Source organism: Proteus sp. FME41, assembly GCF_014897315.1.
Classification (GTDB): Bacteria; Pseudomonadota; Gammaproteobacteria; order Enterobacterales; family Enterobacteriaceae; genus Proteus.
In genome coordinates, this window is the sequence record NZ_JABUYL010000010.1 from 115,343 (window position 1) to 168,180 (window position 52,838).

45 protein-coding genes, 3 tRNA genes and 1 pseudogene (1 of these 49 cut by a window edge) are annotated in these 52,838 nt (G+C 37.9%); 13 read left to right on the forward strand and 36 right to left on the reverse strand.

Going from position 1 to position 52,838, the window contains the following annotated elements; translation table 11 throughout:
- The 4 genes from alr to INT04_RS11010 all read right to left on the reverse strand — a co-directional run.
- Nucleotides 1-1,005, reverse strand: partial view of an alanine racemase gene (gene alr, locus INT04_RS10995; RefSeq protein WP_193016178.1) — the 5' portion only. The gene continues 219 nt to the left of window position 1, outside the view; only the first 1,005 of its 1,224 coding nucleotides appear in the window; the start codon lies at nucleotides 1,003-1,005; its stop codon lies beyond the left edge, outside the window.
- 348 nt (nucleotides 1,006-1,353) lie between these two features.
- Nucleotides 1,354-2,610, reverse strand: a complete 1,257-nt coding sequence (locus INT04_RS11000; RefSeq protein ID WP_193016179.1) for a PTS ascorbate transporter subunit IIC — start codon at nucleotides 2,608-2,610, stop codon at nucleotides 1,354-1,356.
- Between the two features lie 10 nt (nucleotides 2,611-2,620).
- Nucleotides 2,621-2,908 carry a PTS sugar transporter subunit IIB gene (locus INT04_RS11005; RefSeq protein WP_193016180.1) on the reverse strand — a complete coding sequence of 96 codons (288 nt, stop codon included), beginning with the start codon at nucleotides 2,906-2,908 and terminating at the stop codon, nucleotides 2,621-2,623.
- 30 nt (nucleotides 2,909-2,938) lie between these two features.
- A complete protein-coding gene (locus tag INT04_RS11010; RefSeq protein ID WP_193016181.1) occupies nucleotides 2,939-3,382 on the reverse strand; it encodes a PTS sugar transporter subunit IIA in 444 nt (147 codons plus the stop codon).
- A gap of 227 nt (nucleotides 3,383-3,609) precedes the next feature.
- Between INT04_RS11010 and INT04_RS11015 the strand changes: the two genes are divergently transcribed.
- On the forward strand, nucleotides 3,610-4,656 hold the full coding sequence (locus INT04_RS11015; RefSeq protein ID WP_193016182.1) for a LacI family DNA-binding transcriptional regulator: 1,047 nt from the start codon (nucleotides 3,610-3,612) through the stop codon (nucleotides 4,654-4,656).
- Here INT04_RS11015 and yfcD read toward each other — a convergent pair.
- On the reverse strand, nucleotides 4,653-5,195 hold the full coding sequence (gene yfcD, locus INT04_RS11020) for an NUDIX hydrolase YfcD (RefSeq protein ID WP_193016183.1): 543 nt from the start codon (nucleotides 5,193-5,195) through the stop codon (nucleotides 4,653-4,655). The genes INT04_RS11015 and yfcD overlap by 4 nt on opposite strands.
- A 198-nt stretch (nucleotides 5,196-5,393) precedes the next feature.
- On the opposite strand from yfcD, the gene INT04_RS11025 reads away from it, so the two are divergent.
- Together INT04_RS11025 and INT04_RS11030 are read left to right on the forward strand one after the other, a co-directional pair.
- Nucleotides 5,394-6,008: a glutathione binding-like protein gene (locus INT04_RS11025; RefSeq protein ID WP_193016184.1), complete on the forward strand. Its 615-nt coding sequence runs from the start codon at nucleotides 5,394-5,396 to the stop codon at nucleotides 6,006-6,008.
- Nucleotides 6,009-6,074: 66 nt separating this feature from the next.
- Complete coding sequence (locus tag INT04_RS11030; RefSeq protein WP_193016185.1) at nucleotides 6,075-6,980, forward strand: TIGR01777 family oxidoreductase; 906 nt, start codon at nucleotides 6,075-6,077, stop codon at nucleotides 6,978-6,980.
- A gap of 146 nt (nucleotides 6,981-7,126) precedes the next feature.
- Here the strand turns inward: INT04_RS11030 and INT04_RS11035 are convergent, their stop codons facing one another.
- From INT04_RS11035 to INT04_RS11085, 11 genes are all read right to left on the reverse strand, one after another.
- Complete coding sequence (locus tag INT04_RS11035) at nucleotides 7,127-7,708, reverse strand: UbiX family flavin prenyltransferase (protein ID WP_193016186.1); 582 nt, start codon at nucleotides 7,706-7,708, stop codon at nucleotides 7,127-7,129.
- A gap of 117 nt (nucleotides 7,709-7,825) precedes the next feature.
- Complete coding sequence (gene purF / locus INT04_RS11040) at nucleotides 7,826-9,343, reverse strand: amidophosphoribosyltransferase (RefSeq protein WP_193016187.1); 1,518 nt, start codon at nucleotides 9,341-9,343, stop codon at nucleotides 7,826-7,828.
- Nucleotides 9,344-9,373: 30 nt separating this feature from the next.
- A complete protein-coding gene (gene cvpA / locus INT04_RS11045) occupies nucleotides 9,374-9,865 on the reverse strand; it encodes a colicin V production protein (RefSeq protein WP_193016223.1) in 492 nt (163 codons plus the stop codon).
- 185 nt (nucleotides 9,866-10,050) lie between these two features.
- Complete coding sequence (gene dedD, locus INT04_RS11050; RefSeq protein WP_193016188.1) at nucleotides 10,051-10,707, reverse strand: cell division protein DedD; 657 nt, start codon at nucleotides 10,705-10,707, stop codon at nucleotides 10,051-10,053.
- Nucleotides 10,697-11,995, reverse strand: a complete 1,299-nt coding sequence (gene folC / locus INT04_RS11055; RefSeq protein WP_193016189.1) for a bifunctional tetrahydrofolate synthase/dihydrofolate synthase — start codon at nucleotides 11,993-11,995, stop codon at nucleotides 10,697-10,699. Before folC ends, dedD begins: the two co-directional genes overlap by 11 nt.
- A complete protein-coding gene (gene accD, locus INT04_RS11060; protein WP_193016190.1) occupies nucleotides 11,988-12,950 on the reverse strand; it encodes an acetyl-CoA carboxylase, carboxyltransferase subunit beta in 963 nt (320 codons plus the stop codon). Before accD ends, folC begins: the two co-directional genes overlap by 8 nt.
- 169 nt (nucleotides 12,951-13,119) lie before the next feature.
- On the reverse strand, nucleotides 13,120-13,821 hold the full coding sequence (locus INT04_RS11065) for a DedA family protein (RefSeq protein WP_193016191.1): 702 nt from the start codon (nucleotides 13,819-13,821) through the stop codon (nucleotides 13,120-13,122).
- Nucleotides 13,822-13,845: 24 nt separating this feature from the next.
- Nucleotides 13,846-14,730 carry a tRNA pseudouridine(38-40) synthase TruA gene (truA, locus tag INT04_RS11070; RefSeq protein ID WP_226894072.1) on the reverse strand — a complete coding sequence of 295 codons (885 nt, stop codon included), beginning with the start codon at nucleotides 14,728-14,730 and terminating at the stop codon, nucleotides 13,846-13,848.
- Complete coding sequence (locus INT04_RS11075; RefSeq protein ID WP_193016192.1) at nucleotides 14,730-15,740, reverse strand: aspartate-semialdehyde dehydrogenase; 1,011 nt, start codon at nucleotides 15,738-15,740, stop codon at nucleotides 14,730-14,732. Before INT04_RS11075 ends, truA begins: the two co-directional genes overlap by 1 nt.
- 45 nt (nucleotides 15,741-15,785) lie before the next feature.
- The gene (gene pdxB, locus INT04_RS11080; RefSeq protein ID WP_193016193.1) at nucleotides 15,786-16,928 is read right to left on the reverse strand and encodes a 4-phosphoerythronate dehydrogenase PdxB; all 1,143 of its coding nucleotides are present in this window, start codon (nucleotides 16,926-16,928) and stop codon (nucleotides 15,786-15,788) included.
- A gap of 149 nt (nucleotides 16,929-17,077) precedes the next feature.
- Nucleotides 17,078-17,860: an AraC family transcriptional regulator gene (locus tag INT04_RS11085; protein WP_193016194.1), complete on the reverse strand. Its 783-nt coding sequence runs from the start codon at nucleotides 17,858-17,860 to the stop codon at nucleotides 17,078-17,080.
- Between the two features lie 121 nt (nucleotides 17,861-17,981).
- Between INT04_RS11085 and INT04_RS11090 the strand changes: the two genes are divergently transcribed.
- A complete protein-coding gene (locus tag INT04_RS11090; protein WP_193016195.1) occupies nucleotides 17,982-18,902 on the forward strand; it encodes a DMT family transporter in 921 nt (306 codons plus the stop codon).
- Nucleotides 18,903-19,465: 563 nt separating this feature from the next.
- On the opposite strand, the gene fabB is transcribed toward INT04_RS11090, so the two are convergent.
- Nucleotides 19,466-20,677, reverse strand: coding sequence for a beta-ketoacyl-ACP synthase I (gene fabB, locus INT04_RS11095; RefSeq protein WP_193016196.1), 1,212 nt, complete (start codon nucleotides 20,675-20,677; stop codon nucleotides 19,466-19,468).
- Between the two features lie 205 nt (nucleotides 20,678-20,882).
- On the opposite strand from fabB, the gene mnmC reads away from it, so the two are divergent.
- Entirely contained in the window at nucleotides 20,883-22,934 is a 2,052-nt protein-coding gene (gene mnmC, locus INT04_RS11100; protein ID WP_193016197.1) for a bifunctional tRNA (5-methylaminomethyl-2-thiouridine)(34)-methyltransferase MnmD/FAD-dependent 5-carboxymethylaminomethyl-2-thiouridine(34) oxidoreductase MnmC, read from the forward strand.
- A gap of 80 nt (nucleotides 22,935-23,014) precedes the next feature.
- On the opposite strand, the gene INT04_RS11105 is transcribed toward mnmC, so the two are convergent.
- The 7 genes from INT04_RS11105 to prmB all read right to left on the reverse strand — a co-directional run bounded on the left by INT04_RS11105 (nucleotide 23,015) and on the right by prmB (nucleotide 28,914).
- Complete coding sequence (locus tag INT04_RS11105) at nucleotides 23,015-23,563, reverse strand: GNAT family N-acetyltransferase (RefSeq protein ID WP_193016198.1); 549 nt, start codon at nucleotides 23,561-23,563, stop codon at nucleotides 23,015-23,017.
- Nucleotides 23,564-23,667: 104 nt separating this feature from the next.
- Nucleotides 23,668-24,564: a hypothetical protein gene (locus INT04_RS11110; protein ID WP_193016199.1), complete on the reverse strand. Its 897-nt coding sequence runs from the start codon at nucleotides 24,562-24,564 to the stop codon at nucleotides 23,668-23,670.
- Between the two features lie 327 nt (nucleotides 24,565-24,891).
- Entirely contained in the window at nucleotides 24,892-25,164 is a 273-nt protein-coding gene (locus INT04_RS11115; RefSeq protein WP_193016200.1) for a YfcL family protein, read from the reverse strand.
- Between the two features lie 154 nt (nucleotides 25,165-25,318).
- A complete protein-coding gene (locus INT04_RS11120) occupies nucleotides 25,319-25,873 on the reverse strand; it encodes an elongation factor P hydroxylase (RefSeq protein WP_193016201.1) in 555 nt (184 codons plus the stop codon).
- Nucleotides 25,874-25,890: 17 nt separating this feature from the next.
- Nucleotides 25,891-26,691, reverse strand: a complete 801-nt coding sequence (locus INT04_RS11125) for a sulfite exporter TauE/SafE family protein (protein WP_193016202.1) — start codon at nucleotides 26,689-26,691, stop codon at nucleotides 25,891-25,893.
- A 175-nt stretch (nucleotides 26,692-26,866) separates the two neighbouring features.
- Nucleotides 26,867-27,952 (reverse strand): chorismate synthase, encoded by a 1,086-nt coding sequence (gene aroC / locus INT04_RS11130; RefSeq protein WP_193016203.1) that lies wholly within the window; start codon nucleotides 27,950-27,952, stop codon nucleotides 26,867-26,869.
- A gap of 62 nt (nucleotides 27,953-28,014) precedes the next feature.
- Complete coding sequence (prmB, locus tag INT04_RS11135) at nucleotides 28,015-28,914, reverse strand: 50S ribosomal protein L3 N(5)-glutamine methyltransferase (protein ID WP_413465734.1); 900 nt, start codon at nucleotides 28,912-28,914, stop codon at nucleotides 28,015-28,017.
- Between the two features lie 650 nt (nucleotides 28,915-29,564).
- On the opposite strand from prmB, the gene smrB reads away from it, so the two are divergent.
- Nucleotides 29,565-30,107 carry an endonuclease SmrB gene (gene smrB, locus INT04_RS11140; protein WP_193016205.1) on the forward strand — a complete coding sequence of 181 codons (543 nt, stop codon included), beginning with the start codon at nucleotides 29,565-29,567 and terminating at the stop codon, nucleotides 30,105-30,107.
- Nucleotides 30,108-30,171: 64 nt separating this feature from the next.
- Here smrB and sixA read toward each other — a convergent pair whose 3' ends face one another.
- The 4 genes from sixA to INT04_RS11160 form a co-directional block, all read right to left on the reverse strand.
- Nucleotides 30,172-30,645: a phosphohistidine phosphatase SixA gene (gene sixA / locus INT04_RS11145; protein WP_193016206.1), complete on the reverse strand. Its 474-nt coding sequence runs from the start codon at nucleotides 30,643-30,645 to the stop codon at nucleotides 30,172-30,174.
- A gap of 390 nt (nucleotides 30,646-31,035) precedes the next feature.
- Nucleotides 31,036-33,195 (reverse strand): fatty acid oxidation complex subunit alpha FadJ, encoded by a 2,160-nt coding sequence (gene fadJ, locus INT04_RS11150; protein ID WP_193016207.1) that lies wholly within the window; start codon nucleotides 33,193-33,195, stop codon nucleotides 31,036-31,038.
- Nucleotides 33,195-34,499: an acetyl-CoA C-acyltransferase FadI gene (gene fadI, locus INT04_RS11155; protein ID WP_193016208.1), complete on the reverse strand. Its 1,305-nt coding sequence runs from the start codon at nucleotides 34,497-34,499 to the stop codon at nucleotides 33,195-33,197. The genes fadJ and fadI overlap by 1 nt, the downstream gene beginning before the upstream one ends.
- Before the next feature lie 236 nt (nucleotides 34,500-34,735).
- Entirely contained in the window at nucleotides 34,736-35,032 is a 297-nt protein-coding gene (locus tag INT04_RS11160) for a YfcZ/YiiS family protein (protein ID WP_193016209.1), read from the reverse strand.
- Nucleotides 35,033-35,377: 345 nt separating this feature from the next.
- Here INT04_RS11160 and fadL point away from each other — a divergent pair, with 345 nt between their 5' ends.
- Nucleotides 35,378-36,733: a long-chain fatty acid transporter FadL gene (gene fadL / locus INT04_RS11165; protein ID WP_193016210.1), complete on the forward strand. Its 1,356-nt coding sequence runs from the start codon at nucleotides 35,378-35,380 to the stop codon at nucleotides 36,731-36,733.
- Between the two features lie 83 nt (nucleotides 36,734-36,816).
- Here the strand turns inward: fadL and mlaA are convergent, their stop codons facing one another.
- From mlaA to INT04_RS11190, 5 genes are all read right to left on the reverse strand, one after another.
- Complete coding sequence (gene mlaA / locus INT04_RS11170) at nucleotides 36,817-37,557, reverse strand: phospholipid-binding lipoprotein MlaA (RefSeq protein ID WP_193016211.1); 741 nt, start codon at nucleotides 37,555-37,557, stop codon at nucleotides 36,817-36,819.
- Nucleotides 37,558-37,764: 207 nt separating this feature from the next.
- The gene (locus INT04_RS11175; protein ID WP_226894073.1) at nucleotides 37,765-38,661 is read right to left on the reverse strand and encodes an AAA family ATPase; all 897 of its coding nucleotides are present in this window, start codon (nucleotides 38,659-38,661) and stop codon (nucleotides 37,765-37,767) included.
- 284 nt (nucleotides 38,662-38,945) lie between these two features.
- Nucleotides 38,946-39,506 carry a fused DSP-PTPase phosphatase/NAD kinase-like protein gene (locus tag INT04_RS11180; protein ID WP_193016212.1) on the reverse strand — a complete coding sequence of 187 codons (561 nt, stop codon included), beginning with the start codon at nucleotides 39,504-39,506 and terminating at the stop codon, nucleotides 38,946-38,948.
- Between the two features lie 119 nt (nucleotides 39,507-39,625).
- Nucleotides 39,626-39,700 (reverse strand) — tRNA-Arg (locus tag INT04_RS11185).
- Nucleotides 39,701-39,895: 195 nt separating this feature from the next.
- Nucleotides 39,896-40,672 (reverse strand): AraC family transcriptional regulator, encoded by a 777-nt coding sequence (locus INT04_RS11190; protein ID WP_193016213.1) that lies wholly within the window; start codon nucleotides 40,670-40,672, stop codon nucleotides 39,896-39,898.
- A 104-nt stretch (nucleotides 40,673-40,776) separates the two neighbouring features.
- On the opposite strand from INT04_RS11190, the gene INT04_RS11195 reads away from it, so the two are divergent.
- The 6 genes from INT04_RS11195 (at nucleotide 40,777) to INT04_RS11220 (ending at nucleotide 49,562) form a co-directional block, all read left to right on the forward strand.
- A complete protein-coding gene (locus INT04_RS11195) occupies nucleotides 40,777-41,580 on the forward strand; it encodes a sulfite exporter TauE/SafE family protein (protein WP_193016214.1) in 804 nt (267 codons plus the stop codon).
- Nucleotides 41,581-42,434: 854 nt separating this feature from the next.
- The gene (gene phsA, locus INT04_RS11200) at nucleotides 42,435-44,714 is read left to right on the forward strand and encodes a thiosulfate reductase PhsA (RefSeq protein WP_193016215.1); all 2,280 of its coding nucleotides are present in this window, start codon (nucleotides 42,435-42,437) and stop codon (nucleotides 44,712-44,714) included.
- 14 nt (nucleotides 44,715-44,728) lie between these two features.
- The gene (locus tag INT04_RS11205; protein WP_193016216.1) at nucleotides 44,729-45,307 is read left to right on the forward strand and encodes a 4Fe-4S dicluster domain-containing protein; all 579 of its coding nucleotides are present in this window, start codon (nucleotides 44,729-44,731) and stop codon (nucleotides 45,305-45,307) included.
- Nucleotides 45,304-46,083, forward strand: a complete 780-nt coding sequence (phsC, locus tag INT04_RS11210) for a thiosulfate reductase cytochrome B subunit (RefSeq protein ID WP_193016217.1) — start codon at nucleotides 45,304-45,306, stop codon at nucleotides 46,081-46,083. The genes INT04_RS11205 and phsC overlap by 4 nt, the downstream gene beginning before the upstream one ends.
- Before the next feature lie 278 nt (nucleotides 46,084-46,361).
- Nucleotides 46,362-48,503, forward strand: coding sequence for a TonB-dependent siderophore receptor (locus INT04_RS11215; protein WP_319022966.1), 2,142 nt, complete (start codon nucleotides 46,362-46,364; stop codon nucleotides 48,501-48,503).
- Between the two features lie 12 nt (nucleotides 48,504-48,515).
- A complete protein-coding gene (locus INT04_RS11220; RefSeq protein ID WP_193016218.1) occupies nucleotides 48,516-49,562 on the forward strand; it encodes an ABC transporter substrate-binding protein in 1,047 nt (348 codons plus the stop codon).
- A gap of 592 nt (nucleotides 49,563-50,154) precedes the next feature.
- Here the strand turns inward: INT04_RS11220 and INT04_RS11225 are convergent.
- The 3 genes and pseudogenes from INT04_RS11225 to INT04_RS11235 all read right to left on the reverse strand — a co-directional run bounded on the left by INT04_RS11225 (nucleotide 50,155) and on the right by INT04_RS11235 (nucleotide 52,737).
- A pseudogene (locus INT04_RS11225) lies at nucleotides 50,155-50,458 on the reverse strand (helix-turn-helix domain-containing protein).
- 2,113 nt (nucleotides 50,459-52,571) lie between these two features.
- Nucleotides 52,572-52,647, reverse strand: a tRNA-Val gene (locus INT04_RS11230).
- A gap of 14 nt (nucleotides 52,648-52,661) precedes the next feature.
- Nucleotides 52,662-52,737, reverse strand: a tRNA-Lys gene (locus INT04_RS11235).
- Nucleotides 52,738-52,838 lie beyond the last annotated feature (101 nt).

Here is a 52,838-nt window from a genome sequence, read left to right on the forward strand (position 1 = left end):
ACCAATTAAAGCATGTCCTGCATTACTAAAGACGCGACGATAACCATCCGCATAACCAACAGGGATATTAGCTAATACTGAATCACGTTTTAGTGTGTAAGTGCGATCATACCCAACAGTATTGCCTTTAGGATAATAATTGATTGAAGCAATGTTCGATTTAAAGGTCATTACGCGTTTGTAATCTGTGCTTGCGATGGTATCACCATAAAAAATCCCACCTACACGCACCATATCTAACCATGATTCAGATACAGTAATTGTGGCAAAGGTATTTGCCATATGCAGAGTGACATCTTTACGATTCAATCCTGTGACTTCTAATACCTTTTGAGACTGCTGTTTAAAACGAGCAAGATCTTCTCTTACTTTGTCTGCATCTTCTTCAGGATAATGAGACATAATACCCACCACTTTCAGGTTGGCTAATTGGGAAATGTGTTTCGCCTCTTCAAGTCCGGCTTTGTTATTCACTTCTAATCCATTACGAGACATTCCACCTGAATTTAAGGCGAGATGAATGGGGATCGTTTTATTTTGTTGCTTAGCAATGGCATCTAATTTTTTAGCCATATCTAAGTTACCAATCAATTCTTCCACGTTATAGCTTGTCGCCTGAGCCATTTCTTGCTCTGTGGCATTACGTACACGCATTAAACGACCTTGGAATCCTAGATCACGCACTTCTTTCAGCTCTTGGTTATTCGTTACACCAATACATTGCACATTGTTTTCAATCATAACAGGTGCAACTAATGATAAATCATGACCGTACGCATCGCCTTTTAAAACGGCACAAAGGGAGGATTTATCACCTAAAAGTGATTGGACTTTTTTCACATTAAAATCGAGCGCACTACGTGAAATTTCAATCCATGAATTGTTCACAATTGCAGGTTGAACCTGAGCCGTTTGAGCTGCGGATGGATTATGATTGACCGGTTGTTGGCAAGCAGTGATAACAAAAAGTGGTAACAACGCAAGATATCGAATACCGAAAGACATCTTCTTTTTCCTTAGTGATTGTGATGTTAAACCTATTTTTATAATTAATTAGGTATGAAAATATACACATCGTGAATATTCACTCAGGATAATAGCATTATTATTCATAAAATAAACATATTAATTCATAATGATATATACAAGTTTAGTGATAATGATTAATAAAGAAGGAAAAGATAGTTATAGATGTGATTTCTGTAGGAAATGCCATTTATCTCTGTGCATACGGGGAACACTCTAATCATAATGTATTGAATATATAAAAATTTAAATACATTATTTCTACCAATAAAATGCCCGACTGATTAGAAAGCCGGGCATCGATTAAAACTCTATGAATAAGTACTATTATCGAACAATAATACCTAATAGAATACCGATAACACCAAAGTCTGCATCACTAAATGTGGTATTAGCAATACCGATATCGCCAAGTACTGGTAATAGGAATACCGGTAAGAAAGTAATTAATAAACCTTGAACGAATGCCCCTAAAATCGCACCACGACGTCCACCGGTTGCATTACCGAATACCCCTGCGGTTGCCCCCACAAAGAAGTGAGGCACAACACCCGGAATGATCACCGTCCAATCTAAAGCATACAGAATGAACATGCCGATAACACCCGCCGCAAAGCTACTTAAAAAGCCGACTAATACCGCATTAGGTGCATAAGGGAAGACAACTGGGCAGTCTAAAGCAGGTTTTGCATTAGGTACTAACTTATCTGAAATACCTTTAAAAGCAGGAACAATCTCAGCAATAACCATACGCACACCTTGCAGGATAATATAAACACCGGCGGCAAAGGTAATGGATTGCATTAATGAGAACATAAACCAGTTTTTACCACCACTGACTTCACGAACAAAAGTATCGCCCGCAAATAAACAAGTAATGATAAAGATAATCCCCATAGTAAAGGCAATGGCAACGGGGGTATCACGTAAAAAGAGTAAGCTTTTAGGCACATTCATCTCTTCAGTTGAATGCTCTTTATTACCAAATTTACTGCCGATAAAACCCGCAACAACATAAGAGATAGTTGAAAAGTGTCCTAATGCAACATCATCAGAACCAGTAATTTTTTTCATATAAGGATGTGCAATGGCTGGGAAAAAGACCATTGAAACCCCAACAACTAATGAACCTACCGCAACTAATACAGCCCCTTCTAACCCCGCTGTTGCCAGAATAACCGCCACCATCATCGACATAAATAATGTATGGTGACCTGTTAAGAAAATATATTTCCACGGGGTTAAACGTGCAATTAGGATATTAATCAACATGGCGAAAAACATAATCAGCGCCATTTCTTTACCAAAGCTTTTTTGTGCAATAGAGACAATTGCTTCATTATTAGGCACAACGCCTTGAATACCAAAGGCATGTTGGAAAATTGTCGAGAAATCACCAAGAGAGTTAATGACTAAGCCAGCACCTGCACCTAAAATCACAAAACCCATAATGGTTTTTACTGTGCCTTTAATACATTCAGTAACTGGTTTTTTCTGGGCGATTAAACCAATCAATGCAATCAAACCGACTAAAATAGATGGCTCTGAAAGCACGTCACTCATTAGAAAGCGGAAAAAGTCCATGATAGGCTCCTTATAACGCGCCTAATTCACGTAATGCGACAGAAAGTTTTTCTTTCATCGCAACTTTATCAATCATGTTATCCAATGAAACCACTCTTCCATTTACCGCTTGTGAATTGAGTTGTTCCGCAATATCACGAGTACCGACATAGATATCACTTGGCGTACCTTTGGCTGAGCCTAAATCAACATGATCCACTTCTGCATTGACAGCAAGATCGTTTAAAATACTTTTGATGCTCATTTCCATCATTAAGCTACTGCCTAAGCCATTTCCACACACAACTGTAATTTTCATAATATTCCCCTTGGTAATTTTAAATTGTCATTAATAGTTGTTGATAACAGCGAATACATCCGCTTTGCTTTTCGCATTAAATAGCGTTTGAATATCTTTATCGTTATCAAAAAGTTCAGCTAATTTCATAATGGCATTAATATGACTGTCGTTATCTTTTGCAGCTAACACAATCAGTAATTTCACCGGATCGTTTTCATCTGCACCAAACTCAACACCTTGCTCAACAATCATTAATGCCAGAGATAATTGATTAACACCGTCTTCAGGACGTGCATGAGGCATCGCAATACCGGGGCCTAATACATAATATGGTCCTATCTTTTCGTGCGATGAATAAATTGCATCAATATAACGGGGTTCAATACACCCTTTATCGATCAGTGGTTGGCACGCCACTTTAATTGCTTCTCGCCAATCGCTCACACTTGGAACGACTTGCACCACATCGGGTGTTAATAACGTTTTAAGCATATTTATAACCTCAATAAGACTCTCTTTGAGTTTCGTTATTAAGGATAGTAATCATTAATGGTAGCGCTATCTAGATAGAACATTCGTAATTGTGATAGCGCTATCATTTTAATAAAATGTTAATTGCAGAAAATGCCAACAATTGACACTGTATTGTTTCAGCATAGTGGGAAGATTTCAGGTAGGATCTGCGGTTAATAAAATAGGCTAAGTAAATATAATCACACATGATCAAAACACGTAAGCGCCGAAATACAGGTCGCGTCACATTACAAGATGTCGCTAAACATGCAGGAGTGGGTTCAATGACCGTTTCTCGTGCATTGCGAACCCCTGAGTTGGTTTCTGATAAATTAAGAGAAAAAGTAAATCAAGCCGTAGAAGAATTAGGCTATATTCCTAATGCCTCTGCGGGGGCTTTAGCTTCTGCTCAAAGCCATATTATTGCCGTACTGTTGCCCTCTTTTACAGATAGAGCCAGTGCTGATTTTATGCAATCTTTACAGCAAATACTCAATCGCCATCAATATCAAATTTTGGTTGGTTGTTATGAACACCAACCCCATAAAGCCAGTGATGTGATTAATATGCTATTGCAAAGCAACCCTGCCGCATTGGTTGTCTTTGGCTCACAACTCAGCCCTACTCACTTTTTACATATTAGTAATGCCAATGTACCCGTTGTCAGTGTTGCTAGCCAATCCGATGAACAGGCGGCCATTAGCATTGATTGCTCTTATGAGCAAGCCGCATATGATTTAACCAGCCATTTAGTGATCCAAGGGAAACGTTGTATTGGTTATATTGGCGCTTTACAAGGTCAACGCTTGCACCACCAGCAAATTACAGGCTGGTCACGGGCTTTACTTAAAAATTATTTAAATGCTGAACAAAGCGTTACAACGCCCGATCCCGCGTCTATGGCTTATGGTAGACAAGCTTTAACAGAGATTTTATTACGTCAACCTGAATTAGATGCCGTGATTTGCAGCCATGAGAGCATTGCACTCGGAATGATTTTTGAATGTCAGAGACGATTAATTAAGATCCCACAAGATCTGGCAATTGCCTGTTTAGAAGGTTCTGATAATAGTAATCAGATATCTCCCTCTCTCACCTCTACTCGTTTTGATTATCACAAAATGGGAAAAGAGGCTGGAAAACATCTGATAGCCCTTTTACAACGCTTAAAAGACGAAGATGATAACGCTATATTCGAAGATACCGTTATCAACTATGCTTATCGCTTTGAAATAGGAAAAAGTACTCCTTAATCTGCCGTTTCTCGGGCTTCTAAGCGTGTACTGTTATTACGAGTTAACCAAAGCGAAAGCGCTTTTAGTGAATCTGGCGTGAACTCATCACAGCGCTCTGTAATTTCAGAGGGAGTCAGCCAACACACTTCCTCAATTTCTTCTGCTTGCAGCGCAAAAGGGCCGTGAGAAACACAGCTAAATAAGCTTCCCCAAACGCGACAACTTTTGTCGTCATAATAAAATTGACCGTGTTCTGCAAAAGGGACGCCAGCAATACCTAACTCTTCTTCTGCTTCACGGCGTGCGCTTTCCAGTAAATTTTCACCTTGCTGAACAACGCCTCCCGCAGTGGCATCTAACCAACCGGGATAAAAATCTTTTATTTCTGTTCTACGTTGTGCCAAAATTTTTCCCATACCGTCATGAACAACAATATAAGTTGCTCTATGTCGTAGGTTTTCAGCTCGCATTTGTTGACGTGTTGCTTGTGCAACGACTTCATTTTTATCATCAACAATATCCACCCACTCAACCAATGCCGTCTTTTCTTGTTCCATCCTCAACAAACCTTTTTTAACCGATACTAAACGATCGTAATTTTTATCCTGAATATACCAAAATCACTATTTTTCACCACTACAATAATCATACGTGACTTGTCTTATCCATCTTGCGCTTTTTTGCTTTTTATGGTGTTAGAAGGCAGACTATGAAAAGACGCAGTGTATAGTGCCTACTTTATTTTGGAGCTTTCAATGATTGATTTATATTATGCAGATACCCCAAATGGCCAAAAAATAACGCTTTTCCTTGAAGAAACAGGCTTACCTTATCAGTTACATCGCATTGATATTAGTAAAGGCGATCAATTTAAGCCTGAATTTTTAGCCATTTCACCTAATAATAAAATTCCAGCCATTGTTGATAACACACCGGCAGATAATGGTGAACCTATCTCTATTTTTGAATCTGGTGCTATTCTTATCTATCTAGCTGAAAAAAGTGGTCAATTACTCAGTCAACATGTACGAGAAAAAACGACGCAATTACAATGGTTATTTTGGCAAGTGGGGGGCTTTGGCCCAATGCTAGGACAAAATCATCACTTTACCCGTTATGCTTGTGAAAAAGTCCCTTATGCTATTCAACGTTATACAGAAGAGACACAACGTTTATACCGCGTATTAGAACAAAGATTAGCGCATTCACCTTACCTTGGTGGGCAAGCCTACAGTATTGCGGATATTGCCACATACACTTGGGCACGACTTCACGATCACCACAATATTGATTTGGCAAATTACCCCGCAGTAAAAAAATGGTTAAGCACCATTAACCAGCGCCCTGCGGCTAAAAAACTTTTTGGTTGATAGAATCAACGACTATATCAGGATGATATTTATTCTTTATTAGGCAAGATGATCAGGAGGATTGTGATGAAAATACTTATCACTGGTGGTACAGGACTAATTGGCAAAGCATTAGTGTGTGAACTTGCACTAAATAATAATGATATTACGGTGCTTTCTCGTTCGCCTCAAAAAGTCTATTCGCATTTTTGTAATGAAATCACCTGTTGGACTCAACTCAATGATAAACAAAATCTTAATGAGTTTGATGCCATTATTAATCTTGCTGGAGAACCGATTGCTGATAACCGTTGGACACCTTCTCAAAAGCAGAAGCTCGTTAATAGCCGTTGTCATTTAACCCAGAAATTGGTTGATTTAATTAAAGCCAGTGACTCTCCTCCTGCGGTTTTTATTTCTGGCTCAGCAGTGGGATTTTATGGTGATCAAGGTGATACTCGTGTCACCGAAGAAACACCTGCCAATCCTGAATTTGCACATGAACTATGTGCTAAATGGGAGCGCATAGCCCTTGAAGCTCAAACACCATTAACGCGAGTTTGTTTATTGCGCACAGGTATTGTGCTCTCTACATTAGGTGGCGCACTGCCTAAAATGAGTAAACCATTTAAATTAGGATTAGGCGGCAAGCTAGGAAGTGGAAAGCAATATATGCCGTGGATACATATTGATGATATGGTCAGCGCTATTGTTTTCTTGCTTAATCATAATGATGCTAAAGGGGCATTTAATCTGACTGCACCCAATCCTGTACAAAATAAGGAATTTACTCGCCTCTTAGGTAAAGCCTTTAATCGCCCTGCGTTAATGACAGTACCCGAAAGTATATTACGTTTAATCATGGGAGAAAGTGCAGCATTAGTGCTAGGCGGGCAACAAGCTATTCCTGAAAAATTACTCAGTGCTGGCTTTGAGTTTCGTTACCCACATTTGGAAGAAGCATTAAAAGATATTATAACCACAGGAAAATAATCTCTTTTTCTATTCTCAATGGGTTGGAATAGATATTCTACCAAATAGATACTCTAAATAATTCAAGATATAGCTAGGCGACAAGTGAACACTGTCAACAACGCTATAACTTGAAGTATGACGGGTAAGAAGTATGACGAATATATTTACCGAGCAGGCTTATCCCCGCCCCATCGTTCAAATAGATCATTGGGTAAATCAATATCAAATTGATCAAGCACGCGGTTAACCGTTTGATTGACAATATCATCAATCGTTTTAGGCTGAAAATAGAATGCGGGTACAGGTGGCATAATCACAGCACCTAATTCAGACGCTTGTGTCATTAATCGTAAATGGCCTAAATGCAGTGGTGTTTCGCGTACACATAACACCAATTTACGCCCTTCTTTTAACACAACATCTGCTGCTCGAGTGACTAAGGTATCGGTATAACTATGGACAATGCCTGACAGGGTTTTGATTGAGCAAGGTAAAACCACCATTCCATTGACGCGAAACGATCCTGAAGAGATAGACGCGCCAATATCACGATCGTCATAAATTACATCTGCCAACGCCTGAATATCTTTTAGCGAATAATCTGTTTCTAATGAAATAGTACGGCGCGCAGCTTGGCTAATCACTAAATGTGTTTCAACTGATGACACCGGTTTCAATATTTCTAATAAACGTATACCGTAAATTGCGCCACTTGCACCCGTTAGCCCGACTATCAGCTTTTTCATTATAATCCTCAGAATATATATCTTTGTTAATCATTATGATGATTAACCCTCAAAAAACAAGCGTCGATGCAGCACACGCTAGCATCGACGCTTTATAGAGGCTATCTTACCGAAAAACTAGCCTTCGTTATAGATTTCCAAGTTTTCTATTTCATTTTGATCACGAATTTTATGTTCATCATCTTGGCGTAGATTTTCTAAATAATTTAAATAGTCTTGATCAATATCTTTTGTAATATAAACGCCATCAAAAACAGAACATTCAAACTGGCTAATATCTGGATTTTCTTCTTGAACTGCTGCAATCAAATCGGTCAATTCTTGGAAAATTAAACCATCAGCACCAATCAATTTGCGAATTTCATCCACTTCACGACCATGTGCGATAAGCTCATTAGCATTTGGCATATCAATACCATACACATTCGGGAAGCGAACTTCAGGTGCAGCAGAAGCAAAATAGACTTTTTTAGCACCCGCTTCTCTTGCTAATTCTACAATTTGCTCTGAGGTGGTACCACGAACAATAGAGTCATCAATCAGCAAAACATTTTTATCACGAAACTCTGCACGATTGGCATTCAGTTTACGTCTGACTGATTTACGACGCTCTTGTTGTCCAGGCATAATAAAAGTACGGCCTACATAGCGGTTTTTTACAAAACCTTGACGATACGGCTTATTGAGAATGTGTGCAATTTCTAACGCGATATCACACGAAGTTTCAGGAATAGGAATAACCACATCAATATGCAAATCTTCCCACTCTTTCGCAATTTTCGCCCCTAGTTTTTGTCCCATACGTAAGCGAGCGTTATAAACTGAAATTCTATCGATAAAAGAGTCAGGACGGGCAAAATAAACATATTCAAATAAGCAAGGCATTAATTGTGGATTTTCTGCACATTGGCGAGTAAATAGTTGCCCTTGTTCTGTGATATAAACGGCCTCACCGGGAGCTACATCACGCAAAAATTCAAAACCTAAAGTATCTAGCGCAACACTTTCAGATGCGACCATATATTCATGGCGACCCTCTTCTAATGTCCGTTTACCTAGCACTAATGGACGAATACCAAAGGGATCACGAAAGGCTAATAACCCATGACTGATGATCAAAGCCACACAAGCATAAGCGCCACGTAACTTTTTATGCATTGCAGCTACTGCGGCAAAAATATTATCAGGCTCTAGTGGAAAATGGTCAAAACGATCTAATTCATATGCCAATACATTGAGCAAAATTTCAGAATCAGAGGTGGTATTGATATGGCGACGCGCTGTTTCAAATAATTGGCGACGTAATAAATGCGCATTGGTTAAATTACCATTATGCGCCAACGTAATACCAAAAGGTGAATTCACATAAAAAGGCTGTGCTTCTGATGCACTAGAACTACCCGCTGTTGGATAACGGACATGCCCTATCCCGATAGTACCTTTTAGGCGCAACATATGACGGGTTTCAAACACATCTTTAACCAGTCCGTTAGCTTTGCGAAGGCGGAAACCATTGTTACCGTCTATTGTTGCAATGCCTGCTGCATCTTGACCTCGGTGTTGTAACACCGTTAACGCATCATAAATTGATTGGTTTACTGGATTAGCTCCAGCGATACCGACAATACCGCACATGAATAGATCCTCATCAGCCAGACGGAGAGGTTATATTCTCTCCGACACGAAACTTGACGCATTTTGTAGGTAGTCAAAGAACCACCTAATAATATAGTTGAATTGAGGAATAAGTTCAGAACGTTGCCAATCAGCGCTATCTGCCATTGGGGTAAATGCCCCTAAAGCAAACAGTAATGCCGACACAATCAGTACACCTCTTAACGCTCCGAAGCAGACTCCCAAAACTCGATCTGTACCTGATAACCCTGTGCGTTGAACAAGAGAGCTAATCACATAATTAACCACAGCACCGACAATCAGTGTCGCAATAAACAAAGTGACTATTGCAATCCCGTTACGAACCAGCTCATCTTCAAACCGAGTAAAATAGACGGCAAGATAAGGATAAAACTGACTAGCAACAAAAAAGCCACAACCCCAGGTGATGAGTGACAATGCTTCACGAACAAAGCCACGGATCAGGCTGACTAATGCGGAAAAACCAATAATGGCAATGATGGCGTAATCTATCCAGACCATAAATTCTTTATCCAATAATGATGCTCCGCATTAATACGGAAGCATTCTAACAGAAAACGAAAACGTTTGCGTAATGCTAATTTTCGCTAATTTTAAAATAATTTACGGCGATATGAAAAATCATAATCGCCGCAATAAGTTAACACTTTGTTACATCACTCATCTGATGTCTTGTCTAGAAAAAATTAAGGCTTATATGCCCTTACCTCACCTTGCAAGCCGGTCAGCTCTTTTAAATGCGGTAAAATAGCCTGTAATTCAGACTTAGAAGCACTTGGTCCAATATAAATACGTGTCATTTGCCCTGTAACAGGACGCGCAGGTACGGTATATACTGGATAACCAGAGAAATGCATTTTCGCAATAATTTCTTCTACCTTCGCTGCATTTTTCAACGCCCCTAACTGCACAACCCAAGCTTCACCTTTCGGTGGTTTTGTTTCTTGCGCTGGTGGAGCAGGTGGTTGTACAGGTGGCACTACCGTTGGAGTCACGGGTGTAGGCTCTGGCGTAGGTCTAGACGTTGGTTGTGGTGATGGTGTCACAGGAACAACGACTGGCGGTTCTGGTGTGGTAGCCACAGGTTGTTCAACACCCGTTACGGCTTCAGACAGCATTGCTTCAGAAGCCCCTTCAGATGGTGTAGACGGTGTTCTAGTTTGCTCTATAGGTGCAATAGATTCAATTTCTTGCTCATCACCCGGTTTGGGGACTAACGGAATAGAGGCGAATTGGTCTTCGTTATATTTCTTATCGCCGTCAAGCAATGCAGGTAAAAATATAACCCCTACAGCCACCAAAACAACGGCACCGACTAAGCGATTTTGAAATTTACTCGCCACCCACACTCTCCTTTTCCAAAAGTTCCATCACATGTGCGACTGTATGAAATGATCCACACACCACAACGATATCATTGTGTTTAGCATCAGATATGGCTTGTTGCCAAGCTTTTTCAACACTATCAAATACCGATGGAGTTTCAAGATGCTGCGCTAATACATCTGCTGAAGCACCACGAAATTCATTAAGTGGTGCAAGATACCAATGATCAACCAGTGGTGTTAAACACGCTAACGTTCCTGCAATGTCTTTATCACCCAGCATACCAACAACGATACGTAGTTTGGTATCAGACTTACGCGGTAATTGTGATAATTTTTCAGCCAAATATCCCGCAGCATGTGGATTATGAGCAACATCAAAGATAACTAACGGATGTTGCGAAATTACCTGAAAACGACCAGGCAATTGTGCGCGAGACATTCCCTCAACAATACTTTGATGTGTGATTGCTTGGCTAACTTTATCATCAGCCTTTAGCAAACAATGGATAACACCCATTGCTGTTGCTGCATTTGCTAACGGGATATTGGGGATAGGGAGTGCGTCAAATTCACTGTCCGCGCAACGCCAATGCCAATGATCACCATCAAGAGTAAAAGACCAGTCAGCACCGCGACGAAAAAGCTTAGCCTGTTTTTCATCAGCAACTTGAGCAATGGAATGAGGCATATCGGGTTCACCCACTACCGCATAGCGGTTAGCACGAAAAATACCTGCTTTCTCGTGACCAATATGCTCTCTATCCGCCCCTAACCAATCAGTATGATCAAGTGCAATACTTGTAATAGCAGCAATATCTGCATCAACGATATTCGTGGCATCGAGTCTGCCACCTAATCCGACCTCAAGAATAACAACATCAAGCTGTGCTTGCTGAAACAACATCAATGCAGCAAGTGTGCCATATTCAAAAAAAGTGAGCGAAATATCGCCTCTGGCTTGCTCAATTTCAGCGAATACTTCACAAAAAGCGGCTTCTGAAAGTTCTTTACCTTGAATACGAACGCGTTCAGTGTAACGAACAAGATGAGGAGAGCTATAAACGCCAACGTTCAATCCTGATGCTATCAAGATTGACTCTAGCATATGACAGGTTGTGCCTTTTCCGTTCGTACCCGAAACAGTGATTATTTTAGGTGCAGGACGTAACACATTGATTATTTTTCCTACCTTGCCAACACGTTCTAACCCCATATCAATAGCGCTAGAATGCAAATGTTCAAGATAAGAAAGCCACACCGACAAAGGCGATGTGGCTTTAGGAGCAGTTATGATATTAGACATCTTCTTTTTTATTCGTTTCGATGTTAATTTCTGGCTCATTATCTGTAGATTCAATTTCATCAGCAATCATTTCTTCGCTGATGATTTCAACTTCATCTTCTACTAAATCATACTGAGTTAGCTTAGCCAGTAATTCAGCTAGCTCATCACGCATTTCTGGACGACGAACAATCATATCAATCGCCCCTTTTTCTAACAGAAACTCACTGCGCTGGAAACCTGCTGGCAGTTTTTCACGTACAGTTTGCTCAATAACGCGAGGGCCGGCAAAACCAATCAGTGCTTTAGGCTCCGCAACGTTAATATCACCTAACATGGCTAAACTTGCAGAAACACCGCCCATTGTAGGGTCAGTCATCACTGAAATGTAAGGCAAACCACGCTCTTGCATTTTTGCTAATGCAGCACTGGTTTTCGCCATTTGCATTAATGACATCAATGCTTCTTGCATACGAGCACCGCCACTTGCAGAGAAGCAAACCAGAGGGCAATTATCTTCTAGCGCTTGTTCAACAGCACGGACAAAACGCGCCCCCACAACAGACGCCATAGAACCGCCCATAAATGCAAACTCAAAAGATGCTGCAACAATTGGCATCTTTTTCAATGTTCCTTTCATGACGATTAAAGCGTCTTTTTCTTGCGTTTGCTTTTGAGCAGCGCTAATTCTGTCTTTGTATTTTTTGGAGTCGCGGAATTTCAGAATATCTTTAGGTTCTAATTCACTACCTAATTCTGTGGTACTTCCTGTATCAAGGAAAGTCTCAAGGCGACGGCGCGCTGAAATGCGCATATGATGATCACATTTAGGACAAACCTCTAAATTACGCTCTAATTCTGCGCGATAGAGTACCTGCCCACAGCTATCACATTTAGTCCAAACCCCTTCTGGGATATTGGCTTTACGTGAACTTGTGATAGTGCTTTTATTTAGAATTTTTTCAATCCAGCTCATTAACGGACCTTTTCGTCTGAATCTGACCTTCGCCAGTAAAATTATTGTGAGCGTATCAACCACAATGCACTGGCTGTGTGGTTAGCAAAGTTTATGATGATACCGCTTACTGAATTTCAGCGCATCTCTTTATTACCGCTATTCTACGGCAAAAACTAATGATAACTGCTCAAACCTCTTTGTTATCACTTTCTTTCTTTGTTTTTGCGCTCGCTCTGCGATGGCGTATGATCTCAATGACGCCCGGTAAAATAGAAATAACAATAATGGCAACAATTAGCAATTTTAAGTTCTTTTGAACTATATCTAAGTCACCAAAAAAGTATCCTGCGTAAGTAAATAACAGTACCCATGCAATTGCCCCAGTAACATTATAAAAGGCAAAATGACGATATGACATTTTCCCCATTCCTGCAACGAATGGCGCAAAAGTTCGGATAATCGGCACGAATCTTGCCAAAATAATCGCTTTGCCACCATGTTTTTCATAAAAAGCATGGGTTTTATCTAGATATTCGCGACGGAAAATACGGGAATTAGGCTTACTAAATAGCTTTTCGCCAAAAAGTCGCCCAATAGAATAGTTTACTGCATCACCTAAAATGGCAGCACAAAGCAACAGTAAAACAATAATATGAACATTCACATCATTGGTCTCTAATGACGCTAAAGCCCCCGCCACAAACAGTAATGAATCTCCCGGTAAAAAAGGCGTAACCACCAGCCCCGTTTCACAAAAAACAATCAGAAACAAAATGGCATAAACCCACGTACCATATTGAGCAACAAGTTCAGCTAAATGCGCATCAATATGTAAAATAAAATCAATTAAAAATTTTATTAAATCAACAAATTGCGTTAATATTTCCATAAATCCTCAGAGAACTGGGTGTTTTTATGATTGAGATATCTCAATGGGGTTATCCGCTAAAAATAGTGGGCCCATCGTAGGCTTAGGTAATTCAAAATACTCAGGATAATCCACAGATACCAGATACAATCCATGCGCTTTAGCTGTTGCTGCGGCTTTAGTTCTGTCTTTTAAGGCTAATAACGCTGCCATCCAAGTAATATCTTGATTGCCACACCCTATTTCTAAAAGGCTGCCAACAATATTTCTCACCATATGATGTACAAAAGCATTCGCTTTTATATCCACCATCACATAATCACCGTATCGAGAAACATTCACATGGATCACGTTACGCCACGGCGTTCGTGACTGACATTGAACAGCTCTAAAAGAAGTAAAATCATGCTCACCCAGTAAACATTGGGCCGCTTGGTGCATGCGTTCAGCATCTAAAGGATAATGAAAATGGGTGACTCCTGATGACAATATGGCGGGCCGATAACGATGATTAAAGATGATATAGCGGTAGCGTCTTGCTGTTGCACTAAAACGCGCGTGGAAATCATCAGCAACCGTTTTTACCCAACGTACCGCAATATCTGCAGGTAAATGGGTATTAACCCCCATTGTCCATGCAGCATCTTTACGGTGTGCGGTTGTTTCAAAATGAACAACTTGCCCCGTTGCATGCACACCGGCATCGGTTCTTCCAGCACAAAAAACCGATATAGGTTCATTCGCAACTTGAGATAACGCTTTTTCTAATCGCTCTTGTACACTACGCACTTCATTTTGACGCTGCCAGCCATAATAGCGACTACCATCATATTCAATGCCTAAAGCAATCTTTAATGTTGTGCTTTCAGCAACACTCTCTGGATCCACCAAAGGTTGTCCTATCACTTCCGCACTCACTTCATCGTTCATTAGTAGAACTGCTCCTGCATTAATTGTTCTGCCACTTCAACTGCCATTAATGCACCACCAAAGCGTACGTTATCTGCCACTGACCAAAATTGTAAGGCTTCAGGTACACCATAGTCATTACGGAAACAGCCTAAGTTTAAATTGATATTACCAGAAGCATCAGTGACTTGAGTTGGAAAATCATTTTCATTACTGATATTAAGATCTTCATTTTCTTGTAATATTTCACGTGCTTCATCACTGCCCATCGGGCGTGAAGTTTCTAATTGCACTGATTGCGCATTACCAAAGAAAACGGGAGCTTGCAGTGTTGTCGCAGAAATAGGTAAACCGTCGTCTTGTAAGATTTTACGAATTTGGTCAACCATACGACGCTCTTCTTGTACTGAACCTTCGTCATCAACCATTAGGGGTAAAATATTAAAGGCCAGTTGTTTATTGAAACGGCCTAATTCTGGTGGAACGCCATTAAGTAAACGAGCACTTTGCCCTGCTAGTTCATCAACGGCTTGTTTACCAAAACGAGAAACTGACATTAAATTAGTCACATTGATGCGTGTTAAACCTGCGGATTCTGTCAGTGGGTGAATAGCTCTTAATAATTGACTTACCATGCTGTCAGCAATAGCAACAATATTACGAGTTCGATATTCAGCTAACATTGCACTATTCACGCTAGGAACAACTAAAGGCACATCCCAATCCATAGCAAAAACACCACTGCAATCAATGACAATACAGCCTGAATCAGCAGCTTGTTGTGCGTATTGCGCACTAATTTCTGCCGGTGCGGCAAAAAAAGCTAATTGGATATCTGACCACTCAATATTGTGAATAGCTTGAACAGCAACACTTTTGCTATTTACACGCACCGATTTTCCGATGCTGTCTTCACTCGCGATTGCCGTCAGTTCACCAATGGGAAATTCACGCTCTTGTAATAGCTCTAAAATTGCTTCACCAACAGCGCCTGTTGCACCAACAACTGCAATATTCCAACCTTCTCCCATAAGATATCCTCCAATACCATAAAATTTTTAAAATAATATTTTGCTTTATTTGTGTGTAGCACTTTTATATGTAGCACTAAAGCCAATTGCATTTAATGTGTCAACCGTAGTTTGATTGTCACAAATGACGTGTAGTGAAGACCACTCACGGCGTACAGGATAAAATTTACGTAATTTATCAAACTCCCCTTTTATTCCTGCCACTTTTCGTAATGGAGCATCATCACGACGCACATCATAAACAAGATGAATAAGTTGTTTTAATAACGTTTGTGTTAATTCACCTTGTACTGAAATAGTTGAAATCGTAGGCGCAGGCAACAATGTTGATAATTCAACTGTTTGAGGCTGACCAATAAAATCACAATACGCTTCAAAAACTTGAGTTGTACCACGAGCCTTACCTTCTAAGGTATAACCTGCAATATGCGGTGTTGCGATATCAACTTTATTTAATAATTCAATAGAAAGATCAGGTTCTGGCTCCCAAACATCTAATACAACGCGTAAGAATTTACCTTTCTCAAGTACAGACAATAATGCTTGATTATCAACAACCTCGCCACGACTCGCATTAATTAAAATACGCCCTTCAGGCAATTTTTCGAGGTTACTCTCATTAACTAAATGATAACTTTTGTATGGACCTGATTTATTGAGGGGGGTATGAAAAGTTAGAATATCTGCTTTTTCTAGCAATGTTTCCAATGGGTGAAACTCTTCATCATCACCGTTATCTGCTCTTGGTGGATCGCAAAGTAAAACATTAACACCTAATGCGCGAAGGCGTGTCGCTAATCGACCACCCACATTTCCCACACCAACAATACCGACAACTTTATCGGTTAATTGAAAGCTATCTTGCTCTGCTAGCATCATCAGTGCAGAAAATACATATTCAACAACCGCGATAGCATTACAACCTGGGGCTGATGAAAAACCAATTTGTTGCTGTTCTAACCATGCAATATCGACATGATCAAAACCGGCAGTTGCCGTACCGACAAATTTCACTGGCTTACCTGATAATAAGGATTCATTGACTTTAGTAATTGATCTCACCATTAAGGCGTCAGAATTATTAAGTTCATCAATAGGTAAAGGGCGACCAGAAACCGCTTTTACCTCACCTAATTGGCGGAAAAGTTGTTCCGCATAAGGCATATTTTCATCAACCAGAATTTTCACGGTGTTATCTCACTGATTTAGTATTTATGTGTGTAAGCAATCAATCGAAAAACAAAATTAAGCGGTCTATTTTGCCACTTATTCACAGCAAAGCCTATTATTGACAGTAAAATCCACCTGGATTTTAAGTAAATATATGAAAAGAAGGCTTAACCATTCGGTAATCGACGAAAACGTTCCGGTGTTGTGCCAGCAAATTGTTGAAACATCGCAATAAATGAAGATGAGGAGCTATACCCCACATCAAAAGCAATTTCATTCACACTTTTTCCTTGTTCTAATAAAGAAATCGCATGTAAAAAACGTAGGCGCTTTCGCCATTCGCTAAAAGACATACCTAGTTCTTGCTGACAACGGCGAGATAACGTTCTTTCTGAGGTATAACGTTTTTTAGCCCACTCTTCTAACGAGGTATTATCAGACGGATTTTGCTCTAATGCCGACAAAATAGGAGCTAATAATTTATCTTTAGAAGACGGTAAATAGGTATGATGAATTGGCGAAACTTTAAGTTGATCAATTAGAACGTGCGCTAAGCGAAAATCCTCTTCTGTTTGTGGTTTACATACACCTCGATGAAAAAAATCAGAAAATATGGTTGAAAAAATAGCACTTAACTGAATTAAACACGGCTTATTTAACAATCCCTCACACCAACTTGGTGCAATATCTAACACCTTAAATGAGAGTGTTTTTTTATTATAACTAGCATGCCCCACATTTTTAGGTATCCATACACTAAATTCAGGTGGCGCTAAAAACCGCTGTCCTCCTGCCTCTAAATCCATGACACCTGAAATCACATAAAGCAACTGACCAAAATCATGTTGATGATAAACAAACTCTGTTTCTGCTAATAACTGCTCATCACGAAATCGAACGGTGTCTGGATCAGACAATAACCATTGCCTTTTTTGTTGTTCAATTGTCATCTTTATGTTGTTCTCTTGTCATGTTGTCTTTATTGGCCTATCTGTTGTCTGGTTTTCATTATATATATCTAATCAGACAGGCTTACAATAGCATTCTGGTTTAAAAATAGATGTGAGAACAATGAAAAACGCAATTTTTCCGCTTTTAGCGGTACTGATCTGGTCCATTAACGCCGTCGTCAATAAAGCAGCCGCGTCTGTTATTGATCCTGCGGCTATCTCTTTTTATCGTTGGTTCCTCGCCTTTTTAATTATGACACCTTTTTTAATTGTGCCCGTTTGGCATCATCGTAAAACCGTCAAACAATATTGGTGGAAATTATTTATTCTTGGTGCATTAGGAATGGTCATGTACCAAAGTTTAGCTTATTATGCCGCACATTATGTCAGCGCAACCTTTATGGGAATTTTAAATTCACTGATCCCATTACTGACTGTAATTATCAGTATTTTTATTTTACGTGTAGTGCCTACTGTAGGCATTGTTCTTGGCACAATACTTTCAATAACGGGTTTGGTTTGGTTAATTAGCCGTGGAGAACCTTCTCAGCTACTTTCTCAAGGTTTGGGTTATGGCGAACTGATGATGTTTATTGCTTCAGCGTCATATGCGCTCTATGGTGTGTTAACAAAACGCTGGTCAATTGCACTGCCTAACTGGCAATCTCTTTATGTTCAAATTGGGTTTGGTGTTCTGTTGTTATTGCCAAATTTCTTTCTTGCTGAAAGCGTTGCACTGACGGAAGATAATATTGGATTGGTTATTTTTGCTGGTATTGGCGCATCTATTCTTGCACCTTATCTGTGGATTTTAGGCGTAATGAAGTTAGGTGCAAACACAACCTCTATTTTTATGAACTTGATGCCATTATTTACAGCAATGATTGCTATCACTCTTCTGGGTGAAGAAATGCATAGTTATCATTTAGTGGGTGGTGGTATTGTGTTACTGGGCGTGCTCTTAGTGCAACAACTTAGAACGCCTCTGAATTTCCGACGCCAGTCTGCGGTAAAAAAAGCAGATTGTCATCAGGAGATGTGAGTCAATGTCAAAAAGATGATAATAAAAAAATGCCGGCTAAATTCTTAGCCGGTCACATTCATAATGTTAGATTTAATCAATAAAACCGACATTGAAATCAAAGTATAAAATATAAAGTAATACAAGTATCCGTGGTAAACATTAGCAAGTTTTATATTAAATAGCTCCTACTTATTTGTAATAAAATAACCCAGATCAATTTTTTATCGCACTTTTTGTCTTATTCAACCTTTCTATTAACCTAACTCCATATAAAACAAAACATTTGATGATTTTAGTTACAATTAAATTAAACGATTGAAATAAAATGAAGTTAATTTAATTTTACCCACATAAACAATAGGTTAATAGATTCAGTCTATTTAATTAGAATAATAAAATAGGTAACTATTAGGTAAAGTATTTTTAAAGGTTATTTATATAATCTTTTTTTAATAATTTTTATTAGAAAAATATCTTTATTGGATTAATAAATTAATTTACATAGTGATTTTAAAATAAAAGAGCAGACTCCATTAAAATGAAGCCTGCTCTTTTTAATAAAAAAATATAAGTATATCTAACTATTTTTTATATTTACTCATCACTAATGAAGCATTTGTACCACCAAAACCAAAACTGTTTGACATAACAGTGTTCAATGTTTGTTCTGTTGGTTGGGTAATAATATTCATACCCGCTGCTTTATCATCTAATTCTTCAATATTAATACTTGGTGCGATAAAACTATGTTCTAGCATTAGTAAGCTATAAATGGCTTCGTGCACACCTGCAGCGCCTAATGAGTGTCCTGTCATCGCTTTTGTTGCTGAAATAGCAGGTGTATGCGTACCAAATACTTCTGCGATGGCTTCAAGTTCTTTTAAGTCACCTACTGGTGTTGAAGTCCCGTGTGTATTGATGTAGTCAACTTTCTCAACATCTTGCATTGCCATTTGCATACAACGTACAGCACCTTCGCCTGATGGAGCAACCATATCAGCACCATCAGAAGTTGCACCATAACCAACAACTTCAGCATAGATATGTGCACCACGTGCTAATGCGTGCTCTAATTCTTCAACAACCACAATACCGCCACCCCCTGCGATAACAAAACCATCACGGTTTTTATCGTAAGTACGTGAGGCTTTAGCTGGCGTTTCGTTGTATTTTGTTGAAAGTGCACCCATTGCGTCAAATTCGCAGGTCATCTCCCAACTTAACTCTTCACCACCACCTGCAAACACAACATCTTGTTTGCCTAATTGGATAAGTTCAACTGCGTGACCAATACAGTGTGCTGATGTTGAACATGCAGAACTGATTGAGTAGTTAACACCTTTAATTTTAAACGGTGTTGCTAAACACGCTGAAACACCTGATGCCATTGCACGAGTAACCATATAAGGACCTACGCCACGTAGACCTTTTGCTCTCATACCATCAGAACCTTGAACTTGGTTACGTGGAGAACCACCACCAGACCCTACCACTAAACCAGAACGAATATTAGAAACTTGGTCTTCACTCAGACCTGAATCTGCTATCGCTTCTTGCATAGATAAATAGGCATAAACCGATGCGTCGCTCATAAAACGGCGGATTTTACGGTCAATAAGACCTTCAGTATCAAGCTTAACGTTGCCCCAAATGTGGCTACGAAGCCCCATCTCTTTAAATTCTTCTGAGAAAGTTATCCCGGAACGGCCTTCCTTTAAAGAATCCAGCACTTCTTTCTGGTTATTACCAATGCTCGAAACAATACCCAGACCCGTGATCACTGCGCGCTTCATTCATACCTCTTTACAATAATAGTTGTAGCTGCGGGATTTCTGAGTAGCACTCTAGCGTACAGTTGTACGCTGAACAAGTCCGATCAGGAACTTTTTTACAAAAATGCAGATAAGCTGATAAAACACTTTCCCTTTAAAGGGTGGCACATCCCCTCTAACGGCGCTAAAATATTAAATAATTTTCCCGAGAAATACAGGCAGTTCCGTGAATAATAGCGTAATCAGCACTGCATCTTTAAGTTGGAATGAACTTGGTACCCCTATCTCAGAACAATTTGGCGATATTTACTTTTCAAACCAAGATGGTCTAGAAGAAACTCGACATGTGTTCTTGCATGGTAATCATTTTCCATTACGTTTTGGTACACATGTACGCTCTGAGTGTGTTATTGCAGAAACAGGGTTTGGTACTGGGCTTAATTTTTTAACGCTATGGCAAGCGTTCGAGCAATTTAGACACACATCACCTAACGCACATTTAAAACGTCTCCATTATGTCAGTTTTGAAAAATTTCCCCTCACAAGAAACGACTTACAGTCAGCACATTCCCATTGGCCTGAACTCGAAAAATATTCAAAAACACTGTGTTCTCAATGGCCATTGCCTATCGCGGGTTGTCATCGCATTATTCTTGCTGATGGAGCAATTACACTGGATTTATGGTTTGGTGATATCAATACCTTGTTACCACAAACTCGCCAAGTACTGCACAATAAAGTGGATGCATGGTTTCTTGATGGCTTTGCCCCCTCTAAAAACCCACAAATGTGGAGTGAAACACTCTTTCAATCGATGGCGGATTCAATGAGAGAAAATGGCACTTTTGCGACATTTACCGTGGCGGGCGCTGTAAAGAGAGGCTTGCAAAGTGCAGGGTTTGAAGTAAAAAAAGTCAAAGGATTTGGTCAAAAGAGAGAGATGCTAATAGGAACATTTCCTCATTCCCCATCATCAGCATTTCTCCCTTATTATGCAAGACCTTGTGCAACACAAGCACAAAATATCGCTATTATAGGTGGCGGTATTGCCAGCACTTTTACCGCACTTTCCTGTTTAAGACGAGGCGCCAGCGTCACCTTATATTGCGAAGATAAACGGCCCGCAACAAATGCATCAGGTAATCGGCAAGGTGTGTTATATCCTTTGTTAAATGGTAAGTCAGACGAAATAGAGCAATTTTTTACAACCGCTTTCCTATTTGCTCGACGTACTTATGACAATCTAAGCCAAGCTGGTATTACTTTCTCTCATCAGTGGTCTGGTGTTGCTCAGCTTATTTATAACGACAGAGTACGTAAAAAAGCAGAACGTATCATCCAACACTCTGTGCCTTTTAGCGAAATGGCTCATTATCTTTCTCAAGATGAGATAAATACTCTTTGTGGATTAGACGTTAACTATGAAGGGCTTTTTTATCCGCAAGCGGGCTGGCTCTCTCCCACTGAATTAACCACTCGAGCACTAAAACATGCTCAACAATTGGGTTTAATACTACGATTTAACCATCAAGTTACTCAAATAAAAGCGCAAGACACATTTTGGAATTTAGATATTGTGCATCATAATGAGCAGCAGACTAGACAGTTTCAATCTCAACATGATTGTGTGATTTTAGCGAATGGCCATCGTATTACCGATTTTACTCAAAGTGCTAAGTTACCTATTAGTGCAGTCAGAGGCCAAGTTAGCCATATTCCAACAACAAAGACACTAGCAAAATTAAAAACGGTACTTTGTTATGATGGCTATTTTACGCCTGTTGATAATCAAGATAATTTACATTGTGTTGGCGCGAGTTTTCGCAGAGATAGGCTAGATTTAACCGTTTCAACACAAGAGCAAGAAGATAATCAATATCACCTGACACATTGTTTAGCCAAAGCGCCTTGGTGCCTGGATGTTGATTTTAGCCAAAATAATGCACGAGTTGGTATTCGTTGCACGATACGTGATCATCTACCATTATTAGGTGAAGTCCCTGATTTTGAAAATTTACGGGTAGCCTATACACATTTGGATAGATTTAAACGTAGAAGGCAGATCCCTGCTTTGGCACCAGCTTATCATCAACTCTATATTATCAGTGCATTAGGCTCTCGTGGGTTATGCTCAGCACCGCTATCAGCCGAAATCCTTGCTAGTCAAATTTTTGATGAACCCTTTCCTGTTGAAGATAATGTGTTAAATGCCTTACATCCTAATCGTTTTTGGGTAAGGCCATTACTACGTGGAAAACCGATTGAAGTGGTTGCCTAATTCTTTAGACTATCTCTTTTCATATTTAAAAAATAGATGTTAAGCAACCTAGATTGGTTGCTTTATTTAGATATAAATCATCAAACCTCACACTTCATTGCACAACGCGTCTCTTTCACAAATCCCCCTCTTTCCACTTCATCGTTTAAGATTTCTTGCAAAGAATGAGAAATTTCGTTTTCTGGTAAAATAGAAAAGCCTAAACGCTGATAATACGGTGCATTCCAAGGAACATGGCGAAAAGTGGTTAATGTGACAGTGCTAAATTGATGTGCTTTTGCTTCATCTTTAACTTTTTGAATAAGTAACTTGCCAATTCCTCTATTTTGCCAATCTTGACTCACTGAGAGTTCATGAATAAATAAGCTTTCCGGTAAAGGTGTCGTCATGATAAAACCCACTGGTTCGTTATCACTATTAACCGCTACCCAATGCCCTTGTTGGTTAATAAACTCTAAATGTTTTTCAACACTTTGTACGCCGCTTTCACTTATCCAACTTAAATCATCTAAAGTGCTAAAAAGTTGCCCCGCAGATTGCTCAATCGCAGGTAATTTAATGGCATCATTAATTTGTGTTTGGCGAAGCGTAATCTCGTTGTTTTTTATTTTTTTTTGCATGGTTGTCATATCCATTTCCAGCTCAGTATTTTGATTTTTTAATAGTTAAGCTTATTAAAAAGCCACCCTATTGGATGGCTTACATTAAACTAATACCTTCTTTTTCCGCTATTTTAATCTTTTGGTAAAATACCATAAGATTGAAACTGGCCACTCGCCTCAATAAAGTGTGTGTAATATTTATTATCTTCTACTGAATCTTTCACCGCCCTATTAGCATACGCATTAGAAACAGCCAGTGTCGCCTTATAAAGTTTATCTTTTAATGTGTTATGAATTTTGGGATCGTCACTTTCTTTAATTTGATTTAACAACGAAACAAGTTCTTCAGCTTCAGCTTGAATATCAGGATCAGTAAATTCAGCAGTAGGTAACCTGTAATTTAAATCAAGATTGACAGAATCATTGTATTCATCTTCTTGAGTAAATGGGTTTAAATCTTTACTGTACTCTGTTGAAATGTATTTAATAAATTCGGGTTTATCGAAACATTTATTTTTTATTCCACCATCATTATTTTTATTACGAGTACGAATTTCAGTCGGAAATGGCTCACCTAAGGTATAAGTACACTGAAAGGCATTACCATCAATAAATGTGGCATTAGTGCTGCGCACAGGAAGCTCAAATTCGTAACCATTAATAATAAGAGGGTAATCAACCGTTTTAAATTGATCTGTTTTTCCTTTCGCGGCATAAACCTCAGAAAGGGTGTAATACATAAAATTATCAGGGTTTAATATGCCGCCGTTATTATTTTCATAGACCATAAACGAGGCGCTATTACCCGCACTATCTTTTAAATTATGCCCACCTGGCGACAGCATTATATAGCCATTTTTACCCGGTTCGACTTGGTATTCTTTATCATCGACACTAAAGCTAATCATTTTCTCGCTTGGATTACTGTAATAAAATTTATTTTTTTTATTATCTAAATCAAATTGATCACAAGCGGATAAAAATAAAACAGCACTAGAAAGTAGGCCTATTTTAAAGAAATTTTTCATCGTATCGTTATCCTTATCATAAATATTCTATGCAAATCATTTGCATCCCGAGAAACATTCCTAAAAACATTTAAAAGTAATTTTGCAGAAATGGCAAGGTGTTACAAAAGATAGCACTATTATGCTTAATCAATGAGAGATACATCGACTTTGAAAAATCAAATACAAACAATTGATAAATAGTAAGGATCAATTTTTGTCTAAAAATACAGCCTTTTCAACCGTAAATGTCTTAAATATGACTTAGGTATCGTTATTTTAATAAGACTTTAAGAAAGAAAAAACAACCGATTTATACCGGTTGTTCTCTTTGGTAGATACATTAAATTAGTTAATTGAGTTAACTAAATCATGCCATGTGGATAAAACTAAGGCTTGATCAGGTGGAGAGAGCTCACCTGCTTTTATTGCCTTTTGAATGCTCTCTTCTACACGCAATCTCAGCGCTTCTAACTGCGTATTATTTTCTTGCTCAAGTTCAGCAATCGCCAATGTAATATGACCTTGTAAATATCCACCCGCAAATAATTCATCGTCAGTGGCATGTTCAACACGGCTATCAATTCTATCTAATAAGTACGTTTCATACTCAGAAAGCATTATTTATCCTCAATATATAATGTTGCTATATTTTTTTATTCGTATTGATTAATTGATGCGTCAATACGAGTGGTATAGCAACCTTATTACTTCAGACTCCACCCTATCGGGTAAAACCTTCATGGCGGATAGGCGATAGCTACTATCGCAATCCTTAATTAACTAAAGGATTTTCCTGATAAGGAAACATCTCTTCTGTTAGCGCAGGCGTATTGTAAAACAAATGTAACGCATTAATAAATAGCTGAGCGCGAGGAGGGGTATTTTTATCACGCAAATAAGCTAAAACTTGCTCTCTGACTTTGTTTCTAAACTCATAGCGATCGGGTTCAAAACTCCCTTCTAAATTATCGCAACTAACATTAAAAGGATATCCAGCTGCTTGGCAAAATAACCAATCTAGCGCCTGAGGTTTAATTTCAACGACTTCAAACTGCCCTTGTATTGCCTCATCTCGTCCATCAGGGCAATACCAGTAACCATAATCAACTTGTTGACGGCGCGCTTCTCCTGCAATACACCAATGCGAGATTTCATGTAATGCACTTGCATAAAAACCATGCGCAAAGATAATTTGGTGATAAGGAGTCGCTTCATTTGCAGGTAAATAAATCGGTTCATCATCCCCTTTTACTAAACGGGTTTGAAAGCGCTCGCTAAAACATTGATTAAAGATATCAATTAACTGTTGATAATGATGTGCTGACATTTAAAAATCACTTATTCCTAATTAAAAAGTGCAGAGAACCAATGTGCAATAGTATCGCCATGATTGTCATGAATGAGTTTGATGCTCATCAAAAAGGAGATAATGACTAGCATGGGTCTTATTAATTTTTGCCCTTTTGTTAATACTAAGCCTGCTCCTAAGCGAGCACCAATAAATTGCCCGCATAGCATGACTAAACCAATAGTCCAAATAACCTGCCCACCAATAATAAAAAATAGTAAAGAACCAAAGTTAGAAGTGAAATTAAGTAATTTAGCATGGGCTGTGGCTTTAGAGAGATTATACCCAAGCAACATAACGTAACCTAAAGCAAAAAAAGACCCAGCACCTGGCCCAAAAACACCATCATAAAACCCCACCCCCCCGCCTAACATTGCCCCAAATGCATAAAAACCAAGGCGCTGTTTACTGTCTTGTGCACCCAGTGAAGGCGTAAGTAAAAAATAGAGACCGATAGCAATCGTAAGGAGAGGGAGAGCTTGCTTAAGGACTTCCGGATTGATAAATTGCACCAACAAGGCACCCGAAACCGCACCAATAAAAGTCATTAAGATTGCAAATCGTTGTGATTTTAAGTCAATGACTCTTCGTCGAATAAAATAGAGTGTTGCTGAAAAAGACCCTCCAACAGATTGTAATTTATTCGTTGCTAATGCTTGTACGGGAGGAATACCCGCTGATAGTAAAGCAGGTATAGTAATTAATCCCCCACCCCCAGCAATTGAATCAATGAAACCGGCGATAACTGCCACGAAAAAGAGAAGAAGGTAGATGCCATCTGAAAATAGCCAATCCATTTATCTGTCCGAATTATCAGAAATGAAGGGCGTGTTGCTGTTTCTATTTCATTTATTTGTTATTGAAGAGAATAACAGCAACACGGTCTGAGCATAATAAAATTAGGCGCTCACACCTTTAACGCTAACCTCAAACTTACTACAACTTTTCAATCACGTTATTGATATAGCATGACTACCATTGCATTAAAGGAGGTATAACATCGCCACATTGACCACGCTGACGTAATGCATGATCAAGCAGTACAATCGCCATCATCGCTTCTGCAATAGGAATAGCACGGATCCCAACGCAAGGATCATGACGACCTTTAGTTATCATATCGACTTCTTCGCCTTCACGATTAATCGTTTTACCTGCGATGGTAATACTAGACGTTGGTTTTAATGCAATATGCGCAACAATAGGTTGACCACTGCTAATTCCGCCTAAAATGCCTCCTGCATGATTGCTGGTAAAACCATTTTTAGTTATTTCATCACGGTTCTCAGTGCCTTTTAAGGTGACAACACCAAAACCATCACCAATCTCGATACCCTTAACGGCATTGATACTCATTAATGCATGTGCTAGATCAGCATCTAATCGGTCAAAAACAGGCTCACCAAATCCAGCAGGTACGCCCTGCGCAACAACAGTGACTTTTGCACCAATTGAATTACCTTCTTTTTTAAGTGCGCGCATATATTCATCAAGCGCCTCTAAACGAGAGGGATCAGGGCAAAAGAACGGATTGGTTTCAACAATAGACCAATCAACAAGATCACACGTAATTGGCCCAAGTTGAGAGAGGTAACCTTTCACTTCAATACCCATTTTCTCTTTTAGGTATTTTTTTGCAATTGCCCCAGCCGCAACACGCATTGCGGTTTCGCGAGCAGAAGAACGTCCACCGCCACGGTAATCACGTAAACCATATTTTTGTTCATATGTGTAGTCCGCATGGCCTGGACGAAAGACATCTTTGATTTCACTGTAGTCTTGAGAACGTTGATCCGTATTTTCAATCAATAAACCAATGCTCGTCCCCGTTGTCACACCATTAAACACACCTGATAAAATACGAACTTGATCTGGTTCACGGCGTTGAGTGGTATAACGCGAAGTACCTGGTTTGCGTCTATCTAAATCTATTTGTAAATCGGCTTCCGTTAAAGGTAATCCAGGAGGTACACCATCAACAATGCAACCTAATGCAACACCATGAGACTCACCGAAAGTTGTCACCCTGAATAATTGCCCGATACTGTTTCCTGCCATCCCTTTATTCCTATCTTATACTGTGTGATGTTATCAATATGTTATTTGCAATAAATAACAATCTACCGTCTCATTGCTGTTGCATCAACGTTTATCAGTAGAAAACAATTTGAATACTCGACGAGTTGTTCACGAGTCAACATAAAAACACCAAGTCCCCCATTTTCAAACTCAAGCCATGTAAATGGAACTGTTGGAAATTGTTCAATAAGATGAACCATGCTATTACCCACTTCACACACTAAAATACCTTTTTCACTCAGATATTCAGGCGCTTTTAGCAAAATTTGTCTTGTAATATCAAGACCATCGATGCCAGAAGCTAATGCTAGCTCAGGTTCAACTTGGTATTCATCAGGTAAATCGCCCATATCTTCTACATCAACATACGGCGGATTTGTCACAATAATATCGTAAGGCGTTGGTACAATGGCGTTAAATAAATCCGATTGCATTGGATAAACACGATGTACTAAACCATGATTTTCAATGTTAAACTCAGCCACTTCCAGCGCATCTTCAGAAATATCAACTGCATCTACTTCTGCTTCTTCAAATTCATGTGCACATGCAATAGCAATACAGCCACTTCCTGTGCATAAATCAAGAATACGAGTCGGCTCTTGTTGAATTAAGCCATCAAAATGGTTATTGATTAATTCTCCAATCGGAGAGCGAGGAATAAGAACACGTTCATCAACATAAAATTCGTGACCACAGAACCAAGCACTATGCGTTAAATAAGGAACAGGAATTTTTTGCTCAATTCGGCTCTCAATGAGTGTGATAATTTCCATTTTTTCAGAAGTTGTTAACTTTGTTGATAACAGTGCATCTGGAATATCTAAAGGAAGTGCAATGGTAGGCAATACGAGTTGTAATGCTTCATCCCATGCGTTATCTGTACCATGACCGTAATAAATATCAGATGAATTAAACTGACTCATGGCCCAGCGTAGCATGTCTAGGATCGTGCTTAAATCAGCAACTGCTTCCTCTTTTAGTGTTATATCCAAAACGGTAGTCCTCTGAAGAAATAGAAAGTCTGTAGTTTGCCATGAAGATGCCGATAAATCAGCGGAAAACCGTAAAAAAACATAACAGCGTTATTTGCCCCCTATAACCACACACTTATTATGGTTTTAAATATCAAGTATCCAACAAAAAGGGAAATATACGATCTATCCATGATTAAAGATCAGTGCTTTATACTTTTAATTTCACTTTTATTAGCAAATAAATGGAAATGAACCATACTCAAAGCATGAACGATTTAACTGAGTACCCCAATGCGCCTATAGAAGTTTTTCATTTAATATAGTCACTTGAGAGCAAAGGCATTATTGAAAGTGCTGTTTTAAATATTTTTTAACGTAACTTAATTGTAACTTGAAGGCATACAACACTATTTTTTTATTTTGATATTCCACAGATACTATAAGTAACGCAACGAGTTAACTAACCTACATTTGCTAGCTATGTGACTATTTCGGCAGGGTAAATTCCCTGCCTTTTTTTACCCTCAATTTATCGCTTATACTTTTTTATCTCTGGTGCTATTTCATGTACTATTGCCTTATAAAAACAGTAACACTATGACGAATCGTAAAAAATGAATAAAAAATTCTCATTACCTCCTGCTGAAATTGAATTATTTCAGGAGATGATAAAAGGCACCAAGAAGTTACCTCAAGATAAAATACTTCACTCACCAAAACGTAAAAAAGTCACACACTATGCTGTTGAACGCCTACAGCAAGAGCAAGTTGATGCCTCTTATTATTTTTCTGATGAGTTTCAGCCTAACTTAGCAACAGAAGGCCCAATGCGCTATTTAAGAGATGGTGCTAATGCTTATGAATTAAAAAAATTACGCCGTGGTAATTATCCTCCCGAATTTTTCCTTGATTTACATGGGTTAACGCAGCTAATTGCAAAGCAAGAGATCGGCGCATTGATTGCGGCGTGTAGACGGGAGCATGTTTACTGTGCTTGTATTATGCATGGGCATGGTAAACACATTTTAAAACAGCAAACTCCCCTTTGGCTAGCACAACACCCAGATGTGATTGCATTTCATCAAGCGCCTAAAGAATGGGGAGGAGATGCCGCATTGTTAGTGTTAGTTGAAAATGACGATATTGCTCGCCGTTAAATGCACTAATCCTTAAATCACCCAATAAGGTGAAATAAGGTATTAATAAATTTATTGAGCTAATTTATTTTAATGTTGAGGGTGCGACTTGCCATAGCAATTCTCCAGCCCCTTTTAATAAATCAAAATCAACACACGCAATAGTTGATGTCGAAAACATAGGCGCACACACTGCAGGACAGAGTTCAGCCACAACATAGCCAACCAAGGGTAGATGGGAAATGACTAGAATATTTTGATATCCTGTATCCCCTAAAGCACGTAAATAATGTGCAACATGGGCAGGATTTCCACCAGGAATAAGTCCATCATCTGTTTCTATTTTGCTCGGTAAAGCTAAATCCGTTTTCACAGCATCAAATGTCTGTTGAGCACGTAAATAAGGACTGACTAAAACATAATCAATTGCATGTCCTTGCTTTGTCATCCATTCAGCCATTTTTATGGACTCACTTCTTCCACGTTCAGTCAATGGTCGTAGTGCATCATTTGCGGCATCAAGAGCTGCTTCTCCGTGGCGCATAATAAAAATTTGCATAGTAAATTATTAAACCTATTTTATTTTTGTAATTACGGGTATTAACGCTCTCAAGATACTTAATCTAATCAAATTTAAATTAATCTATCCCTATAAAAATCTTCAACACCCTAATTGCAAGAGCATAATTTATACTATTTTAAATTATGCCATTGATTTTAAATAAATAAACATCAACCTCAGATGTTTATTTTAAAAAGTGGGATGTTTAAATTCATTTTCAAATAACTATTTTGCCATATCCGACTATCATTAACACTTTCGACCTCTTTTTCCATTAAAAATTCATCAATTGTTAATCTGACTCAAAAATGGCAAGAAAAAAGGCGCTAAAGCGCCTCAATCAAAACAAGTATTACAAAAGAAAAAAACAATGGTAAAACGGTTAATTTAATCGTAAAAACGTTCATTTCGTTTAGCCATTTCAACTAAGCGCTCACAAGGACGGTATTTTTCACCATATTTATCAGCAAGTTGGTTAAGTTTTTCTGCTACTTTTGTGGTTCCCATACTGTCCATATAGCGGAAAGGACCACCAAAGAAAGGCGGAAAACCAATACCAAAAACAGCACCAATATCACCGTCTCTAGGTTGCTTTATAATATTTTCATCTAAACAGCGAACCGCTTCATTTAGCATTAATAATAAACAACGCTCTGTAATTTCAGATGAAGATAATTGGCTTTTAGGTTTAATGTGTAAAAGGCGATAAATAACAGGATCAGGTTGTTTTTTATTTTTGCCAAATGAAAAAGGTAATACGTGATTGGCATAAAGATAAAACCCTCTGCCGTTTTTACGTCCTTTTCTATCATCCGCAATAATGGCATCTACAGCAGGCGGAGAGGCAAATCTTTCACCGAATGCACTCACGAGTATTGGTGTTATTTTGGTTCCAATATCAATACCTACTTCATCTAATAACTGAATTGGCCCGACAGGAAAACCAAACTGAACAAGTGCTTTATCAATATTTTCAATTGGCTCACCTTGAACTAAACAGGCCAACGCTTCACTGATATAAGGCGCAAGAATACGGTTAACATAAAACCCAGGCTTATCCCCTACAACAATTGCGACTTTGCCTTGTTTTTTAGCAAAAGCGACCGTTGTTGCAATAGTTTTTTCATCTGTGTTTTCGTGAGGAATAACTTCAACTAAAGGCATTTTTTCTACAGGGCTAAAATAGTGAAGCCCGATCACTTTTTCTGGGTATTTAGCTGTTTCTGCAATTTTATGAATAGGTAACGAAGACGTATTTGAAGCAAAAATAATTTTTCCTTCGCCCACCTCTTCAATATCTGCCACCATTTTCTGTTTTAAACTTAGATCTTCAAACACGGCTTCAACAACAATATTTGATTGATGAAAGCCACGGTAATCTAATGAGCCAGAAAGTAAACTCATTTGGCGCTGACGTTCGCGTACAGATAATCTTTTACGCTTAACTTTGGTAGAAAGGGCTTTCCAACTGTAATTGAGTGCTAAAGCAATCCCTTTATCACTAATATCTTTAATTCTTGCAGGTAAATTACCTTTTGTTGCTGTGACAAAAGCAATACCGCCCCCCATTAACCCTCCACCTAAAATACCGATATGATGCAAACTGTCTGGCTTTTCAGATGATCCCGTTTCATTTTTAAGTGCGGTAGAAGCAAAAAAGAGGTGGCGAAGTGCTGATGAAACGGGTGTCATTGCAAGCTCACCAAATGCATTAGCTTCTTCTTTAAATCCCGTCTGGATATCTTTTTCAAGACCTCGTTCAATGACCTCTAGAATACGCTCTGCCGCAGGATAATGCCCCTTTGTCTTAGCTAATATGCGTTTTTTAGCTTGTCCAAATAATATATTTCTACCTAACGTTGTATTTGCCCAAAAGCGGTCCATCATAGATTGTTTTTTTTGCTCTTTTTTACCCGATAAAATCCACTTAGCAGCCACATCTAATAAAATATCTTGTGAAACAACATCATTAACAAGACCTAATTTCAACGCTCGTTTAGCATTGATTTGTTTACCTGTTAAAATTAAATCTAACGCCGACGTCACACCAATAAGACGAGGTAAACGCTGAGTTCCCCCTGAGCCGGGCAATAACCCAAGTTGCACTTCAGGAAGCCCTAAACGCGTTTTGCTATTATCAGAACAAATTCGCCCATGACAGGCTAATGCCAATTCAAGACCTCCACCAAGGCATACCCCATTAATTGCAGCAACAACAGGTAAGGGATAATTCTCAAGTTGAATAAACAGATCTTGGCCTGCTTTTGCGAGCGCACTTGCTTCTTCTTTCGTTTTGCAATCCGCAATCATCGAGATATCAGCCCCAGCAATAAAACTATCGACTTTACCTGATGTGATAATTAGTCCTTTTACACCAGAATGCTGCTGCGCTTGCCTTAAAACATCTTGAAATTGCGATACAAATTCAGCCTTTAGGGTATTCACTTTTTCATCCGTAACATCAATCGTGATAACGCCCACTTTGTCATGACGAACTGAAAACTGAAAAACAGATGGTTTTTGAAGTGTTATTTGCTGGTGTTCCATTATTCCACCTCCAAAATCATCGCTGCACCCAACCCACCAGCAGCACATGCGGTTGTTAACCCAAACCCACCACCTCGACGCTTAAGCTCGTGTAGCGTTTGTGTGACCATTCTTGCTCCCGTCGCGGCAAATGGGTGTCCATAAGCAATAGAACCCCCTAGCACATTAAACTTATCCATATCCACTTCTCCAATTGCCTTGGATAATCCTAATTGCTCTTTAGCAAATCGTTCACTCGCAAATAACGCCAAGTTACTTAACGTTTGTGCGGCAAACGCTTCATGCATATCAATTAACGTTAAATCACTCAAAGCAAGACCCGCACGAGAAAGCGCAAGTGGCGTCGCATAAGAAGGCCCTAATAACATATCTTTCCAAACATCTGTCGCTGTAAAAGCATAACTACGTAGATAACCAAGAGGTTGATAGCCTAAGCTTTTAGCAACAGATTCTTTCATCATTAATACAGCCGCTGCACCATCAGTTAATGGCGTACTGTTTGCAGCCGTCACACTACCATGGCGACGATCAAAGGCAGGTTTGAGTTTGGCATAAGAATCAAGAACGGAGTTTTTACGAATATTATTGTCTTGATGGAAACCTGCTTTGTAAGGCGGGAAAAACGCAGTCATGACTTCATCATTTAATTTCCCCATATCCCATGCCTTCGTTGCTAATTGATGAGAGCGATGCGCTAATTCATCTTGAGCTGTTCTTGAAATATGGTAAGTCTTTGCCATTTGTTCCGCAGTATCACCCATACGTAATCCTGTTGAGTATTCAGCAACTGCAGGCGCCACAGGAAGCAGATCACGAAATCGTAATTGACTTAAATAACTGAGTCGTTGCCCTAATGACTTTGCTTTATTAAGACTTAATAAGACATCCGCTAATTTTTTACTGACACCAATTGGTAAAACTGATGATGAATCTGCGCCACCCGCAATACCGACAGAAACATGCCCTGCCATCATGCTTTCAGCAACATTTGCAATCGCTTGAAAACTTGTTGCACATGCTCTTGTAACGCTGTAAGCGTCTGTTTTTACACTTAAGCCAGCACCCAGTACAATTTCTCTGGCAATATTGGGAGCTTCCGGCATTTGTACGACTTGTCCAAAAACAAGTTGATCAATAATTTCAGGAGGAATTTCATTGCGAGTCACTAATTCTTGAACCACTGAACGCCCTAATTCAACCGCAGGTATTCCTCGATACGCAGTCGCTTGTTTAGCAAAAGGTAAGCGTAGCCCGCTGACAATGGCGATGCGATCTTTCATAGCACTGTTCGTTGATGACTTCATAACGGCTCCTGACAAAATGAGTTCCTAACACCAAAGAGGTCTGACCTGACAATAGTGTTAACAAAAATTTCACCTATCAGAAACATCATTTTATGAGAAGTGGGAGTTAGCGCGCATTATTTCGATAGAATGTCTGAAACCCAACAATAACGATAGAAAGGGTAAAAAACACAATGGTGGGCAATAAAAAAGGCTGTTGAATTTCAACAGCCTTAAATCTATTTATTTTCAGCGGATTAACGTAATCCTAACTGGAAGATCAGGTTTTCTGCTTCACAAGAGAATGTAAAATCAGCAGTAAGTTGAACACCACCATCAACATCAGCAAATTGTTGATTGATTTTGCAAGGCTCAGAAGCGATAGATTGTGCTTTTGCACTGAGTTGATCTAGCATTGCTTGCGCTTGTACTTTATCAGCGAAGACATGCTGATATGACGCAGTGCAATTTTTATTGTCAATAATAGTACCCACATCTACACAACAGCAAGCAGCGGTTTCTTCTGCACTACAACGGTTAATTGCGTTTGCCATTTTAGTCTCCCAATGAAAGAAGTGTTAATTATCTATCATAATCGCAAAAAAATAAAATAAACTGCTTTAGCTCAAATTATTCTACAATTTTACAAAATTAATTGATTATTCTGTTTATTTAACAATCAAAAACATCTTTATTGGCTTATTTTGTGAAAATAATGTTAACCAAATCCCAATTATTAAATCAAAATGGCAATATTTGTAAAACATACTTGCAACATTTAGGGTAATCAACTTTATACTTAAGCAACTGGTCTGATTTGTCATAACGACAACCGCACCTAAAATCCAGCGCTTCTAATCAGAAGTTACTAACTTAAAAAAATTATGAGGGTTTAGGTCATGAACCGTAAAAACCTGTTTACTCGCACAGTACTCGCTGCCATTGTAGGGGCTATCTCCTCTCAGGCAGGCGCTGCCGGTTTTCAGTTAAATGAATATTCTACTTCAGCACTAGGGCGTGCATTTTCAGGGGAAGGCGTTATCGCCGATGACGCAAGCGTAGGTAGCCGTAACCCCGCTGCACTGACGATGTTTGATCGCCCTGAGCTTTCTGTTGGTGCAATTCTGATTAATCCCGGTGTTGATGTTAAAGGTAAATCACCACTAACAGGTGCTGATACTACTGCAAATGATATTGCACCCAGTGCATTAGTTCCTAATATCCATTTTGTGGCACCAATTAATGATAAATGGGCTATTGGCGCATCAGGTACAACTAACTTTGGTTTAGCAACAGATTTTCCAGACGATTACTCCGCGGGTCTTATTGGGGGTAAAACCGATCTGAAAACCATGAACTTAAACTTGAGTGCAGGTTATCGTGTTAATAACCAATTTAGTGTGGGTTTAGGCTTAAATGCTCTTTATGCTGACGCTGAAATTACACGCCATGTGGGCGAAGCAGGCAAAGTTTTAGGGGGGGCATTATCCCAAAAACCAGGAATGGAACAGTTAGGCAGTTATTTATCAGGCTTATCACCAAGCGATCGCTTTGCACAGTTAAAAGGGGATGCTTGGGGCTTTGGTTGGAATGCGGGTTTATTATATGAATTCGACGAAGGTAATCGCGTAAGCTTCACTTATCGCTCTAAGGTGAAAGTGAAGTTTAAAGACGGTGAATACCAAAGTGACCTTCGCCCGATACCACAACTTGAAGGTATGGGTATTGTAGGAACAAATGGCGAAACCATTAAAGGTAAACTTGATCTTAACTTACCTGAAATTTGGGAATTTGCCGCTTATCACCGTGTTGCGCCTAAATGGGCGGTTCACTATAACTTCGCTTACACAAGTTGGAGTGCTTTCGAAGAGCTAAAAGCCACTCGTAAGAGTGATGGTCAGCAGCTGTTCAAGAAAGAAGAAGGCTTCCGTGATGCATGGCGTGTCGCTTTAGGTACAACTTATTATCACGACGATAACTGGACATTCCGTACCGGTATTGCTTTTGATGATAGCCCTGTTCCTGCGGATAAACGTTCTATCTCTATTCCTGACCAAGACCGTTTCTGGTTAAGTGCGGGTACAACTTATGCATTTAACAAAGATATGTCTGTTGATGTTGGCTTAGCTTACATGCACGGTAAAAAAGTCACGATTAAAGAGAAATTATCTGAAGATCTACCATTGCCCGCTTATGAATTTGAATCATCAGGTAAAGCATGGTTATACGGTATGAACTTTAACTATCGTTTCTAATTCTTATACTACCTTGCTCTTTAAATAAAAAATGGTCCTTAAAAAGACCATTTTTTATTTATCTATAAAATAGATAGCAATATTTAATCTATCGAATCTAAATCATCTTCAATGGCTTTCGCATTAGGATTTTCTTTAATATTACCCTCAGCTTGAAAATCATTACGTTGGAAATAGGCTTCTCGCATCATTAAGTATGGATCAGACGAGTTTTGTAAAATTGCATCGGAGTCGAGCAATTGTGCTCGTGTTTCAATGCCGTCTAATGCCCACTTACCTGCTGACATCCAAAACGTTAAATAACTCAGCATAGGATACGTTAAGTCAGCCCAATCACCGCCCTCTTCACGGACAGTAAAGCTACCATAGCCCGGTACAACCACATAGGGGCCATAATCCATACCATAATGCCCTAACGTACTACCAAATCGCATTGGAACTTCTTTTTCCATCGTCTCTTTAGACATACCAGCGACATCGATTAAGCCGCCCATACCAAAAACGGTATTAATCCAAAAACGGCCAAAGTGTTTTGCCCCTTTCTCAAAGTCACCACGCAATACACTATTTAGCATACTGGCAGGTTCTTCTAAATTACCGAGGAAATTAGATAAGCCATTTCTTGCTGGTGGCGGCACATAATCACGCCAAACAACGGCAACAGGACGTAGAATATAAGGGTCCAAAACATAGTAGTTAAAATCAAACATCTGGCGGTTAAACCCTTCCAATGGGTCAGAGCGCCCCTCCCCATTATTAGGGGTACTTGCACATCCTGAAAGTAAGGCGACTGAAAGAGCAACACCGCACAGGCGATACTTCATAATGTTCTCCGCTAATTATCTTATGATGAGCAGCATCATAGTTTGCATATTCATAAACTCTACACATAATACTGTCAATGCATGATAAGTGGTACTTTTATTAGGTTTTGATCTTATAAGATAATTCGGTTTTTGTGATTATCTTATCGAGCTGATTTAAAATATTAGCCCAATATTATGGGCTAATATAAAAATCTATGATGTTATTTAATTATATTCTTTTATCACTAATTGCTCTTCGGGATCCGGGTACGAAAAATGCTGTGTAATAAAATCAAACTCTGCATCCGTGGTTTTAAACGGATTCTCATCTGATTGATTACGTAAAGATAATCGTTTTTTACACTCAGAGCTTTCGACTTTCAAAACATGAAATAAATAAGGCATTCCGGTATTATCTGCTAATGATTTTAACCATTGGCGTTGCTTTGGTGTATTCGCTGGAAAATCCATAATAACGGTATTTCCAGCGTTAAGAAGAACGGCAATATGTTCACTTAACACACTCTTTATTAATTCACTTTTTTCAATATAGTCGGCCACAGTCTTTATTTGATTTGGGTAAAGTCGCGATAACCATTCATCTTCATTGATTAATACCGATCTAGGTGATTTAGCAAGTGCTTTGGCTAACGTTGATTTACCCGAAGCAATTTTCCCACAGAAAAAATGTAAACGAGCATCAGCAGATGATTTTAATAAATCAGTACCATAGGAGTTATCGATCACACAGAGCCATTGATCATTAATAAGTTTAAAAACATAAGTCGCTTCTCTTACGGTATTAAATTTCCCTTCATTTGGCATATTTGCACTTAAAAGGGTTTGTGCTAAAACAAGTGCACAATCTTCACCAAAAATAACGTTTACTTTTCCTTGAGAGACTTGCAATGAGTGATTGAAAAATCCAGCGATCGCCATAAATGCTTTTTTTAGTGAAAGCTTACCAGAAACATGCAAATCATCTTTAACCACCAACGTGCCATTTTCAGTATAAAAATCCATTAAATACTCAAAGTTTTCGTCAGTAATAGCTTGGTCTGCATTCGCAATTAGTTGTGTTAGCGATTGGGTATGTTGATCAATTTCTTGTGAAGTAAACATTTTTTGTCCTTATCTTTGTGCCAGATAAGGAGTTTAAAAATAAAAAACCCGCTTATCTGGCGGGTTCTTAATACAACCAATCCCCACCACTAAGTGATGGTAATAATAATTGCTGGAGAGGTTGTAAAATATGACATAAAAATAAACCTTATAAATAGACTAAATAAAATCTAACAGTAATTGATTCTTTAAACAAGGATATACTTGTTATCATGTAAAAATAAAAAAGAAATCAATTAATATTTTGATTTCTCTTTGAATATAAAGCTGTTTTTTTCTGTAACTTACTGATTAAATACTTGTTGTTTTATTGCTGAAATATCCACTTCTTCTAAATACTGAACAATATTAGGAAAAAAAAGCTCGTGATAACCATACTCTTTTTTTCTTAATTCAGTAATTGCTTGCTCTTTTGTCCAATTTTCAAATATTAGTCGATACATTGCTATAACAGTTCCTGTGCGATCACTACCATGCCAACAATGTACTAACACAGGATCAGACGTATTATTTATTTTGCGCAATACCGCAATAATATCCTCATCTGTTATTCTACCTGCGTTCATTTTTACTTGAAAAGCTTCTAGTTGCGTGTTCTTTACATCATCACTATCACTGTGATATTCACGTAAATTAATAATCGTCTTTATTCCTTGGGTTTCCAACCATTTCATTTCACCAGGTGTCGGTTGCCCTGAACGATAGACTTTTTCCGATACTTGATAAAAATTTTCAGGCGGTACAAGAAGATCTGTTGGCCTTGAATTACACCCCACCAGCAGAAAGAAATAAGCAATAAATAAAAACTTTAAATATCGAATATCATTAATTGATTTTATGTCCATATAAAAACCTAAATTTATTGTTGGTTATTAAACGAGGAAGTAAAACAATAACGATAATAGCGTGAATTGATAAACACTGCTCTAGGAATAATTTTTAAATTTACAGAATGAGTAATAGATGGCGTTCCCTACAGGAATCGAACCTGTAACTAGCCCTTAGGAGGGGCTTGTTATATCCATTTAACTAAGGGAACATACGTAGAAAAGTCAAGTATGGCGTATGGACGGGCTGTATTTTACCCCCCTCACTCTCTATTAATCAAGTTTTAACGCACTGATATTGGAAGGAATTTTTTTGTTTCTTTTTTGAACAATATAATTTAACTTAAAAAGCACCTGATAAATATCATCATCACTGATTATCTTTGTTCTTATATATGTCTATTTTATTAAAACTCATTCAATTGTTTTAAAAACAATTTTGGTGAATATCCCATCTCTTTATTAAACATTGCACTAAAGGCGCTCGGATTTTCATAACCCAACTCTAAAGCAACTTCAGTGACTGAATCTCCTTTCTTTAAAGCGGTTAATGCATACATTAAACACGCTTTTTGACGCCAATCTCGAAAAGAAAGCCCCGTTTCCTTATGAAATAAACGCGTAAAAGTACGTAAGCTCTTATTTAATTTTTTAGCCCACATTTCTGGCGTAGTACGAATATTCGGCTGTGACATAAATTCAGTACACAATGCATCTAATAAAGCATGTTGTGGCAATGGCGTAAAATAAGGTAATGGTTTGGCCTGAGCTAGTTCATGACAAAGTAATGTTAGCAAAGCGCTATCTCGTCCGCCTAAATCATAAAGTAAAGGAAGTTCATTGGCTGAAAGTAATAGCTGATGAAGCAAAGGAGAAACTTGTAAAACCTCACAATATTCTGAATGGCGAGGAATTTTATTAGGCTCAATATAAAGACTATAAGTGCTACTGCCCAACATTAATACTTGATGCACTTTTTCTGCGGGGATCCACACACCGCTATAAGGCAATACAATCCATTGACCATCTTCTGTTTTAACTTTCATGACCCCATTAGGGGCATACAAGAATTGCGCTCGTCGATGATGATGAGCTTCAAGTAATGTGTCATAAGGATAATCAGAGCCTAATGCCAAAATATCGCGAGGAAGATTATCCACACTGTTGATATCGATATTACGCATAATATTTAAATTGTCCTAAATTCGTATAAACTTGTCATTATCGCGTGGGTAAGCCATCACTTTATTCTATATTGTTAATCTCCTGACTCAACAGGAGATTTGAAATGACAATCTGGCTGATTTCTTTTGGTTTAATTTCAGGCATCACAACATGGTTATTTGGCTTTGGCGGTGGCTTTGTCACTGTTCCCTTACTCTATACACTTATTCTGACACTTTGGGGAATAGACAGTTTACCTGCCGAACATGCCATGCAAATAGCCGTTGCTACTTCTGCATTAATTATGTTGTTTTCCGCCACAGTGACAACGCTTAAACACCATAAAGCCAAAAGACTGGATTGGAATATTATGTTCATTCTTTTTATTGGGATTGCTTTTGGGGGCATTATAGGGGCGTTGCTTGCATTAACCGTTGAGGGTAACTGGATAAGATGGATTTTTATTAGTTATCTTTTCATTACCATTTTAGATTGCTATTTTCGTCCCGGTTTTATGGCTCCTACTCACAACTCAAAAAAAGTAACTAAAACAAGAGAAACGGTTAATGGCACAGTGATTGGTATTATCGCTGCTTTTCTAGGCGTTGGTGGCAGTGTAATGACGGTTCCTTTATTGCGTCGTAGAGGTACCTCAATGGTACAGTCTGCGGCGATAGCAAATGCATTAACCTTACCTTTAGCACTCACCGCAACATTCACTTATATCGCTCTTTCTTTTACCTCACCGTTAAATAATGAGTCTGGTTTTGTTGGTTATATTTGGCTAAAAGCGGCACTTATTCTGATTTGTAGCACATGGGTTGGTTTGAAGATCTCTGAACGCTTTTTATCTCGCATTCCTGATAAATGGCATGCAAGAGTTTATCCCCTACTGTTGAGTCTAGTTTTAATCATCATGCTATTTTAATTTTTTCTTTTATAGAGAAGATGTAAAAGAAGTCATATTGGTAATACATAAATATAGGTGACTTTCAGTATTCAATGGAAGTCGCTTTTTTAACATATTACTAATCTTTTTCCTACGCACATTCACTCAGCATTAATGTTATTGAAATGTATGAAGCATATAGCCTCCTTTTTTGACAATTCCAAAACAGTTTAATAACGATTAATATCGTTAATTAATATTTAAACATAATGAATAATAATTTATAAATTGTCTTGTATTTGGTATCAGTTTAGTTACGTTTCTCTAATCACTTTTTATGTAAAATGTCACTGATTTATTTTTTATTTTATTTGTATTTATTATCAAAATAATAAGTTATCTATATTTATAAAAATATAAATTACATAAAAATTAGATTTAAACAACATCAATAATATTATTTATTATAGTTTTTAAATAACAAATTAATTACAATAAAATGATAAATCGATATGTAAATAATTATATATCGACATCTATTTTTATTAAATTTAAACCATTATTAATGATATATTTAAAATACACTTTAACAAAAGAGATTAATGGTATAACCAAATGAATTATAAAGAACAAACCGTTACTGTTATATCTACTTAAATAGTACTATTTATCTCTTAATATTTATAAAAGAGTTCAGTAAAAGAAAATAATTATCATTTGATTTTGTCTATTTTAGTTAATTTAATTAGTGATATTTATTAACGTCTTATTCTCTATTATTTATTATTTACAACCAACTCATCACTTATGGATTAATAAAATGGAGACGCCTTCAAATATTTATTTAACCGTCCGTATATAATATTTAGCTATAAGAAGAAACTGGAGGTTATATGAGTATTAGTCGTCGTTCTTTCATTAAGGGGATGGGGATAGGATGTGTGGGTTGTACCGTGAGTAGTTTACCACCGGGTGCACTTGCATTTAATCCTATAGATTCTCTTAAGGGTCAATCAAAATTAACACCAAGTCTATGTGAAATGTGTTCCTATCGTTGCCCTATAGAAGCACAGGTTGTTAACAATAAGACCGTTTTTATCCAAGGAAATCGAAACGCAGAACACCAAAGTAGCCGAGTTTGTGCAAGAGGCGGAAGTGGTGTTAGCCTTGTTAACGATCCGAACCGGATTGTCAAACCCATGAAACACAAAGGTCCACGAGGCGCTGGTGAATGGGAAGTCATAAGCTGGGAACAGGCTTATAAAGAAATAGCAGAAAAAATGAACGCCATAAAACAGAACTATGGCGCTGAAAGTATCTCTTTTTCATCTAAATCAGGTTCACTCTCTTCTCACCTTTTCCATTTGGCAGCCGCTTTTGGTTCTCCAAATACCTTTACACACGCATCTACTTGCCCAGCAGGTAAGGCTATCGCCGCATCAGTGATGATGGGAGGCGACCTTGCAATGGATTTAGCAAATTCAAACTATATCCTTTCTTTTGGGCATAATCTTTATGAAGGTATTGAAGTTGCTGAAACACATGAACTGATGACAGCACAAGAACGTGGAGCTAAATTAGTCAGCTTTGATCCGCGTTTATCGGTTGTTTCAAGTAAAGCGGATGAATGGTTTGCCATTCGCCCTGGTGGTGATTTACCGGTTCTAATGGCAATGTGCCATATCTTAATTAAAGAAGATCTCTACGATAAAGAGTTTGTTGAGAAATTTACGGTTGGTTTACCACAATTAAAAGAAGTTCTACAAGATACCACGCCAGAATGGGCTCAAGCACATTCTGATGTGCCAGCTAAAGATATTGTTCGTATTGCTCGTGAGATTGCAGCGAAAGCGCCTCACGCACTGATTATGCCTGGTCACCGCGCAACCTTTAATAAAGAAGAAATTAATATGCGTAGAATGATCTTCACCTTCAATGCCTTACTCGGCAACATTGAACGTGAAGGTGGTATGTATCAGAAGAAAGCAGCGACAAAATACAATAAATTAGCGGGTATTGAAGTTGCGCCTGAATTAGCAAAACCAAGCGTTAAAGGTATGCCTGAAATTACCGCAAAACGTATTGATGCAACAGCTCCTCAATTTAAGTACATCAATAAAGGTGGCGGTATTGTTCAATCAATTATCGATTCAACATTAGAAGCCGTGCCGTATCAAACAAAAGCATGGATTATGTCTCGCCATAACCCATTCCAAACAGTGAGTTGCCGTCCTGAGCTAGAGAAAGCCGCACAGAAATTAGACTTAATTGTTAGCTGTGATGTGTATTTAAGCGAAAGTGCCGCTTATGCCGATTATCTTTTACCTGAATGTACCTATTTAGAACGCGATGAAGAAGTTGCTGATGTTTCAGGTTTGAATCCCGCATATGCATTACGCCAACAAGTTGTCGAACCGATTGGTGATACTAAACCAAGTTGGTTAATTTGGATGGAATTAGGTAAAGCATTAGGATTAGAAGCCTATTTCCCTTGGGAAAATATGGGGGTAAGACAGCTTTATCAAGTTAATGGTAGTGAAGCACTTTATAAAGAAATGCATAAAAAAGGTTATATTTCTTATGGTATTCCACTCTTGTTACGTGAGCCTTCTTATGTAAAAGCCTTTGTTGAGCAATATCCAGATGCCATTAAGCATGTTGATAGCAACAATACAATGGAAAAAGCCCTCTCCTTTAAATCACCAAGTGGCTTAATTGAAATCTACTCTGAAGAATTAGAAAGCCGTTTAGAAAACTACGGTATTCCACGCTTCCACAACTTCCCATTAAAAGAAAAAGACGAGCTTTATTTTATCCAAGGTAAAGTCGCCGTTCACACTAATGGCGCAACACAATATGTACCGTTACTTGCTGAATTAATGTGGGAAAATCCTGTTTGGCTTCATCCTGAAACTGCCAAAAATCATGGTATTAAACATGGTGATGAAATCATTCTAGAAAACAGTATAGGTAAAGAAAAAGCACACGCTTTAATCACCGAAGGCATTCGCCCTGATACCGTCTTTGTTTATATGGGATCTGGCGCAAAAGCAGGTGCAAAAACAGCGGCGACTACAACAGGTATTCACTGTGGCAACTTATTACCTCATGAAATTAGTCCTGTATCGGGTACTGATGTGCATACATCAGGTGTCAGAATTAGTCGAGCTTAAGGAAAAAAATAACGATGAATAACAATGATAAACACTTTGTCATGCTACATGATGAAAAACGCTGCATTGGATGCCAAGCTTGTACCGTTGCATGTAAAGTCATCAATGACATTCCTGAAGGATTTAGCCGACTTCAAGTTCAAATTCAAGGCCCACATAACGATGAAGCGGGTCACCCACATTATCAATTTTTCCGCGTTTCATGTCAGCACTGTGAAGATGCACCTTGTGTTTCAGTTTGCCCTACTGGTGCCTCTTTTATTGATGAAAATGGCATTGTACAGGTCAAAAAAGAGCTGTGTATTGGCTGTGATTACTGTGTGGGTGCTTGCCCTTACCATGTGCGTTATATCAATCCAATGACACATATCGCAGATAAATGTAACTTCTGTTCTGATACTCGACTAGCTGAGGGTGAATTACCCGCATGTGTATCAGTATGTCCAACAGATGCACTTGCATTTGGCCGTATTGATTCACCTGAAATTCAGGCTTGGATCAAACAAAAATCCGTTTATCAATACCAATTAGATAATGTCGGAAAACCCAGTTTATTCCGTCGTAAAGAAATCCATCAGGGAGATAAAGCATGACTAGCATCTGGGGAGCAGAGCTCCATTATACGCCAGATTATTGGCCTGTATGGTTAATGGCAGCCGGTTTATTAATCGTAGCCATGATAGCAGTCTTAGTGATCCATGGCTTACTGCGCTATGCCCTTGCACCAAAACACTCAGGCCATTATGAAGAAGAACGCGTTTATTTATATTCTAAAGCTATTCGCTTTTGGCACTGGGGCAATGCACTACTCTTTATCTTATTGTTATTAAGTGGATTTTTAGGGCATTTCTCTATCGGGAATGTCACTTCAATGGTATTACTGCATAAAATCTGTGGTTTTGTGCTTATTGCATTCTGGATTGGTTTTATTCTTATCAATTTAACCACCAGCAATGGCGTGCATTATAAAGTGAGACTGAATGGGCTAATTGGTCGTTGCATCAAACAAGCTCGCTTTTATCTTTATGGCATAATGAAAGGTGAACCACATCCTTTTGCAGCAACTGAAACAGATAAATTTAATCCGCTTCAACAACTCGCTTACTTAGGTGTGATGTTTGGTTTAGTGCCGCTGTTACTTGTTACTGGATTATTATGTTTATATCCTGAAGTACTTGGTGAAGGCTATTGGATGCTAAAAGCACACTTAGTATTAGGTATTGTGGCATTAATGTTTATTTGTGCACATATCTACTTATGCACACTGGGTGATACTTTCACACAAACATTCCATAGTATGGTTGATGGTCATCACCGCCATCAAAAACATGATAACCCACATTCAGCAGCAGAAAAAACCGAGCATTAATCACTCGTTATTCTGTACATTATAATTGCAGTTCTAAAATGCCCGTATCGTCAACGGGCATTTTTTGATCTGAATTCAAAAATAATTTCATAATTTTATTATTAGCAAATATATCATTTTATTTACATGTTATTCGGTGTATAGTCGGCGCCCAATCTCATTATATAAAAACTTATACAATGATGCACGCCTCATTAGGTTTGTGGCGAGCATCGTTATATATTTTTTTTCATATCGATAAGTTTATATAATTAAAAAATACACTTTGGGAGTCTATCGTGAAGAAATTTATTATTTCGACAATAGCTTGTGCTATAGCACAAACATTAGCTGTTTCAGCAAGTGTAGCCGCTGAAAATGCTGAAAAAATTGTCGTTACTGCACAACTTGTGAATAACAGTGGATCCGGTGCTGGGTTTATTACTCGTGACGTTGATATGGGACCATTAGGTGAGAAAAAATGGTTAGATACACCTTACACCACAAACACTCTCACTCAATCTATGATTGAAAATCAACAAGTTACCAGTGTTGCAGAAATCTTAAAATATAATGCCTCTTCCCAAATGCAAGCACGTGGTGGTATGGATGTTGGTCGTCCCCAGAACCGTGGAATGCAGGGTAATGTTGTTGCTAACTCTCGTTTAGATGGGGTAAATATTATTTCTACCACGGCCTTTCCTGTCGAAATGCTTGAACGTGTAGATATTATAAATGGCCTAACAGGTTCACTTTATGGGCCAGCAAGTCCAAGTGGACAATTTAATTTCACACAAAAACGCCCAACCTTAAAACGCTTAACCTCACTGAATGCAACTTATGTCAATGATAACCAATTTAAAGGCCATCTTGATTTAGGTGGTTACATTGATGACAGCAATACTTTTGGTTATCGCATTAATCTAATGCATGATGAAGGTAAAGGTTATGTTGCTGGTAGTAAAACACGTCGCCAGCTTATTAGTACTGCTTTTGATTGGAATATCTCTTCTGATACTGTACTAGAAGTGAACTTTAGTGATTATTGGTTTAAAAAAATGGGTTATCCGGGTGCTTTTTCTTATGGACCTAAAGTCACCACATTACCTGATGCGCCAGATCCAACTAAAGCAGGCTATGGTCAAGCTTTTGCGGGTGTTGATCTTCATACCAGAACAGTTAGTAGCCGACTAAAACATGATTTTAATGAAGATTGGCAAATACATGCTGCAATCGGCTATCAGACTGCCGATCGCGGATTTCGTTCCGTTTCTAACCAGCTAAGTAATGATGGTAAGCAATTTACACCAACGTTATCCGTTCCTGCTACTTATGGTCGTTTTACTGTTTTAAGTCATTCTATCAATGTTAATGGTCATGTCATGACAGGCGCGCTATCTCACGATTTAATTCTGGCAACTAGCGGTTATCGGTGGGATATTTACGGAGCAAATGGCAACGATCTGAAATTTACATTACCAACTCAAGATATTAATAACCCGAATCGATATGATGATCCTTCTCATGAAGGCTTCTATACTGGTAGTGCTCGCACCAAAAACAGTCGCTCACACGTTCAATCAGTCACTTTAGGTGATACCGTAACGTTTAACCCTCAATGGTCAGTAATGGGATCATTAAGCCAAAACTGGATCAGAGAAACGTCATATCGTGCAGGCGGATCAAATCATACTGAAAATGGATTGAGCCCTGCTGTTGCATTAATGTTTAAGCCTATTCCTGAAGTCATGACTTATATTTCTTATGCCGATTCGTTAGAAGAAGGTGATTCTGCACCAGACAGTGCCGATAACAAAAATGAAATACTAAAACCTTATCGTAGCGAGCAGTGGGAAATGGGCGTTAAATCACAATTGGGTGATCTGAATTTAAATGCGGCTATTTTCCAATTAGAGCGCCCTTTTGCTTATGTGGGTAACGATAACGTATTTAAAGAACAAGGCAAACAACGCAACCGTGGATTAGAGCTGATTGCAAATGGAAAAGTCACTAATGAGCTTTTTGTTTTCAGTAGCATGACTTGGTTAGATCCAACCTTAACCAACACAGGCAATACTCAAACACAAGATAAAGATGTTGTGGGTGTACCAAAATACCAAGCTAATTTATTAGCTGAATACCACTACCCTACTTTACCTAATGTTATCTATAGCGCCAATATTCACTACACAGGCAAGCGCGCGGCAAACACCACCAATACAATGTGGGCAAAAGCCTATACCACGCTTGATCTTGGTGCTCGTTATCAAACCCAGTATTGGGAAAAGAAAACCACTTTCCGTCTTAATTTAGATAATGTCACTAATGAGCACTATTGGGCATCTATCTTCTCAGGTAACCAAAATGGGGCAATTGGTGGTGCTAATGCCTTCTTAGGCACACCTCGCCAAATTTCCGCTTCTGTCAGTATTGAACTTTAAGAGGATAACAAAATGTATAAAGGGTGTTTAAAAACCCTGTGCATTGCGTTACTGGGGGCTTCAGCCCTCAGTATTTCCTTCAATGTACAGGCAGAAAGAGTTATTCAATATTATCAAAACCAATCCATTACTGTTCCTGATTCACCAGAAAGGGTCGCCACCAGTTGGAATGCTCAGAATGCGATCCTTGCCATGCTTGGGGCTGGAGATAAAATTGTTTCTACAACAGATTTAGTTAAAACCATTCCTTTTTTTACTGAAATTGTTCCTGCAATAAAAACAGCCTCAATTTCCAGTAAAGGAAATAATGATACACTTAATATTGAAACGCTCATTGTTAGCCAACCTCAGCTTTTTTTTGCAACAGGAAAACTGTCTGACTCACAAGAAGCCGCTTTAAAAAATGCAGGGATCAGGGTTGCACTATTAAAATCAGGTTCAATTGATGCATTATTAGAAAGAACCCTAATTACAGGCGAAATTTTAGGTTCTCAGAGTTATCAGCTAGCAAACGACTATGTAATCTATTTTCAACGTAATAAAGCCTTAGTCAATAATGCAGTGCATGAGATACGCCAACAATCCCCGGTGAAGGTCTATCATGCCTTTGGTTCACCATTAAGAACCTCAGGTGCACCGTCTCTTAACCATGATTGGATAACACTCGCAGGAGGTATCAACGTTGCAGAGCATTGGTTTGATAATGTCCCTAGTCGAGCTGGTGATATTTCTTTAGAACAAGTGATTCATGCTGATCCTGATGTGATTGTCACTATGTATGCAAGAGACACTGAAATCATTAAAAACGCACCAGAATGGCAATCCATTACAGCTGTACGTGAAGGTCGAGTTTATACAAATCCTAAAGGACTATTTTGGTGGTGTCGCGAAACCACAGAAGAAGCACTGCAATTTTTATGGCTGGCGACTCTTTTATACCCGGAACAAACTCAGCATATTGATATTGCTAAAGAGACACAGAGATTCTACCAAATATTTTTTAATATCACGCTCACTACTCAACAACTCGAAGAGATCCTTACGCCATACCAAGATTAACCCAAGCTGCCTCTTCATAACGTTACTGAAGAGGCAAACAACCTACATCAAGCTTTAACCTTACTTGTATTTATAGATAGATACTCATTTAATGATAAATACGTAAAGTTTGATTTAATACCCCATTTAAGTAAAGTCGTCACTTTTAGGCTTTATTGGATTAATACTTATTTTTTTTAATTTATTAGTATAAAACACAGACAATGGGTGATGAATAGCTTCAAAAATGTTATCAAATGATGAAATCATGATAGGGAGTATAGGGAATACTTTTATGAAAAATTTATTCTAATTGGTATATATCTCCTGTTATTTTTTACATAGTAATAAATACGAGAATATATTTCTCTCCTCCCATAAATGATAGAAATTTTGTAATACAATTATTCTCTCTCTTATAAAAATGAAAATTTTCCATTCTACAAAAACGTAAAATGCCCTAATAAGGGCATTGGTTTCATAATAGAGGCTTTATTTCACACGTTAAGAAAATTCTTATTATTTACTAATCAATAAAAACACCTGAATATAAGAATTATCCTACTCATTTTAGTTATTCTAAAATGCGTTATCTTCTAATTTGAAAATATTATTAGAAAATAGAAAGAGCCTTACTATCGAAATGAGCTGGAATATGTTGTTCATTACGCTCAACTTCTTGTGTTAAACCCCCTGTAACTTCTTCAAAGAAGCTACCGATATTAACACCTAGTACTTCAAGCACTCTAACTAAGCAATCAATATCAATACGGTTTACACCACGTTCATAACGAAATAATTGTTGTTCACTAATATCAATCTCTTTTGCTAACTGGAATACAGTATAACCTTGAGATTTTCTTAATGACTTAATTTTTTTATCCAACTGCATAAGCGACTGGATACTTGCTACTCATAATATGTTCTCGCTTTTCACTTTGATTGATATCTAATTTTATAATAGTGTGTACCTTTGCAATAATATATAAAATCATATATTACTGAGGACACCTTTTTTGTTTTAATAAAATATTATTTTTAGTAGATAAGAAATATTACAATTCATAACATGACTTATCATATGTAAATAATATACTACGCATTTAAACACTTTCAACTAGTCAAAAAATGACAATAACAACTCTACGACTTACTCACACTAGTAAAAAATACCTAGGATATCAGTATAAAACATTTGTTTTCATATGGTTATAACGAATTAATTATAAAATTTCACTTTTTTTTTCTTAAACTTTACTCATTAATCAGAATAATAAACCAGTACAAGCTTAATTTAAAGTGTGATACTTTGAATTGTTTAAAAATAAATCAACTTATATCAGTCTAATTTATTTAAAATAATAAATTAACCTCATAATGAGGGGCATTTTCTTATTTTTCTAAAATAGCTTAAGCAATATCAATGAAATCTGATGAATCAATAAGGTAAGAATAAAAACAGATATAAATCAATAGGTTACATTTGTTGCAATAAAATATAGATTCAGATCACTCTTTAAACATTTGTTAATTAATTTATATAAGCATAAACCCTTAGCTTTTCAGTTAACTATATTTAGAACTCATATAATATTTATTATCATAATATAAATAAACAATCCCTTTAGTTACTCATTTTTTTTGAATTTTTATTAATTTAAAATTATCTTATTTCTTGGCTAAATTAAAAAATTTATTTACTTCATAATATAAATATGAATAAAAACACTAAGATTAGCATCATTATCAAATACTTAGTTGTCAGTTGATTTTATTATAATAAAAATGAGTATTTTGATAGTAACACTCTCTTGTTTTTTCCTTTTCACTCAAATACGCACATTTCATTATTACTGAGAGGCGTTTTTTATTGTAGCATAAGTGGAATTTCAAATGGATTAAACTGTTAAATCACACTTTTAATATGATCTAATTTTGTTAAATAAAACGGAAAGAACTCTTTTTACGTCCTACGTAATTATACTCATTCCATATAAGAGTTATTCTTAGGGGAAAATAAACATTAATATTTTTATATAATTTATATTCTTGCTAAATGCACAATTTTCTCCATTTTTAGAGAAAAATGAAATTAACCACTTCAGGATAAATCAATTATTGATGAAACAAGCATTTATTGCTTTATATCATTTAATATTTAGTTCATTATTATTTGAATATTGATAAATATCAATTTTTTATTTTAATTCTTTTAAAATCAATATATTAAATCATTATATTTATCTTATTCTATTTGTATAAGACACAAAAAAAACCATAAATTATCATTATATTTAATCATTTAATTTCAGCATGTTAGTAAATAAAAAATAAAAATTAAGAAAGATTAACTATAAAATGCCCTTCCCCTTCTTTAAACCTTTGCATTTTGCGTCAAAAACACATAACGAGTATTTTTACAGCTCCCCAAAAAAATGTTCTAAGTCACTCATTTTATGAGAGTTATTGCTCACTAAGGCCTGTATATCATTTAGAATAAAACATTTAAGGTTATTTAATTTTATTAATAAACCGAAATTGCCTATAAACACTCAAAAAAGGAGTAGATCTTTCTTCGGGAATTCGAGGCATTTTTTTAATATTTTCCAACCACTAAGGCGCTGGTTTGTTTAAAAAGATCACCATTTCAATGATAAAAATATGACAAAGTGTAAGAAAACGTAGCAAGGCTTTAGCCTGTTTTATGTTTATAAGTAACTCATATTTTAATAAATTAAAGCGATTTATTGTGAGGCAATTATCAAGAAGAGCTGCACTAACGTTGGCCTGTGCATTTGAATGGATTAGGAAAGGTAAAGACAGAATAGTGCCGTGGAAAGGCTTACATGCCAACACATGAGAGTAAAATACAATAAGGCAATAAACTTAAAAGTAAAACAGAAGTCAATCAGCATCATGAATAACTAAAATAACAATGACAAACGAAATAAAAACTAAAACAGTATCACTGATTAATAAGATATTAAGGGGGATAATTAAGATGTTTATAATGAAGAGGGATTACAAAAGTGGTGGGCGGTATTGGGCTCGAACCAACGACCTCCTCCTTGTAAGGGAGATGCTCTACCAACTGAGCTAACCGCCCGCTTGATTATTAAATGGTGGGTCGTGGGCGATTCGAACGCCCGACCAATTGATTAAAAGTCAACTGCTCTACCGACTGAGCTAACGACCCATTTAATAATTTTGCGTAAATCTATGAATCTTTAAGCAGTGTTGTGAATGGTGGGTCGTGGGCGATTCGAACGCCCGACCAATTGATTAAAAGTCAACTGC

What these genes read in the sequence shown, in the direction of transcription:
- folC (WP_193016189.1), bottom strand. Translation starts at nt 11,995, where the DNA reads ATGTCTAATATCATAACTGCTCCTAAAGCCACATCGCCTTTGTCGGTG.
- INT04_RS11000 (WP_193016179.1), bottom strand. Translation starts at nt 2,610, where the DNA reads ATGGACTTTTTCCGCTTTCTAATGAGTGACGTGCTTTCAGAGCCATCT.
- fabB (WP_193016196.1), bottom strand. Translation starts at nt 20,677, where the DNA reads ATGAAGCGCGCAGTGATCACGGGTCTGGGTATTGTTTCGAGCATTGGT.
- smrB (WP_193016205.1), top strand. Translation starts at nt 29,565, where the DNA reads ATGAATAAAAAATTCTCATTACCTCCTGCTGAAATTGAATTATTTCAG.
- INT04_RS11085 (WP_193016194.1), bottom strand. Translation starts at nt 17,860, where the DNA reads ATGACAATTGAACAACAAAAAAGGCAATGGTTATTGTCTGATCCAGAC.
- INT04_RS11160 (WP_193016209.1), bottom strand. Translation starts at nt 35,032, where the DNA reads ATGGCAAACGCAATTAACCGTTGTAGTGCAGAAGAAACCGCTGCTTGC.
- INT04_RS11010 (WP_193016181.1), bottom strand. Translation starts at nt 3,382, where the DNA reads ATGCTTAAAACGTTATTAACACCCGATGTGGTGCAAGTCGTTCCAAGT.
- phsA (WP_193016215.1), top strand. Translation starts at nt 42,435, where the DNA reads ATGAGTATTAGTCGTCGTTCTTTCATTAAGGGGATGGGGATAGGATGT.
- INT04_RS11220 (WP_193016218.1), top strand. Translation starts at nt 48,516, where the DNA reads ATGTATAAAGGGTGTTTAAAAACCCTGTGCATTGCGTTACTGGGGGCT.
- yfcD (WP_193016183.1), bottom strand. Translation starts at nt 5,195, where the DNA reads ATGGAACAAGAAAAGACGGCATTGGTTGAGTGGGTGGATATTGTTGAT.
- accD (WP_193016190.1), bottom strand. Translation starts at nt 12,950, where the DNA reads ATGAGCTGGATTGAAAAAATTCTAAATAAAAGCACTATCACAAGTTCA.
- INT04_RS11015 (WP_193016182.1), top strand. Translation starts at nt 3,610, where the DNA reads ATGATCAAAACACGTAAGCGCCGAAATACAGGTCGCGTCACATTACAA.
- INT04_RS11180 (WP_193016212.1), bottom strand. Translation starts at nt 39,506, where the DNA reads ATGGACATAAAATCAATTAATGATATTCGATATTTAAAGTTTTTATTT.
- prmB (WP_413465734.1), bottom strand. Translation starts at nt 28,914, where the DNA reads ATGCTACGCTGGGCCATGAGTCAGTTTAATTCATCTGATATTTATTAC.
- purF (WP_193016187.1), bottom strand. Translation starts at nt 9,343, where the DNA reads ATGTGCGGTATTGTCGGTATCGCTGGAGCTAATCCAGTAAACCAATCA.
- INT04_RS11005 (WP_193016180.1), bottom strand. Translation starts at nt 2,908, where the DNA reads ATGAAAATTACAGTTGTGTGTGGAAATGGCTTAGGCAGTAGCTTAATG.
- INT04_RS11025 (WP_193016184.1), top strand. Translation starts at nt 5,394, where the DNA reads ATGATTGATTTATATTATGCAGATACCCCAAATGGCCAAAAAATAACG.
- fadI (WP_193016208.1), bottom strand. Translation starts at nt 34,499, where the DNA reads ATGAAGTCATCAACGAACAGTGCTATGAAAGATCGCATCGCCATTGTC.
- INT04_RS11090 (WP_193016195.1), top strand. Translation starts at nt 17,982, where the DNA reads ATGAAAAACGCAATTTTTCCGCTTTTAGCGGTACTGATCTGGTCCATT.
- cvpA (WP_193016223.1), bottom strand. Translation starts at nt 9,865, where the DNA reads ATGGTCTGGATAGATTACGCCATCATTGCCATTATTGGTTTTTCCGCA.
- INT04_RS11175 (WP_226894073.1), bottom strand. Translation starts at nt 38,661, where the DNA reads ATGTTTACTTCACAAGAAATTGATCAACATACCCAATCGCTAACACAA.
- aroC (WP_193016203.1), bottom strand. Translation starts at nt 27,952, where the DNA reads ATGGCAGGAAACAGTATCGGGCAATTATTCAGGGTGACAACTTTCGGT.
- INT04_RS11125 (WP_193016202.1), bottom strand. Translation starts at nt 26,691, where the DNA reads ATGGATTGGCTATTTTCAGATGGCATCTACCTTCTTCTCTTTTTCGTG.
- INT04_RS11120 (WP_193016201.1), bottom strand. Translation starts at nt 25,873, where the DNA reads ATGTCAGCACATCATTATCAACAGTTAATTGATATCTTTAATCAATGT.
- INT04_RS11030 (WP_193016185.1), top strand. Translation starts at nt 6,075, where the DNA reads ATGAAAATACTTATCACTGGTGGTACAGGACTAATTGGCAAAGCATTA.
- INT04_RS11075 (WP_193016192.1), bottom strand. Translation starts at nt 15,740, where the DNA reads ATGGGAGAAGGTTGGAATATTGCAGTTGTTGGTGCAACAGGCGCTGTT.
- fadL (WP_193016210.1), top strand. Translation starts at nt 35,378, where the DNA reads ATGAACCGTAAAAACCTGTTTACTCGCACAGTACTCGCTGCCATTGTA.
- INT04_RS11105 (WP_193016198.1), bottom strand. Translation starts at nt 23,563, where the DNA reads ATGACAACCATGCAAAAAAAAATAAAAAACAACGAGATTACGCTTCGC.
- INT04_RS11110 (WP_193016199.1), bottom strand. Translation starts at nt 24,564, where the DNA reads ATGAAAAATTTCTTTAAAATAGGCCTACTTTCTAGTGCTGTTTTATTT.
- fadJ (WP_193016207.1), bottom strand. Translation starts at nt 33,195, where the DNA reads ATGGAACACCAGCAAATAACACTTCAAAAACCATCTGTTTTTCAGTTT.
- INT04_RS11035 (WP_193016186.1), bottom strand. Translation starts at nt 7,708, where the DNA reads ATGAAAAAGCTGATAGTCGGGCTAACGGGTGCAAGTGGCGCAATTTAC.
- mlaA (WP_193016211.1), bottom strand. Translation starts at nt 37,557, where the DNA reads ATGAAGTATCGCCTGTGCGGTGTTGCTCTTTCAGTCGCCTTACTTTCA.
- INT04_RS11190 (WP_193016213.1), bottom strand. Translation starts at nt 40,672, where the DNA reads ATGCGTAATATCGATATCAACAGTGTGGATAATCTTCCTCGCGATATT.
- INT04_RS11065 (WP_193016191.1), bottom strand. Translation starts at nt 13,821, where the DNA reads ATGGAAATATTAACGCAATTTGTTGATTTAATAAAATTTTTAATTGAT.
- INT04_RS11115 (WP_193016200.1), bottom strand. Translation starts at nt 25,164, where the DNA reads ATGCTTTCTGAGTATGAAACGTACTTATTAGATAGAATTGATAGCCGT.
- sixA (WP_193016206.1), bottom strand. Translation starts at nt 30,645, where the DNA reads ATGCAAATTTTTATTATGCGCCACGGAGAAGCAGCTCTTGATGCCGCA.
- INT04_RS11195 (WP_193016214.1), top strand. Translation starts at nt 40,777, where the DNA reads ATGACAATCTGGCTGATTTCTTTTGGTTTAATTTCAGGCATCACAACA.
- INT04_RS11205 (WP_193016216.1), top strand. Translation starts at nt 44,729, where the DNA reads ATGAATAACAATGATAAACACTTTGTCATGCTACATGATGAAAAACGC.
- phsC (WP_193016217.1), top strand. Translation starts at nt 45,304, where the DNA reads ATGACTAGCATCTGGGGAGCAGAGCTCCATTATACGCCAGATTATTGG.
- truA (WP_226894072.1), bottom strand. Translation starts at nt 14,730, where the DNA reads ATGAACGATGAAGTGAGTGCGGAAGTGATAGGACAACCTTTGGTGGAT.